51 protein-coding genes (1 of these 51 only partly in view) are annotated in these 57,671 nt (G+C 44.4%); 19 read left to right on the top strand and 32 right to left on the bottom strand.

From position 1 onward, the window contains the following. Both RTS10_RS07460 and RTS10_RS07455 read left to right on the top strand, forming a co-directional pair. Positions 1–721, top strand: partial view of a hypothetical protein gene (locus RTS10_RS07460; RefSeq protein WP_312539822.1) — the 3' portion only. The gene continues 35 nt to the left of window position 1, outside the view; only the last 721 of its 756 coding nucleotides appear in the window; the start codon falls outside the window, past its left edge; the stop codon is at positions 719–721. 17 nt (positions 722–738) lie between these two features. Next, positions 739–2,598, top strand: a complete 1,860-nt coding sequence (locus RTS10_RS07455) for a monovalent cation:proton antiporter-2 (CPA2) family protein (RefSeq protein WP_312539820.1) — start codon at positions 739–741, stop codon at positions 2,596–2,598. 114 nt (positions 2,599–2,712) lie between these two features. On the opposite strand, the gene RTS10_RS07450 is transcribed toward RTS10_RS07455, so the two are convergent. The 3 genes from RTS10_RS07450 to RTS10_RS07440 all read right to left on the bottom strand — a co-directional run bounded on the left by RTS10_RS07450 (position 2,713) and on the right by RTS10_RS07440 (position 6,616). After that, positions 2,713–3,915 (bottom strand): ammonium transporter, encoded by a 1,203-nt coding sequence (locus RTS10_RS07450; protein ID WP_312539818.1) that lies wholly within the window; start codon positions 3,913–3,915, stop codon positions 2,713–2,715. Between the two features lie 239 nt (positions 3,916–4,154). Further along, the gene (locus tag RTS10_RS07445; protein WP_007115971.1) at positions 4,155–4,439 is read right to left on the bottom strand and encodes a YbdD/YjiX family protein; all 285 of its coding nucleotides are present in this window, start codon (positions 4,437–4,439) and stop codon (positions 4,155–4,157) included. Positions 4,440–4,525: 86 nt separating this feature from the next. Further along, positions 4,526–6,616, bottom strand: coding sequence for a carbon starvation CstA family protein (locus tag RTS10_RS07440; protein WP_409455598.1), 2,091 nt, complete (start codon positions 6,614–6,616; stop codon positions 4,526–4,528). Positions 6,617–7,156: 540 nt separating this feature from the next. On the opposite strand from RTS10_RS07440, the gene RTS10_RS07435 reads away from it, so the two are divergent. The 6 genes from RTS10_RS07435 to scpB all read left to right on the top strand — a co-directional run bounded on the left by RTS10_RS07435 (position 7,157) and on the right by scpB (position 11,951). Further along, a complete protein-coding gene (locus RTS10_RS07435; RefSeq protein ID WP_312539878.1) occupies positions 7,157–8,146 on the top strand; it encodes an LpxL/LpxP family acyltransferase in 990 nt (329 codons plus the stop codon). Between the two features lie 127 nt (positions 8,147–8,273). Beyond that, on the top strand, positions 8,274–9,365 hold the full coding sequence (gene trpS, locus RTS10_RS07430) for a tryptophan--tRNA ligase (protein ID WP_312539813.1): 1,092 nt from the start codon (positions 8,274–8,276) through the stop codon (positions 9,363–9,365). A gap of 10 nt (positions 9,366–9,375) precedes the next feature. Beyond that, a complete protein-coding gene (locus tag RTS10_RS07425) occupies positions 9,376–9,990 on the top strand; it encodes an O-methyltransferase (RefSeq protein WP_312539812.1) in 615 nt (204 codons plus the stop codon). A gap of 7 nt (positions 9,991–9,997) precedes the next feature. Beyond that, complete coding sequence (locus RTS10_RS07420) at positions 9,998–10,624, top strand: nuclease-related domain-containing protein (protein WP_099807762.1); 627 nt, start codon at positions 9,998–10,000, stop codon at positions 10,622–10,624. After that, positions 10,621–11,409, top strand: coding sequence for a segregation and condensation protein A (locus tag RTS10_RS07415; protein WP_312539811.1), 789 nt, complete (start codon positions 10,621–10,623; stop codon positions 11,407–11,409). Before RTS10_RS07420 ends, RTS10_RS07415 begins: the two co-directional genes overlap by 4 nt. Next, the gene (scpB, locus tag RTS10_RS07410) at positions 11,406–11,951 is read left to right on the top strand and encodes an SMC-Scp complex subunit ScpB (RefSeq protein ID WP_312539810.1); all 546 of its coding nucleotides are present in this window, start codon (positions 11,406–11,408) and stop codon (positions 11,949–11,951) included. The genes RTS10_RS07415 and scpB overlap by 4 nt, the downstream gene beginning before the upstream one ends. Positions 11,952–12,018: 67 nt before the next feature. Here scpB and RTS10_RS07405 read toward each other — a convergent pair whose 3' ends face one another. Next, the gene (locus RTS10_RS07405; protein ID WP_312539807.1) at positions 12,019–12,717 is read right to left on the bottom strand and encodes a DUF805 domain-containing protein; all 699 of its coding nucleotides are present in this window, start codon (positions 12,715–12,717) and stop codon (positions 12,019–12,021) included. A 234-nt stretch (positions 12,718–12,951) separates the two neighbouring features. Here RTS10_RS07405 and rluB point away from each other — a divergent pair, with 234 nt between their 5' ends. Then, positions 12,952–13,815: a 23S rRNA pseudouridine(2605) synthase RluB gene (gene rluB, locus RTS10_RS07400; RefSeq protein ID WP_036591148.1), complete on the top strand. Its 864-nt coding sequence runs from the start codon at positions 12,952–12,954 to the stop codon at positions 13,813–13,815. A 96-nt stretch (positions 13,816–13,911) separates the two neighbouring features. Here rluB and RTS10_RS07395 read toward each other — a convergent pair whose 3' ends face one another. From RTS10_RS07395 to RTS10_RS07375, 5 genes are all read right to left on the bottom strand, one after another. Next, complete coding sequence (locus RTS10_RS07395) at positions 13,912–14,643, bottom strand: hypothetical protein (protein ID WP_312384344.1); 732 nt, start codon at positions 14,641–14,643, stop codon at positions 13,912–13,914. Between the two features lie 181 nt (positions 14,644–14,824). Then, positions 14,825–15,145, bottom strand: coding sequence for a hypothetical protein (locus RTS10_RS07390; protein ID WP_007115494.1), 321 nt, complete (start codon positions 15,143–15,145; stop codon positions 14,825–14,827). A 96-nt stretch (positions 15,146–15,241) separates the two neighbouring features. Continuing rightward, complete coding sequence (locus RTS10_RS07385) at positions 15,242–15,550, bottom strand: hypothetical protein (RefSeq protein WP_312521986.1); 309 nt, start codon at positions 15,548–15,550, stop codon at positions 15,242–15,244. Between the two features lie 35 nt (positions 15,551–15,585). Then, positions 15,586–16,344, bottom strand: coding sequence for a ribulose-phosphate 3-epimerase (gene rpe / locus RTS10_RS07380; RefSeq protein WP_409455596.1), 759 nt, complete (start codon positions 16,342–16,344; stop codon positions 15,586–15,588). Between the two features lie 482 nt (positions 16,345–16,826). Beyond that, positions 16,827–17,957 (bottom strand): endonuclease/exonuclease/phosphatase family protein, encoded by a 1,131-nt coding sequence (locus RTS10_RS07375; RefSeq protein WP_312539805.1) that lies wholly within the window; start codon positions 17,955–17,957, stop codon positions 16,827–16,829. Positions 17,958–18,274: 317 nt separating this feature from the next. Here RTS10_RS07375 and asd point away from each other — a divergent pair, with 317 nt between their 5' ends. From asd to RTS10_RS07355, 4 genes are all read left to right on the top strand, one after another. After that, positions 18,275–19,417, top strand: coding sequence for an aspartate-semialdehyde dehydrogenase (asd, locus tag RTS10_RS07370; RefSeq protein ID WP_312521992.1), 1,143 nt, complete (start codon positions 18,275–18,277; stop codon positions 19,415–19,417). A gap of 70 nt (positions 19,418–19,487) precedes the next feature. Further along, positions 19,488–19,652 carry a hypothetical protein gene (locus RTS10_RS07365; RefSeq protein ID WP_312539802.1) on the top strand — a complete coding sequence of 55 codons (165 nt, stop codon included), beginning with the start codon at positions 19,488–19,490 and terminating at the stop codon, positions 19,650–19,652. Positions 19,653–19,858: 206 nt separating this feature from the next. After that, positions 19,859–21,310, top strand: coding sequence for a type IV pilus assembly protein FimV (locus RTS10_RS07360; protein WP_312384335.1), 1,452 nt, complete (start codon positions 19,859–19,861; stop codon positions 21,308–21,310). 157 nt (positions 21,311–21,467) lie between these two features. Then, the gene (locus RTS10_RS07355; RefSeq protein WP_312539800.1) at positions 21,468–23,306 is read left to right on the top strand and encodes a hypothetical protein; all 1,839 of its coding nucleotides are present in this window, start codon (positions 21,468–21,470) and stop codon (positions 23,304–23,306) included. Between the two features lie 81 nt (positions 23,307–23,387). Here RTS10_RS07355 and RTS10_RS07350 read toward each other — a convergent pair whose 3' ends face one another. The 4 genes from RTS10_RS07350 to RTS10_RS07335 form a co-directional block, all read right to left on the bottom strand. Then, a complete protein-coding gene (locus tag RTS10_RS07350) occupies positions 23,388–23,924 on the bottom strand; it encodes a gamma carbonic anhydrase family protein (RefSeq protein ID WP_312539798.1) in 537 nt (178 codons plus the stop codon). 104 nt (positions 23,925–24,028) lie between these two features. Continuing rightward, a protein-coding gene (gene prfB, locus RTS10_RS07345; RefSeq protein ID WP_099807750.1) for a peptide chain release factor 2 occupies positions 24,029–25,124 on the bottom strand; the annotation gives its coding sequence in 2 pieces (ribosomal slippage) (positions 24,029–25,051 and positions 25,053–25,124; 1,095 coding nt in all). Positions 25,125–25,225: 101 nt separating this feature from the next. Then, entirely contained in the window at positions 25,226–25,930 is a 705-nt protein-coding gene (locus RTS10_RS07340) for an HAD family hydrolase (RefSeq protein ID WP_312539797.1), read from the bottom strand. Between the two features lie 30 nt (positions 25,931–25,960). Continuing rightward, positions 25,961–26,830 (bottom strand): energy transducer TonB, encoded by an 870-nt coding sequence (locus RTS10_RS07335; RefSeq protein ID WP_312539796.1) that lies wholly within the window; start codon positions 26,828–26,830, stop codon positions 25,961–25,963. Positions 26,831–27,189: 359 nt separating this feature from the next. On the opposite strand from RTS10_RS07335, the gene RTS10_RS07330 reads away from it, so the two are divergent. Next, entirely contained in the window at positions 27,190–27,906 is a 717-nt protein-coding gene (locus RTS10_RS07330; RefSeq protein WP_312539795.1) for a hypothetical protein, read from the top strand. Between the two features lie 85 nt (positions 27,907–27,991). Here the strand turns inward: RTS10_RS07330 and RTS10_RS07325 are convergent, their stop codons facing one another. From RTS10_RS07325 to rplU, 17 genes are all read right to left on the bottom strand, one after another. Further along, positions 27,992–28,831 (bottom strand): ferredoxin--NADP reductase, encoded by an 840-nt coding sequence (locus RTS10_RS07325; RefSeq protein ID WP_312539794.1) that lies wholly within the window; start codon positions 28,829–28,831, stop codon positions 27,992–27,994. A 94-nt stretch (positions 28,832–28,925) separates the two neighbouring features. Next, positions 28,926–30,446 carry an NADH-quinone oxidoreductase subunit N gene (locus RTS10_RS07320; RefSeq protein ID WP_312539792.1) on the bottom strand — a complete coding sequence of 507 codons (1,521 nt, stop codon included), beginning with the start codon at positions 30,444–30,446 and terminating at the stop codon, positions 28,926–28,928. Next, entirely contained in the window at positions 30,447–32,033 is a 1,587-nt protein-coding gene (gene nuoM, locus RTS10_RS07315; protein WP_312539791.1) for an NADH-quinone oxidoreductase subunit M, read from the bottom strand. 5 nt (positions 32,034–32,038) lie between these two features. Next, positions 32,039–33,940: an NADH-quinone oxidoreductase subunit L gene (gene nuoL, locus RTS10_RS07310; protein WP_312539790.1), complete on the bottom strand. Its 1,902-nt coding sequence runs from the start codon at positions 33,938–33,940 to the stop codon at positions 32,039–32,041. A 7-nt stretch (positions 33,941–33,947) separates the two neighbouring features. Then, positions 33,948–34,271 (bottom strand): NADH-quinone oxidoreductase subunit NuoK, encoded by a 324-nt coding sequence (gene nuoK, locus RTS10_RS07305; RefSeq protein WP_007115476.1) that lies wholly within the window; start codon positions 34,269–34,271, stop codon positions 33,948–33,950. Beyond that, the gene (gene nuoJ, locus RTS10_RS07300; protein WP_284034372.1) at positions 34,271–34,915 is read right to left on the bottom strand and encodes an NADH-quinone oxidoreductase subunit J; all 645 of its coding nucleotides are present in this window, start codon (positions 34,913–34,915) and stop codon (positions 34,271–34,273) included. The genes nuoK and nuoJ overlap by 1 nt, the downstream gene beginning before the upstream one ends. Then, positions 34,912–35,463: an NADH-quinone oxidoreductase subunit NuoI gene (nuoI, locus tag RTS10_RS07295; RefSeq protein WP_007115474.1), complete on the bottom strand. Its 552-nt coding sequence runs from the start codon at positions 35,461–35,463 to the stop codon at positions 34,912–34,914. The genes nuoJ and nuoI overlap by 4 nt, the downstream gene beginning before the upstream one ends. Before the next feature lie 15 nt (positions 35,464–35,478). Continuing rightward, positions 35,479–36,534 (bottom strand): NADH-quinone oxidoreductase subunit NuoH, encoded by a 1,056-nt coding sequence (nuoH, locus tag RTS10_RS07290; RefSeq protein ID WP_144917308.1) that lies wholly within the window; start codon positions 36,532–36,534, stop codon positions 35,479–35,481. Further along, positions 36,534–39,530, bottom strand: a complete 2,997-nt coding sequence (gene nuoG, locus RTS10_RS07285) for an NADH-quinone oxidoreductase subunit NuoG (RefSeq protein ID WP_312539789.1) — start codon at positions 39,528–39,530, stop codon at positions 36,534–36,536. Before nuoG ends, nuoH begins: the two co-directional genes overlap by 1 nt. A gap of 9 nt (positions 39,531–39,539) precedes the next feature. After that, positions 39,540–41,012 carry an NADH-quinone oxidoreductase subunit NuoF gene (gene nuoF / locus RTS10_RS07280; RefSeq protein WP_312539788.1) on the bottom strand — a complete coding sequence of 491 codons (1,473 nt, stop codon included), beginning with the start codon at positions 41,010–41,012 and terminating at the stop codon, positions 39,540–39,542. After that, positions 41,009–41,518, bottom strand: coding sequence for an NADH-quinone oxidoreductase subunit NuoE (gene nuoE, locus RTS10_RS07275; protein ID WP_076774498.1), 510 nt, complete (start codon positions 41,516–41,518; stop codon positions 41,009–41,011). Before nuoE ends, nuoF begins: the two co-directional genes overlap by 4 nt. A 13-nt stretch (positions 41,519–41,531) precedes the next feature. Continuing rightward, complete coding sequence (gene nuoC, locus RTS10_RS07270) at positions 41,532–43,334, bottom strand: NADH-quinone oxidoreductase subunit C/D (RefSeq protein ID WP_409455595.1); 1,803 nt, start codon at positions 43,332–43,334, stop codon at positions 41,532–41,534. Between the two features lie 146 nt (positions 43,335–43,480). Next, complete coding sequence (locus tag RTS10_RS07265) at positions 43,481–44,143, bottom strand: NuoB/complex I 20 kDa subunit family protein (protein WP_007115468.1); 663 nt, start codon at positions 44,141–44,143, stop codon at positions 43,481–43,483. A gap of 93 nt (positions 44,144–44,236) precedes the next feature. Continuing rightward, a complete protein-coding gene (gene ndhC, locus RTS10_RS07260; protein WP_159374373.1) occupies positions 44,237–44,770 on the bottom strand; it encodes an NADH-quinone oxidoreductase subunit A in 534 nt (177 codons plus the stop codon). Between the two features lie 529 nt (positions 44,771–45,299). Beyond that, entirely contained in the window at positions 45,300–45,989 is a 690-nt protein-coding gene (lolA, locus tag RTS10_RS07255) for an outer membrane lipoprotein periplasmic chaperone LolA (RefSeq protein WP_312114024.1), read from the bottom strand. 355 nt (positions 45,990–46,344) lie between these two features. Further along, the gene (gene rpmA / locus RTS10_RS07250) at positions 46,345–46,608 is read right to left on the bottom strand and encodes a 50S ribosomal protein L27 (protein WP_036591251.1); all 264 of its coding nucleotides are present in this window, start codon (positions 46,606–46,608) and stop codon (positions 46,345–46,347) included. Positions 46,609–46,648: 40 nt separating this feature from the next. Continuing rightward, positions 46,649–46,960 carry a 50S ribosomal protein L21 gene (rplU, locus tag RTS10_RS07245; protein ID WP_065252357.1) on the bottom strand — a complete coding sequence of 104 codons (312 nt, stop codon included), beginning with the start codon at positions 46,958–46,960 and terminating at the stop codon, positions 46,649–46,651. 443 nt (positions 46,961–47,403) lie between these two features. Between rplU and RTS10_RS07240 the strand changes: the two genes are divergently transcribed. Both RTS10_RS07240 and RTS10_RS07235 read left to right on the top strand, forming a co-directional pair. Then, positions 47,404–48,324, top strand: a complete 921-nt coding sequence (locus RTS10_RS07240; RefSeq protein ID WP_312539876.1) for a polyprenyl synthetase family protein — start codon at positions 47,404–47,406, stop codon at positions 48,322–48,324. A gap of 183 nt (positions 48,325–48,507) precedes the next feature. Further along, positions 48,508–49,617: an alpha/beta fold hydrolase gene (locus RTS10_RS07235; RefSeq protein WP_312539787.1), complete on the top strand. Its 1,110-nt coding sequence runs from the start codon at positions 48,508–48,510 to the stop codon at positions 49,615–49,617. Positions 49,618–49,631: 14 nt separating this feature from the next. Here RTS10_RS07235 and RTS10_RS07230 read toward each other — a convergent pair whose 3' ends face one another. After that, positions 49,632–50,210, bottom strand: a complete 579-nt coding sequence (locus tag RTS10_RS07230; protein ID WP_312535595.1) for a TetR/AcrR family transcriptional regulator — start codon at positions 50,208–50,210, stop codon at positions 49,632–49,634. 287 nt (positions 50,211–50,497) lie between these two features. Between RTS10_RS07230 and RTS10_RS07225 the strand changes: the two genes are divergently transcribed. The 3 genes from RTS10_RS07225 to RTS10_RS07215 all read left to right on the top strand — a co-directional run bounded on the left by RTS10_RS07225 (position 50,498) and on the right by RTS10_RS07215 (position 56,839). After that, entirely contained in the window at positions 50,498–51,883 is a 1,386-nt protein-coding gene (locus tag RTS10_RS07225) for an efflux RND transporter periplasmic adaptor subunit (protein WP_312114032.1), read from the top strand. 14 nt (positions 51,884–51,897) lie between these two features. Continuing rightward, a complete protein-coding gene (locus RTS10_RS07220) occupies positions 51,898–55,170 on the top strand; it encodes an efflux RND transporter permease subunit (protein ID WP_312539785.1) in 3,273 nt (1,090 codons plus the stop codon). 76 nt (positions 55,171–55,246) lie between these two features. Further along, complete coding sequence (locus RTS10_RS07215; RefSeq protein WP_312539784.1) at positions 55,247–56,839, top strand: efflux transporter outer membrane subunit; 1,593 nt, start codon at positions 55,247–55,249, stop codon at positions 56,837–56,839. A 113-nt stretch (positions 56,840–56,952) separates the two neighbouring features. Here the strand turns inward: RTS10_RS07215 and RTS10_RS07210 are convergent, their stop codons facing one another. Beyond that, complete coding sequence (locus tag RTS10_RS07210) at positions 56,953–57,561, bottom strand: thioesterase family protein (protein WP_312539783.1); 609 nt, start codon at positions 57,559–57,561, stop codon at positions 56,953–56,955. Positions 57,562–57,671 lie beyond the last annotated feature (110 nt).

Below are 57,671 nucleotides of genomic sequence, written 5' to 3'. Positions count from 1 at the left end.
CTTGCATCTCACCCAATCTGATGGCTCAGACAATTCAGATAATGGCAATCCCTCAGCATTACTGGTTGATGAAAAGTCGCATAAAAAACAGGTCAAGTTATTGCTGTCCACCTTGCAAGCTGATATTACCCAGTTTCGGGATAATTTTTTTCCGCCGCCCTATCTGACCCAAATTCAAGATTTGCCTATTTATGCAGGCAATTTGGCAGAGGTGCAAAGCTATGAGCAAACCTGGCAAGCTTTGATTGATCGCGCCAAAGCGTTTTATCCTTCGGCAGGATTGCCGCCTGATTATCTGCCATTACCCGCAAGCCTTGAGATACCGCAGTTTATTTATCATGTGCAAAAACTACATTTGACCCGTACCAAAGCCAAAGAGTCCAAAAATTTTGGCTCGGTGGGTGCACTGGTTGAAAAATGCGGTCCGTATGAGGATGCCCAGTTGATGGCGATGGAAAATGCCTTAGCCAAAGGCGAAGACGTGCGGCTGGTGGCGCATCGTGAATTTATTGATTTACGTGCTTATGTGTTTTGTCGCAATCCCAAAGGTGAATTACTAGAGCCTGAACGGATTCGTTTTTATCGCACAGGTTTGGTGATTCAAACGTTAGCAGACTTTAAAGTGGTGGACAGTCGGCAAACTCCCCGTAAGAAACGCAATGACGCCTATAAAAATGCGATTGCCGATAACGGGATTTGGAAAATTTTTGTCAAAAATTAAAAATATTGAGGTTTTGTATGTTTGTGCTTGCCGCCAGTGCTGATAGTTCTATGATGCTTGACGCAACTATCTTTTTGGGTGCGGCAGTGATTTTGATACCGCTTGCAAAGCGTTTTGGTATCGCCACGGTATTGGGTTATTTGTTTACCGGCTTATTGCTGGGTCCAAGTTTTTTGAAAGTTGCGGGTAACCCCGATGACTTGCTGCATTTTTCTGAATTTGGGGTCGTGCTGCTATTATTTATTATTGGTTTAGAGCTACAGCCCTCTCGGCTTTGGGCACTTAGGCAACAGATTTTTGTGTTAGGCGGGCTGCAGGTGATTGTCACGGGCGTAGTGCTGATGCTGCTATCGCGGTATTTTTTAGATATTCGGCTATCACATAGTTTTGTCATCGGTTTTGGCTTGGCGCTGTCATCAACGGCGTTTGTGTTGCAGTTATTGGGTGAAAAAAAGCAGCTTGCCACCACGCATGGTCAACAAGCCTTTACTATTTTATTGTTTCAAGATATCGCGGTTATTCCTTTACTTGCCGCATTGCCATTTTTGTCGGGCGCGCAAGAGCAAAATTACGATTGGATTTATTTTGCCAAAGTCATCAGTATTTTTGCTGGCATGATATTTGTCAGTCGGTTTGTGGTACGTCCTTTCTTTAAGTTCGTGGCCTCTAGTAACGCCACCGAGCTGCTCACCGCCACGGCGTTGTTTATCGTACTGGGTGTGTCGCTATTGATGAATTATATAGGCTTGTCAATGGCACTTGGGGCATTTTTAACCGGGGTGCTACTGGCTGACTCCGAATACCGCCACGAGTTAGAGGCAAGTATTGAGCCATTTAAGGGGTTGCTGCTTGGGCTGTTTTTTATGTCAGTTGGCATGCTTACCAACGTCAAATTAATTGTCGCCAAGCCCTTTCTCATCATTGGTTTGGCAGTATTGCTGATGCTCATTAAGTTTGTGGTGCTGACAATCATTGCGCGGCTCATGGGCAACAAAAACGAAAGCAGTATCCGTCTTGGGGTGACGCTAGCGCAAGGCGGGGAATTTGCGTTTGTACTGTTTAGCGTGGCGACCGCCCAGCATCTGTTAACCCGTGAACAACAAAATATCTTAAACCTTGTGGTAACTGTTTCAATGGCAATGACACCACTGGCATTTTTATTACTGGAAAAAATTGGCAATCCGATATTTGCCAAAGCTAAGCCCAGTAAAGAATACGACAAAATACCCAACCATGAGCACGCAGTGGTGATTGCAGGATTTGGACGTGTCGGGCAAATCATCGGCCGTGTGCTACGCATGCACAATATTGAATTTACCGCGATTGAAAAATCTGCCAACCAAGTCGATTTCGTCCGCAAATTTGGTAACCAAGTATACTATGGCAATCCCCAAAATCCTGAAATCCTACGCGCAGCAGGGCTTCAACGAGCCAAAGTTTTTATTATTGCCATTGGCGATATCGAGCTGTCTGCAACGGTGGCCGATTATGTGGTACGCAATTATCCGCATTTGACCATCTTGGCACGTGCCAAAAACCGTGAGCATTATTATCGTTTGCGCGATGCGGGGGTTAAGTATATTTGGCGAGAAACCTACCTATCTTCGCTGGATATGTCACGCGAAACCTTGGAAGTATTGGGCATGGAGCCAAAAACCGCACGAAAAACCGTGCAAATGTTCCGCGATTATGATGACGCATTGATTGAACGGCAGCGCGCCATCTATGAAGATGAAGCAGAGATGATTGCCTCAGCACAATCGGCGATTCAAGAACTCGAAAGCTTATTCGATAGCGATATGACCACCGCGAAAAATGAACTCCATAAAGAAAAAGAGCGGTTTGAAAAATTGGCTGATGAACCCAAGCCCCATTAGCCACATACGAATCATTAAACAATAAAAAAGGGCAATCACGTTCACGATTGCCTTTTTTCAACCAAATAACTAAAATCTAAATAGCTAGAACCTAAATGGCCAAAAATCAAATCACTAAAACATATCACGATCAAAGGTAGAGGATATTTTATGAATCGACAAATCCGCGCCATTAAACTCTTCTTCATCGCCTAAACGTAGTCCCATGAACTGCTTGATAATCCCATACACCAAAAATCCTGTCGCTGTCGCAAAAAGGACGCCCATCACACTGCCGAGCAGCTGCGCCCAAAAACTCACGCCACCATGACCACCAAGCCAATGTTGCCCAAAGATACCCACGGCAATCCCACCCCACAATCCGCACACCCCATGCAGCGGCCATACGCCAAGTACGTCATCAATTTTTAAACGATTTTGGGTAAAGGTAAATAACCATACAAACAACCCGCCCGCGATACCACCGACCACCAAGGCGCCTAAAGGGTGCATGATATCCGAGCCTGCACACACTGCCACCAGACCTGCCAACGGACCGTTATGCATAAAACCTGGGTCGTTTTTGCCCACTATCATCGACACCAAAGTACCGCCCACCATCGCCATCAGCGAATTGACAGCTACTAGTCCTGAGATATTGCCGATTTTTTGTGCCGACATGACATTAAAGCCAAACCAACCGACAATCAAAATCCATGAACCCAATGCCAAAAACGGAATAGATGACGGTGGATGGGTACTGGCATAGCCGTGTTTATAGCGGTTACGTCTGACACCAAGCAACAACACCGCGCCCAAGGCTATCCAACCACCAAACGCATGCACCACGATAGAACCTGCAAAATCATGAAATTGCACCCCAAATAGCGACGCAAAAAAACCTTGCAACCCATAATTGCCATTCCATACCACCCCTTCCATCACAGGATAAAAGAAAGACACGATGATAAAGGTCGCCAAAAAAAGCGGCAATATTTTGGCACGTTCTGCTACCCCACCTGATACGATAGCGGGAATTGCGGCGGCAAAAGTCAGTAAGAAGAAAAACTTCATCAGCTCATAGCCATTGCCGAGCAACAAAACATCAGTACTATGAAAAAAATTGATACCATACGCAAGTGGATAGCCAATAAAGTAATAGGCAATGGTGGAAATACAAAAATCGCCCAAAATCTTACCGAGTGCATTGACTTGGTTTTTTGCCCTGACTGTCCCTAATTCTAAAAACGCAAAACCTGCATGCATCGCTAGAATCATCACTGACCCAATCAATAAAAACAACACATCTAAACTTGAATGCAAAACTGGCTGCTGCATTAACACACCTCACTCACATGGTCAAACACTTAGGCAAAATTAAAAACGCTTGCTAAAGCAATAAATCTTTTTAACCGCTATCCCTTTTTTGTCCCTAATCGCGGCATCAACGACGCGTGGTCAATCGACAAGCTGCCAATGGTATGCAAAATCATTGCCAATATTTACAAAAATTAACAATTCAATTTTTGATAAAAAAAACAGCCTAATTTTAGACTGTTTTTTACCGATTTATAGCGTTAGCAAGGGCATCGCTTCATGCCACCGCCATTACTCGGGTAGCGCGCATCGACGCAGTAGCGAAAAAAGGTCTTTTCATCCATCGGCTCTAGGTCAGGATGCTGCTCCTGCATATGGCTGACGTAAGTCGCATAATCAGGGACCCCGACCATCAAACGAAAGCTTTGTTGCATCCGTTTGACCAACGTGATTAGGCGGGTCATATTTTTTGGGCTAAAAATCACCTCCTTTTGCGCCTTCAAGGTCATTTTAATCAAGTTGGCGATTAACGCATTATTACTCATGTGACTCTCCTCCTATCTGCCCAGCATGGTTTTGGTGAAAATCGAGCAATTGCACAAATATAAGTGCAATCACTGTCAATTTTTCACTAATGCGGTGCAGAAATATTCAAGGGTTTTGGATCTTCATAAATCGCCTCACCTTCAACCACAGTAGGTTTATCACTTGCCAAGGCTTTTGTTAATGCGCGAATCGTACCGAAAATCATTACAATCATCACAATCATAAAGAAGCCACAAAGCACGGCATCCACATAGTTTGAGAATACGATGGTTTGCATCTCATCCAAGGTTTTGGCAGGTTTTAACACTTCACCTTTGGCAATCGCGGCGCTGTATTTGTGCGCTTGCGCTAAGAAACCAATCGCTGGGTTTTCATGGAAGATTTTTTGCCAACCTGCCGTCAGACAGGTAATCAATAAGAAAACCGTGGGTGCCACAGTGACCCAAGCGTACTTTTGTTTTTTCATTTTAAATAAAACTGCGGTACCTAGGGTTAATGCCATGGCTGCCAAGATTTGGTTACCGATGCCAAATAGCGGCCACAATGAGTTAATGCCGCCAAGCGGATCAATGACGCCTTGGTAGACAAAGAAGCCCCAAGCGGCTACTGCAATTAAAGTCGCAAGCAAATGCACGCCGAGATTGGTTGAATTACGCACCGACGGCACCACGATGCCGATGGTATCTTGTACCATAAAACGACAAGCACGCGTCCCTGCATCTACGGCAGTCAAAATAAACAAGGCTTCAAATAAAATCGCAAAATGATACCAAAACCCCATCATCGCGGTACTACCAAAGATAGACGATAGGATATGCGCCATTCCAATTGCAAAGGTCGGTGCACCGCCCGTTCGTGAGATAATTGAGCTCTCACCCACTTGCTGCGCTAGCGTCGTAAGCGCATCGGGGGTAATTACAAACCCCAATTTTTGGATAGCGGCTGCCGCTGTCTCTGGGGTTGTACCTAAAAGCGCAGCTGGCGCATTAATCGCAAAGTACATACCAGGGTCAAGAATGGTGGCACAGATCATTGCCATGATACCAACCATCGACTCCATGAGCATACCACCGTAACCAATGGCGCGAGTATCTACTTCATTGTCCACAAGTTTTGGGGTCGTACCACTCGATACCAAGGCGTGAAAACCAGAGATAGCCCCACAAGCAATGGTAATAAACAAGAACGGAAATAACCCGCCTTTAAATACGGGGCCCGTACCATCGATGAATTTGGTAACCGCAGGCATTTTTAACTCTGGCATGGTAAAGACAATCGCCAGTGCCAAACCCGCAATCACCCCTATTTTTAAAAAAGTTGATAAATAATCACGCGGCGCAAGCAGCAACCACACAGGCAATACCGATGCTACCACACCATAAATCATCAATGCCCAAGTCAGCTGGGTACCTGTCAAGGTAAACAGTTCAGCCATCGCAGGGTCTTTGGCAATATCGCCACCAAATACAATCGCCGCCATCATCAACACAAAGCCGATGATAGACACTTCCATGATTTTACCTGGGCGTAAATAACGCATGTAGATGCCCATCAGTAGCGCGATAGGAATCGTTGCCGCGATGGTAAATAGTCCCCAAGGACTGTGCGCTAGCGCCTTAACGACCACCAGTGCCAGTACGGCAAGAATAATGACCATCACGCCTAGCGCACCGAGCATCACCGTAATACCCGTAAAAGTACCCAGCTCGTCTTTTGCCATTTCACCCAGTGACTTGCCATCACGGCGGGTCGAGATAAATAGTACAGTAAAATCTTGTACCGCACCTGCAAATACCACACCAATGATGAGCCATAGCGTACCTGGCAAATAACCCATTTGTGCCGCTAAGATAGGACCGACTAAAGGACCTGCCCCAGCAATCGCAGCAAAGTGGTGACCAAATAAGACGTATTTATTGGTAGGCACATAATCTAAGCCATCTTTTAGGCGATGAGCGGGTGTCACGCGGCGGGGATTGAGTTCAAAGACTTTTTTGGCGATAAATAAGCTATAGTAGCGATAAGCAATGCTATACGAACACACGGCAGCGGCAACGAGCCACACCGCATTGATACTTTCGCCGCGGTGCAGGGCGATTGTCCCTAATGCCACTGCGCCAATAATTGCAACAAGTAACCACACTATCTTTGATAGCATGGGGGAGTTACTTGTCATTGCGGAATTTGTCTGCATGTCAACTCCTTTTTATATGAAGATCATCCTAGGATAGAGATAAACGCAAGTATGTTAAAAAGCAATTGTGTTAAATGGAACTAAATCAACATGTAATTACGTTAAATAATCATTGCTAGTTTTTTGTAATATTTTGCAAATTGTAACATGGATTAATGGTTATTCGTCATTCAATGTATGACTGTTACCCAATATATACTAAATTTACTGGCTTTAGCCTGCGTCGTTGTTTGGTATAATGACCCAATCGGCTTAAAAGCCTGTATATTTTAGCCTATATTTTTTGACCAGTTTTACAAACTTAATCGACCAAGTCGCTGCTACAGCATTTATTTTTGCATTTTTTATGTATTTTCTTATGCTTTTTTTAATGAAACATAACCTATGAAACCAACCCAAAATCATAAGCCTCAAATGTTTGACCCAACAGCCAAAATGACCTCGGTTGATACTGCCAGTAAGGATAGTGGCAGTAATGCCGATGCCAATCTGCTGCATCAGTCAACTGTAACACTTGAAGGCATGCCAAAGGTGAGCGAGTTGCAAAAACTGCAATCAGCGACCCGTACAGCGCGCAAGCCTTTTCAGTGGCAGTTTTTATTGCCGCAATATTGGGGGATTTGGCTTGGGGTCGCGCTGATTTTGCCATTGATTTATTTGCCGTTGCGCTATCAATTTAAAATCGGTCATTTTTTGGGAAAATTGTTATTTGGACTAATTAAAAGCCGCCGAGCCGATACTTTGACCAATCTGTCATTGGCGTTTCCAGAGCTCAGCGAAGATCAGCGTTTAGAGATGGCAGAGAAGATTTTTATCAATGCCGGTGTGGGTGTGTTTGAAAGCCTGTGTGCGTGGTATCGACCGGATGTATTTACCCGCTGTGTCACTGTATCAGGGCTGCAGCATGTCAAAAACGCCCAATCGCAAGGTAAAGCGGTGATTTTACTCGGTATCCATTCGACTTTGCTCGATTTGGGTGGACGGCTGACCACCATGTTCACCCCGCTGGATGTGGTGTATCGACCGCAAAACAATGCGCTGCTTGATTGGTTCATTTTTAATGCTCGCTCAAAAGTTTATAGCGACCAAATCAGTCATCGCAATATGCGCCATTTTGCCAAAAATCTCAAAGATAATCATGTGGTATGGATCACCCCCGACCAAGATTTTGGGCTTAAACAAGGCGTGATGGCAGACTTTTTTGGGGTACCCGCTGCCACTTTGACTGCACCACGTCGCATGGCAAAACTGGGCAATAAAGCCAATCCGCCTGCCGTGATGATATTGCATTTCTATCGGGAAACCCCGGATGAGATGCCAAAGGGTCGCAAACCGCATTATCACATCATCTTCTCGCCTATCATTGAGAACTACCCAACCGAAGATGAATTAGCGGATGCCAATCGCATCAATCAGCTATTAGAAAATTATATCCGTATCGACCCGACCCAATACATGTGGTTTCATCGGCGCTATAAAACTCAGCCTACTGGTATCCGCTATTACCGCTAATTTTGCTCATTTGGCTCATGGGGCTCAGCCAATTTTTAGCATGAATTTGTAGTCAAAACCCGCTATACTAACGGACAATTTTTTTGCCTATTTTGTACTTTTTTTGCTTTTGTTTGGAATTTTGAATATGAATGATAAAATAGCCGCGCCGCGCCGCATTTTAACCGGTATTACCACCAGTGGTATTCCCCATCTTGGCAACTACGTCGGTGCTATTCGTCCAGCGATACAATCGGCGATACAAGGCGCCAGTACGGGAGAAAGCGACGCTTATTTTTTCTTGGCGGATTTGCACGCACTCATCAAATGCCATGACCCTGAGGCGATTCATGCATCGACCAAGGCAATTGCCGCGACGTGGCTTGCCTGTGGTCTCGACCCTGAGCGCGTGGTGTTTTACCGCCAGTCGGATATTATCGAAATTCCAGAGCTAACTTGGGTACTCAACTGTAACTGTGCTAAAGGTTTGATGAACCGTGCGCACGCCTACAAAGCCGCCGTAGATGCTAACTGTGAAACGCCAGACACTGACCCTGATTATGGCATTTCGATGGGGTTATTTAGTTATCCTGTGCTAATGGCCGCGGATATTTTGATGTTCAATGCCACCCATGTGCCTGTGGGGAAAGACCAAATCCAGCATATCGAGATGGCACGTGATATCGCAGGTACCTTTAATTTTCGCTATTGTGACCCGGAAAAACCGATTTTTGTATTGCCCGAAGCCATGGTAGATGATGACACGCCGCTACTGACGGGGCTTGATGGTCGTAAAATGTCAAAAAGCTATGGCAATACCATTCCGTTATTTGGCAACCCTTCATCAAATCAGTCGCAAGTAGACGGTGAAAAAGCGCTGCGAAAAGCCATCATGCGTATTGTTACTAATTCACAGCTGCCAGAAGAACCCAAAAACCCCGATGAATCCACGATTTTTGAGATTTATCGTGCATTCGCTAGCCCAGAAGAACAACAACTACTGCGTCAACGTTTTGAGCAAGGTATCGGTTGGGGCGATGCCAAAGAAGTGTTATTTGAAAAAATTAACAGCGAAATTGCCCCTTTCCGTGCTCGTTACAATGAATTGATGGCGAATCCAAAAGAATTGGAAGAAATCCTACAAATGGGCGCAGAAAAAGCCCGCCGTGATGCGCGAAAACGCCTTGAAAAAGTACGAAAAGCCATTGGTATCAAACCCCTTGCCAAACTCAAAAAATAACGAGTCACTCATGTCATTTGCCCACTTTAAAGCCTACACCGATAGGCTTTATCAAACCGATAAAGCCTTTGACGATGCGCAGCCCAACCGTCTTAACCGACATCGCCACCTTGAGCCTGATTCAGCCGAGTTTCTTGCCAGTCTGGTTATCAGTAAGCGGGCTAAAAATATATTAGAAATCGGCACATCAACAGGCTATTCTACGCTATGGCTAGGCTATGCGTTAGCCCAAATCAATCGCGCCAATACCGCGGATAGTGCCACATTGACCTCGATTGATATCGACGAGTGGCGATTACTAACTGCTCGCAATCACCTGCGTACCTTGCAGTTTGACCACAATATCACGCTACAACAAGTCGATGCGAAGGATTTTTTACGTCAGTCAACCGCCCATTTTGATGTGATTTTCTTGGACGCAGAGCGTAGGTTTTATGTTGACTATGTGGCTGACTTTAAGCGGTTACTGACCTTTGGCGATATGTTGATTGTCGATAATGTCATTTCTCATGCCGATGAAGTAGCAGCGTTTTTGTCAGCCTTTGAACAGGACAACAACTATCTGTGCGCTACCCTATCAATTGGGGCAGGATTGTTTTTAGCAGTTAAACAATCAAAGGATTAATAACAAAATGCTATGGGAATTATTAAAACAAATTTGGTGGTTAATTCCTCTTTTCCTTATCATTAGTTTTTTAAAATCGCCTACTTTTAAAGGTTGGTTTGGCGAAAAAATGGTTGAAAAAGCTGCTAATCGCAAGCTGCCACATGATAGCTACCATGATTTTCAAAACGTCACTTTAGCAACTGATGAAGGTTCTACGCAAATTGACCATATTTATGTGTCGCGTTTTGGTATTTTCGTGGTTGAAACTAAAAACTATAAAGGGTGGATTTATGGTAAAGTCAAAGATGCCAAATGGACGCAAAACATTTATGGCAAAAAACATCTTTTCCAAAATCCGTTACGACAAAATTATAAACATATCAAAACATTAGAGAATTTATTAGATTTACCGAATGACGTTTTTTATTCAGTTATTGTATTTACAGGTGAATGTGAATTAAAAAGTAATTTTCCAGTCAATATCTGTCGCTTGGGAAACTTCACAGATTATATTTTGTCATTTGACCAACAAAAACTCAGCGACATACAAGTTCAGCAAATCTGCCAATTATTGGCTAAAAATCGTCTTGATAATACGCTTAAAACTCGCCATCAGCATATTCAAAACCTAAAAAAACAACATCACAAATGACCAATTTAGCCATTCGAATTTTTGAGACGCCTGTTCAAAGTCTGCCCGAAGACCTCTATATTCCGCCCGAAGCCTTTGCCATTTGGCTAGAGCAGTTTGAAGGTCCGCTGGATTTTTTGTTGTACTTAGTCAAAAAAAATAACTTTGATATCACCACCACAGCGATTTTGCCGATTACCGAGCAGTACCTGACTTATATTGAGGAATTGGATGACAATCATTTTGAGTTGGCAGGCGATTATTTGCTGATGGCAAGTACCTTAATTGCTATCAAAAGCGAGTTGTTACTACCGAGCCCCCAACGGCCAGAGGATGAAAAAAACCCCACCAAGCAGCTGATTGACAGACTTGAACAATATGCCGAAATCAAACACGCCAGTCAGCGTATCGATGCGTTAATGCGCCTTGAGCGCGATGTGTTTTTGGCATACGCCAGTTTGCCAAGTCCTGATATATTAGCCAAAGAGATTGCACCCTATCCTGCCACCATGCTTGCCGATAGCATAATCAAAATGCAGCTAAAACCCGATTACCAAATGCACCATGTCAAAGCCGATATCGTGCCTTTGGCAGAGCGTATGGCAAGTATTAGCCGTATGTTGGCAAGTCGGGGTCAAGGCACTTTCCACGACATATTAGATAAATCACAAGGCAAACTGGGTGTGGTGGTGAGTTTTGTCGCCATTTTGGAATTAGCAAAACAGCGGATGCTAAAGTTTGTCGCACAAGAGGATGACAACGCTTCCGATGTAAGCGAACTAACCTTGATATGGGCATCGTCATGACCGATTTTAACCAACAACATCAGCTTGCCCAGCAGCATAGCAAATCTATTGAAGCGATTTTGCATGCTTCAGAAACCCCGATTACTGCCAAACAGCTATGTCACTGGCTATCGATTAATCCAAACCAACTGAGCATGGCGCTCACAGTCTTGCAGCAGCGTCTATCACAAGGCGCGTTAACCTTAGCCGATACCGCGAGCGGCTACCGATTGCAAATCGCCAATGACTTTAGCCCACTTATTCAGCAAGTTTTTCCCCAGCGTCAAGAAACCTTAAGCCAAGCGTTATTAGAAACGTTAAGTGTGATTGCTTATAAACAACCGGTGACGCGTGGCGATATTGAGCAAATTCGTGGCGTGACTGTATCGAGCAATATCTTACGGCAACTATTTGATAAGGGCTGGATTATTGAGCAAGGCTTTCGCGATACGCTAGGACGTCCTGCACTACTGCATACCACCCCAGCGTTTTTAGCCGCCTTTGGGCTTAAAAGCTTGCAAGATTTACCAAAGCTACCTGATGGGCAACAGCTTGAGATATAAAAAAGCTGCCGACTGGGCAGCTTCTTAAAGACCCTGTTTAAAAACCCTGCCTCAACAACAACCTGCCTCAAGGCAAGCGGCGAGCAGGTGCGCCCCACTGGTTGACATTCGGCTTGGTATCTGTGCAATACCACACCAGCAGCATAATCCCGCCAATGATGGGGATAAAGGCAATGAGCATCCACCAACCTGATTTATTAACATCATGTAAACGGCGAACACCTACTGCGATATTGGGAATCACCAACGCCAAAGAAATAAGCCCCGCCACAATACCATCAGTACCAATCATATAATCAATGATTGCCCCACCCAGATACAACATGAACCACGCCAAATAAAAATACCAATATTCTTTACGTCTAGCACGCCCTTTAAAATTGGCATAATTGCTGAGACTTTTTTTAACCCAATCAAAAAAGCCATAATTTTCTTCAATCGCCCATGCTGGATTGACGGCATTCATGCCCGCTGCGTTAGTAACTTGACCATAGTTGGCAGTTGTAGGGTTGTCTGTATAGCCGTGGGGGATGGGAGGAATCGTGCTATCTATCGGTTTGTTCAGATTGACTGCATTGCCTGCGGCAAGACCGACAACTGCCACTGCATAACCCTGCGCATCGACACTAAATTCTACTTGTTGTCCTGCCGTCGGTGCTGTGGCTTGTTGCCATTGTTGGCTAGTAAATGGGTAATTTTTTCCGTCATCCCCCATGATGATACCTTGACCATGTTGCGGCGAAAAATTGGCTATTTGCCCTCTCATTGTTATTATTCCCTGTGCTGTTATTGATTTACTTATGTCGATGATTATAACGTAAAATAATTTTTACAATGTGACATTATTTATGTTCAATTTTTGATTAAAATACTGGTTAAAATTTAGCCACATGACTTTATACTAGCATTCAACCATCGCTTGTCCTACAATAGGCACAAGCATGAAGTTTCATGCTATCACAACATTGTGAAATGTTGCTACCTATTAAAGGATTATTGAATGAAAGACGAAAAACTGCAAAAAGCGCTCGCCCGTCTAGGCTTAGGTTCGCGCCGCCAAATGGAAGATGTGATTCGCGAAGGTCGCGTCAGTGTTAACGGGACTGTGGCTACCATTGGTGACCGTGTCGGACAGGGCGATGAAATCCGAGTCGATGGACGTTTGCTACGCTATACCGCAGAAAATGAAAAACGCCGCCGTATCTTGATGTATTACAAGCCAGAAGGCGAAATTTGCTCAGCCCATGACCCAGAAGGTCGTCCCACGGTGTTTGAGCGCCTGCCACCCCTAAATCATGACCGCTGGGTAATGGTGGGTCGGTTGGACATCAACTCAACAGGTTTATTGCTATTTACCAATGATGGCGAACTGGCTCACCGTCTGATGCACCCATCAAATGAAATAGAGCGCGAATATGCGGTGCGTGTGATGGGCGAAGTCACCCCTGAGATTATCTTAAATCTCAAACGTGGCGTCATGCTAGAAGATGGTATGGCACAGTTTGATGACATCGTTGAAAAAGGCGGTGAAGGTATCAACAAATGGTACCAAGTCAAACTCAAAGAAGGTCGCAATCGTGAAGTGCGCCGCTTATTTGAATCACAAGGCTTAAAAGTAAGCCGATTACTGCGTATCCGTTACGGCTCTGTCAGTCTCCCAAGGGAGCTTCGCACGGGTCGCTATCTTGAGCTAGATCGCCGTGAGATTGACACCTTAGCAGGGCTTGTCAACATTCGCCCGCGCCAAGGCACAGGGCTTTATGGCATTGCCAAACGCCGCCAAGAACGCTTTGAGAAAAAACCGCTAAAAGCGCGCCGCGGCGGTCATCACTTACGCCGCGATAAAGAAAAAAGAAGTAGCTAACCGCTATAAAACTTACAAAAAAGCAACTTACAAAAAAAGCGTATCAAATTGATACGCTTTTTTCATTTTAATGTACCAATGTTAATCTACCATCAACTACGTGCGATTTTTGACATAGCGATAAGTTGACGCAAATTGCTGGCTGACTTCATGAAACATCTCATTAAGCAATTCATCTAATTGCCGATTGACGCGAGCCAATACCTCAATGAGCATCTCGCCTGCGGTCATCTCCCCCTGAATTTTTTGATTGAGCTGACTGGGATGATATTTGGCAATTTGGTCATACTGGTGTACAGCTTCGGGAATCGTCTGCTCAATCAAGCGGTTGACCACAAACTTATTTTCAGTCAACCATTGGGTTTGCGGGTGGTCTGGTTGGTTGACTGACTGACTTTGGTCACGTTGCCACGCCTGATAACGAATGAGTTTATCATGGATTGTATCAAGCAGCATCACAGCAGCTGTTGGCATACGTTCAATTGACGCGCCATCAATACCCAAAATCGAAGGTGAAGATAATCGCAGTTGTTGAGTTTTTGCTTTGAACCATTTTTTATTGCTTGCATTTTTGCTAGCAGGTGGCATTAAGTTAAAACGGCTATCACTACCGAAGGTATTGGGAATTGGCATGTTTGATTGGTACGCCAAGCGCATGGTTTCTGGTTTTGCCGGCGATGCTGTGGGCGGCACAGAATATTGAGACATACCGACCTCAATACCTGCCATATCATGTAGTTTATACCAAGCCAGCCTTATCCATCGATACGCCAAAAAGCTTATCAACAAAATCAACACAGCCAGCAATATACCGAGCAAAATATTCATCTATACGCCCTAACAGCTTGTCTATCAATAACAGCCTGCCTATAAAAAGCAAATATAGCATTACTATGAATGCAACTGTTTAAAAATTCAAGCATGTGAGCCTTGGCTAAGCCTAAAAATTCATCGGTCAAAAAAGTATTGTGCAGAACTTTTAGCTATTACTTAACCTAAATCGTCATATTTACATGGTATGCCAATAGCGAAGTTTATTAATTTCAAATAAAAATGCCACAAACATGCCGAGATAATACGCCAATTTGAGCTCAAAACTGTCATCCCGTAACTTAAAAGGTAATGCGCAAAGGGTGACGGCAAGCGGAATCCACAATAGCATAAACACCCAATTTTCGATGACATTGAGCCAGCCTTGCATTCCCTTGCTACTGCGTAAAGCCGCCAACCCTAACAGCAAGCAAGCAACTATCAGTGTGTTGATTAAGCCTTTTGGAAGATTGCTAGGATAAATCGATAATTCTTGCTTAGTATAATGTGGCAATGCCATTCAATAAATTCCTAAATAATTACTGAGGATTGGTGTTATGTATAGCATCAATTTGTGGCGTTAATGTCTTGGGATGCCGACTCGCCGAACGAACCGCTACGAATATGCCGCCATCATCCATAGCATCGCCACACAGCTGAATAACAAACCCAAGGTTAATGCATTGCGATTTTGAATCGGTGCACGCCCTGAGTAGCGATTTAACACCTTTGAGCCCACGACAAAAACCAGTGGAATACCTAGCCAAAAAATCGCAATGGTGCTCACCAGTGAGGGCAGCATTGATGATAAACTATCGCCAAACATCAACCTAAACCCAAAACCTGCCAACCCTAGCAACACCGCAAATATTGCCAGCCCAATTGTCAGACCTTTGGGTACTAAAGACGGGGATTGAACGTCCATACCAATTTCCTTGTGTATCATTGCTTGTGGCGCATTTACGCTGGCATGCTACCGACCAAAGCCAGCTCGGCACGCATCGCATCAATCGCTTGGCGATAATCAGGTTGATTAAATATCGCTGAACCTGCGACAAACATATCAGCCCCTGCTTCGGCAACTGCACGAATATTACTGGCTTTGATACCGCCATCGACTTCAAGACGAATATTGCGACCCGATAGCCTAATCATTTCGCGCACCGCTTCAATTTTTTTGAGGGTGCCATCAATAAATGCTTGCCCACCAAACCCTGGGTTAACACTCATCAATAAAATCTGGTCAACTTTATCCATCACATAGTCTAGATAGTGTAGCGGCGTGGCAGGATTGAGCACCAGTCCACAGTCAGCGCCCCCATCTTTGATGAGTTGTAAAGAGCGATCGACATGTTGCGTGGCTTCTGGGTGAAAGGTAATGATGCTAGCGCCCGCCTTTAAGAACTGCTCAATCATACTATCAACCGGTGACACCATCAAATGCACATCTATCGGCGCAGTTACCCCATAATCACGCAGTGCCTGACAAATCATGCTACCAAAGGTCAAATTTGGGACATAATGATTGTCCATTACGTCAAAATGCACCACGTCCGCACCTGCGGCGATAACCTGCTCGACCTCCTCGCCCAGACGGGCAAAATCTGCCGACAAAATCGAAGGGGCAATCAAAAATTGGCTATCATTGTTGGGATGGGCAAATTTATTAGGGGCTTGTTTAGGTGAGTCTTCAAGAATTTCAGACTGGTTCATCATCATTGTCCGTCAGCTTTGATTAAAAAGTGCGGATATTTTAGCAAAGATTATTTTAAAAAACTTCAACTATTTGGTGACTATTACTTGGTGGCTATTATTTGGTAACTGTGACTATCGACAGCGACTATTTGCTGCCCGTGGAAATAAATCTGCCACAAGCCTTGCAAAATTTACATTTAAGTAGTCAAAACAAGCAAAAAACAAAGTAGCTAGACTATGCTAGATTATGATTGATAAACAACAAAAAAGATAAAACCCAAGTCTTAGGGCAATAGACTTGGGTTTTAGGGCACTTCATGTCAACTATGTTATTATTATTGGCTTTCCATGATATTACTCATCCTGAGCGTCTCAACACTACCATTCCTTGGTATCATCCTTGTGTTGATGAGTTCATTGTAGTTTGTTGCACGGTTGGTTACTAGCCGCAAAAGGCGGAATCTGTTGTAAGCAAATGCTTACATGCAGTTTTACCTTGCCCGCTGCTAGCTTTCTAATGCGCCTTTCAATAATTTGCTAGCATCACTAGCGCTATCACTCTGAGCTTCCGATAGTTTTTCGCCTTCTTTGATCCCTTCTTTAATGGTTTCTTTTGCCTCTTGGTGATCGGCGATGCTTGGTAAAGGTTCAGGCTGCTCATCCATGACTTCAGGCTCATATTGTAAAGTAGTGAGCACGGGAAAATGGTCGGAGCCAATGTTCGGCATACGCGCCATCGATACCAGTGTGAAGTGATTGCTGTGAAAAACATGGTCAAGCGCCCAGCGCAAAAATGGGTAACTGGCATGAAAGGTATTGATGAATTTGCGTCCAATGCGAGGATCTAGTAGTCCTGAGATACGCTGGAACATGCGTGTGGTATGCGACCAAGCCACATCGTTGAGATCGCCTGCAACAATCACCGTCAAATCGTTGGCGTTGATATGTTTGCCTACCATTAACAGCTCAGCGTCCCGTGTCACCGATTTATCGGCTTCGGTTGGACTCGGTGGCATGGGGTGCAAGCAGTATAGCCAAACAACCTTTCCCATGGCTAGGCGAACTTGGGTATGAATCGATGGGATATCATCAACCACCAGATATTTTACTTGGGGATTAATGAGCTCAAGCTTTGAGTACAAATGCATACCATATAAGTTATCGAGTGGCACTTTGACACTAAATGGATAGTCAGCTTCGATTGGGCTTAAAGCGTCTTGCCACGCTTGGTCAGTTTCAAGTGTCAATACAATATCGGGTTGATGGGTATGGATAAGGTCAATCAAAGCTTGTTTATTTGGATTGGTCGTCAACACATTGGCAACCAACAATTTCACTTGATAATCGCGTGATTTTGGCTGTGCCGTTTGCACTTGTTTCTTCCACAAAAACGTATAAGGCAACACCATGTACGCTTGCATAGCCAGTGCAATAATGAGCAGTAAAATCAATCCCATCTGCCAACGACTGTCAAAAGCGCCCAGCCAAAGTAAGCCAATGAGCGCCACTACCCCCAAAAAAATCAATTGATTTCTGGGAAAATCAGCAATCCTAAACCACCATTCAAACCTAGGGATGGTTGCCCAAAAAGTTGCAAAAACCACAAAACCTGCTAGCAACTGTAACAACAGCGTCATTGTCTATCCTTTCATGTTATATTGCGGTTCACATTGGTCAATATTAGCTTGTTATCATTAGCTTGTTATCATTAGTATGGCGATATAGTAGCCACAAAAATATGGCTGATAAATTGCAGTTGTGTTGCCAAACGCTATTTTTCACCCTGACATCGCTATCAGCCTACCATCTATAGCTAAATAGATGCCCCATGTAAAAAAAAATTCACTTGCAAAACATTACAAATACAGGCAAGGTAACAGGTTACTAATTGAAAAATCAATGTGGATTTTCTGCACTATTTATTTTATTTTGTTTACAGTAAGGAAGGGTTATCATGAGTCAGCTACGCGTAGGTTTGGTCGGATGGCGTGGAATGGTCGGTTCGGTATTAATGCAACGTATGATAGATGAAAACGACTTTGAAGGGATTACCCCAGTGTTTTTCTCTACCAGTAATGCCGGTGGCGATGCCCCTACCCCAAATGGCATTGCCCCTAGCAAGCTTGAAGATGCGCATGACTTAGCAGCTTTAGCGGCTTGTGATGCCATTATTACCTGTCAAGGTGGCGACTATACTAAAGAAGTCCATCAGCCGCTACGTGATAAAGGCTGGACAGGTTACTGGATTGATGCAGCAAGCACCCTGCGTATGACTGACAATAGCATCATTGTCCTAGACCCGGTCAACCGCAATGTCATTGACGACGCTATCAAAAATGGTCAAAAAGACTTTATCGGTGGTAACTGTACAGTATCTTTGATGTTGATGGCGATTGGCGAGTTGTTCAAACGTGATTGGGTTGAATGGGTATCTGCGATGACTTACCAAGCGGCCAGTGGTGCGGGCGCCAACAACATGCGTGAGCTTATCAAAGGCATGGGCTACATCCATGATGGCGTTGCAGACGAACTCAATAACCCGGCAGGCGCAATTTTAGAGATTGACCGTAAAGTAGCCGAATTACAACGTAGCAGCGAGTTCCCAAAACAATACTTTGGTGCGCCGCTTGCTGGTAGCTTAATTCCTTACATTGATGTACAACTAGAAAACGGTCAATCAAAAGAAGAATGGAAAGGCTGTGTTGAAACCAACAAAATCTTAGGCAATGATGCAGACAAGACTAATGCCAACATTGTGCCGATTGATGGTATCTGCGTGCGTATCGGTGCCATGCGTTGTCACTCACAAGGCTTGACCATCAAACTAAAAAAAGATATCCCTCTAGAAGAAATTGAAGCTGCACTTCGTAACAGTGGTAATGAGTGGCTAGATGTGGTAGAAAATGACAAAGCAGCAAGCGTTGAGCGTTTAACCCCAGTGGCGGTCTCTGGCACCCTTAAAGTTGCCGTAGGTCGTCTTCGTAAGATGAATCTAGGTGGCGAATATTTATCCGCCTTTACCGTGGGCGATCAGTTGTTATGGGGCGCGGCAGAGCCATTACGCCGCACACTTGCGATTATCCGCAATCAATTATAAACCCAAGGTTTTATAAAAAAACACGCTGACTAGGGCGTGTTTTTTTATGCTTCAATGGCTAAACCTGATAATGTTAATGCGTTATTTACCCCTAAAAAACGCCATGACCAGTAAACAGGGATTGGCGTTATCAGGGTATTATCAGGGTATTGTCAGGGTATTGATAGTACAGCGTCATTATCCAAGCATCAATCCACGCTCAAATTGCTATCAACAGCGGGCTTTATGCCAATAATAAGCGAGCCAGACTATTGAGAGTTTTGGACAAAAAGTGTAAAGTTGAGCAGATAATTTGACTGAAACTTTTGTCAAGTTGTTGGACTATCGATTAATTTGATATTTGAATATTGCCTGTCGGTATATTGACTACCGTGCGACCACACAAGTAGGCATTTTTTAACACCCCTAACTAGGCTATGATACCTTCAGCAAGGATTTTTTATGTCTTGGCAAAAATACTCTGTACACTTGGTATTGGGTTTTCCCTTATCGCTTCCCATTGTCGCTTATGCCGTCAATATTGGCGATACTTATGTACAAACCCAACAAAACCAACCTTTAAACGCCAGTATTAATGTCAGTGATATCAATCCAAGAACTTTTTCTGTCAAAGTCGCCCAAGCTGATGTCTATCGCCAGCTAGGCTTGTCAAAAGATGCCGATATTCAAATCAAATTTGTCCCAACCAGTAGCAATGGCGGTCAGATTGTATTGACCAGCAAACGGCCGATTAATGCTCCATTTACCGATGTGGTGCTCAATATCACGGAAAATGGTGTGACCAAAACGCTGCCAAAAACCTTGTTGATGCCCATCGACAGCGCACAAAAAATCACCACGCAAGCCAATACCACGGCTTTGCAATCACCTGCGCAAAACATCGTCATAGGTTCGGCCAATCCTGTGCAGTTGCCTGTTATGTCGCCCGACCCTATGCCCATGCAGCCGATAACGTTGCCATCAACCACCATCAACCAGCTGCCTAATTTACCTACGACTGGTATGCCCGCCGGCGCCGCCCCAAGGACGCTGGCTAGCGAAAACAGTGACTACCTGCGTATCCAAGAGACGCGAACAGTTCGATCTGTTCAGCCAAATGGCGCTGTTTATACGCAAGCCGTGCCACAAACGCAAAACCCCATCCAAACAAACGCTGCAGACAATCAATTACCAAGCCCGGCAGCTAGTTATGGCAATCAACCTTCAGACAAGTCCAAATTTAAGTATAGCGCCAAAAACCCGCAAATCATTGGCGAGACAACCACTTATACACTACAGCGCAATGACAACCTTTGGACAATCGCCAGTAATATCGCAGCGGCAAACCGCAAAGATGTGGATCAAGTAATGGTAGATATTATGGCAGCCAACCCGACCGCGTTCCCCGATAATGACCCAACCAAACTTGTCGCCAATACCCAATTACAAATCCCAAAATACAAAGTAGTCCCTTCACAAATTGGGATAAAATCAGCCAATAAAGCGCGACAACAATATCGTCAAAACAAAAAACGTGTCGCAAGCAAAAAATCTGTCATCGCACCAAAATCTGCTGCCAAACAACCCGCCACCCCAAAGACTACAAAAAAGACACTCAAAGCACAAAAAACACCGCTCCCATATACAGCGACTAAAAAATCTGAAATGACCATCATCGCACCTAATCATAGCAATGGTTCAGTGCAAGGTCAGAGTACCAAGAACAAGGTAGGCAAAGGGATGTCATCCCAAGTGGCGGCGCAAGTGCAGCAAAAACGCCAAGCCACCGCCCAGCAAGCCACTAAAGTTAACAAACTCAATCAAGACTTAGTGGGCGCTGAAAATCGCTTGAAAATACAAAACACCAAGCTTGCCCAATTAGAAAAACGCTTAAAAGAGTTAAACAAAAAATAATACAACTCGTGGATGATATTGCCTGTGTGCTGTGTCATTTCATACCGTACAACAAATTTGTGGTGATTCATTAGTCGCATAAAGCGGTAGCTTATATCTTGCTATGCCCTAATGATCACTATCTACCGTAACGATGAGGTAAAAGATGGATCCGATAATGATAGGTATCGCAGCAGTGGTGATTTTGGTAATTGTTGCTGGCTTTTTCTTGATGAAAAAAGGTAAGAACGAGACAACGGTTGATACTCAGACCCAAGTCAAACGTCCAAAAACCTTGGCTGAGCAGCAGCGCGAATTAGAACTGCAACGTCAATCACAGATGCCAAGCCCAGCTGCGCCTGACCTACCGCAAACGACTTTACAGACTGCTCAAACCCTCAATACTACAGAGAATGCGCAGCATGAGTTACAAGCGGCTGAGCAATTGATTCAAACCCAAGACTATGAGGGCGCTATCACAACGTTACGTCGTGCGCTAAAAAATCATCCTTCACATAGTGGGTTGAATTTTACTTTACTTAATAGCTATGCCTTGGCTAAAGATTATCAGCACTTTAATAGCTTCTACCTAGAAGTATTGGCAGTGAACAATGCTGATCTCACTACCCAAGCCAATAACCTAAAAATGCTGGTAGATGAAGAACAAAGGATAACTGCACGCAGCGCAGCGATGACCCATACCGCTGAAGCCGTTGAATCAGATGGACTTGATTTTGATTTGCCAGGTTTTAAACAAGACAGTGATAAGCCAGCCATCAACAGCACCTCACAGGTTGCCATGCCGAGCGTCACTGAAGCGGCACAGCCAGCAACCCTAGCTAATGGTGCTAGCAACAATGCCGATAATGAATTAGATTTTGACTTTGCACTCGATGTGCCTGAAACCAAAATTGCACCTGTTACACCTGTCCCGCCTGAAACTAAGCCTACTACTGAAACCACAGCGGCGCAACCACAATCAGATGAGTTAACTTTTGACGATTTTGATTTTGATCTACCTAGCAATGAGCCCGCGACCGCTAAGACTGTCGCTGCCCCTGCCCTAGAATCGCCTACCGAAATTGTTACCCCAGTGAAAGAGGAATCTGTAACAACCACTTTGGCAAGTAACGTCAATAACGAGGCTATTAGCGACAGCGATTTTGATTTTGACTTTAGTTTACCAGAGACGCAATCAACACCTACCGCTACTGCTGTAGAACCAATGATAATGACCCAAACGGCTGCACCGAGCGCTGACAACATCGCAGATGATTTTGATTTCGACTTTGATTTGAACGCTGAGCCAGCGGTTACTCCAACCAATGACGCTACTACAGAAACCGCCTTAAGCTTTGGCGCGTCAGATACCAAAGCATCTAGCAATCTAACTTCCGATGCAGCAACCTCTGTACCGTTTGCAAGTGATGAAGCTACAGATATTGCATCGTTTGCTTTGGATGATGAATTAATACTTCAAGCAGAAGCAGCCACATTAGCCACAGTTGCTACCCCATCAGTCACTGAGCCTGTTGTTGATTTGGCAGAAGTCAGCGCTCCTATAGAAGTCAAAGCCCCTAGCCAGTCTGACTCGCTACTTATCTCAGATGATATGTTTGATTTTGCGCTAGACGATGACACGACCAAAGCGCAAGACGCTACGTCAAATGTCTTGGTCACTGAGCCTACCCCATCAGATGACTTGATTGATTTGTCCTTTGATGATACAGCTACTCAAGCAACTAATCAGACAACTACGACCCGAACCGCTAGTCTTGAAACAACATCGATAGCAGATAACGTAAGCCTAACAACGGCACCAGTTGTTGAGGATTTATCAGCGATACTGGATGTGATTAAGGATATCGACACGGATACGTTAAACGTAGATTTGGCAGAACAGTATGTGAATTTAGGGGAATACGACAGTGCCAAACGCTTGCTTGATGAAATCAAAGACAGCAACAACACGGCGTTGGTAGAACGTGCCACAGCGTTAAGACAACGTATCGCTTAATCATGTTCTGCATAAAAAAAGGATAGTAAATTGACTATCCTTTTTTTTGGTCTAATTTTTTTTGAATTACTTTATAACAACTTAATACTCAATCGCTATGGGTGTAAGTCCCGTTTTAAAAGCATGGGCTTTATCAACATAATGTAAAGCTGATTGTTGAAGCATCACTTCGCGCTCTTTTGGTAACATTTTGACCACTTTAGCTGGGCTTCCCATCACGATGGAATTATCTGGGATTTGCATATTTTCGGTGACAAGCGCATTGGCACCGATGATGCAGTTTTTGCCGATTTGGGCATTATTGAGCACAATCGCACCGATACCAATCAAGCTATTATCACCAACAGTGCAGCCGTGTAGCATCGCCAAATGCCCAATCGTCACGCCTTCGCCAATGGTGACGGCGATACCTTCATCAGTGTGTATCACACTGTTTTCTTGCACATTACTATTTTTACCCAAATAAATCGGTGCATTGTCCGCGCGTATCACCGCGCCAAACCATACACTGACGTTATCAGCTAAATGCACATCGCCGATGACTTCAGCCGAGTCTGCGACCCAGCCTGTGAAGGGTGCCTGATAGGTGGGTTTTTTGTCTTGCCATTGGTACAGCATATCAAATCCTTATGAAAAAAAGAGCGTCAACTAAAAAATTGACTCTCTAATTTTAGCAAGTGCGGATAAATTAGCAATGGGTTATTGTAGGCAACGCAGTTAAATCAAAGCCCTGCTTTTAGGCTCGCTTCGATAAATTTATCAAGGTCGCCATCTAGCACCGCTTGGGTATTGGAAGTTTCCACCCCTGTACGCAAATCCTTAATCCGCGAGTCATCGAGCACATACGAGCGAATTTGACTACCCCAACCGATATCCGATTTGGTTTCTTCTAGCGCTTGTTGCTTTTCCATACGCTGCATCATTTCACGCTCGTACAGTTTGGCGCGTAGCATTTTCATTGCCGTGTCTTTGTTGGCATGTTGGCTACGTTCATTTTGACACGCAACCACAATCCCTGTCGGTTGGTGGGTGATACGTACCGCAGAGTCGGTGGTATTAACGTGCTGACCACCCGCACCGCTTGAGCGATAAGTATCGATGCGTAAATCGGCAGGATTGATATCAATCTCGATATTATCATCGATTTCAGGCGATACAAACACCGCCGCAAACGACGTGTGGCGACCGTTGTTGCTATCAAACGGTGATTTTCTTACCAAACGATGCACGCCAATTTCTGTACGTAACCAACCAAACGCATAGTCACCTTTGACATGAATCGATGCGCTCTTAATCCCTGCGACACCACCTGCTGATAGTTCCATGATTTCGGCTTTAAAGCCATGTGATTCACACCAACGTAAATACATCCGCAGCAGCATCTCTGCCCAGTCCTGTGCTTCGGTACCGCCTGAGCCTGACTGGATATCAACATAGCAGTTGTTGCCATCCATCTCACCGCTAAACATACGTTTAAACTCTAAATCTGCGACTTTGGCTTCGGCCTCATCGAGTTCCGCTTGTACGTCTGCCAATAGCGTCGCATCATCGGCTTCCACCGCTAAGTCAATCATGGCTTTGGCGTCTTCTAACTTATCATCTAAAGCGGTAATCACGCCAATGACATTATCAAGCTGCGATTTTTCTTTACTGATTTTGGTGGCACGCTCTGGGTCGTTCCACAGTTCTGGGTTTTCAAGCTCTAAATTGACTTCTTCCAAACGCTCTTGCTTGGCTTCGATGTCAAAGATACCCCCGAAGCTGGTTGCCACGGTCAGTTAAGTCTTTGATATGCTCTAAATACGGGTTGATTTCCATGTGAGGTTACCTTAACGTGTTACTATGAAAAATGCGCCATTATACCTGAATCTGTTACTGGATTCATCTTAGCTGTCGCCATTCATCTTGGCTGTTGCCCACTACACCTGTGCTTTTATCGACCAATCTTCCACTGCCCAATGATGCGCTAAGGCATGCGCGTGTAGGGTATCATCGGGGCAGACCGCAATCGCTACATCCGCCCATTCTAATAACGGCAAATCATTTTTTGAATCCGAATAGGCGTAGGTTTTGGTATAAGTAATACCTCGCGCATTTTTTTGGGCAATCCAATTTTTTAAATGAATGATTTTGCCTTCTTTAAAGTTTGGCTGTCCTGCGACCTTACCCGTGTACCCCTGCTCGGTGACTTCAAGCTCAGTGGCTAAAATATTATCTTCCTCTACCAAAAATAATTTGTTAGCAATCGCTTTGACCACAAAGGCATTGGTGGCAGAAATCACTACCACATCGTGCCCTGCTTGTAAATGTGATTGGATAGCGTTAACCGCTTTTGGACGCACTTTTGGTGCGATTTCATCTTGCAAATATTGTTCACGCCATTCATGTAACTGGGCTAAAGTATGCTGTTTTAAAAAGCCTGCCACAAATTCATTATAGACGACCGCATCGAGCGTCCCTGCGATATAGTGCTCATAGAACTCCCGATTTTTAGCACGATACAGCGATTCTTCTACCAAATGATGTTTGACCAAAAACTCACCCCACATATAGTCACTATCGGTATCAATGAGGGTGTTATCGAGGTCAAATAGCGCCAATTCTTTGTGTAGTACGGTTGACATAAGACAGCCTTTAGCATAGTTAGTGAAAAGTTAAATTGCGGGGTTTTGGTCATCAACGGTTAAGGTATCACCAAATCGCCAGGTACGGATAATGCGCAGCTCCAAATAATCTTGCATTTCCTTTGAGAATTTACCAAATGGCGCGGCTTTACGCACCGAATTTTTTGCTGCTTCATCCAAGATGGTAGCGCCTGATGACTGTAACACTTTGATAGATTTGACTTGCCCGTTAGGCTCGATAATCACCATCAGCATGACATCGCCTTTGATACCTTTGGCGCGGGCTTCTTGGGGATATTGCTGGTTGCCAATATGATAGGCTTGTTGGCGAAAATTCTCGATATAGCGCGCGGCTTCACCCGTGGTGGTGGAGTTACTGCTGATAGTTTTGACCGCAGATTTTTTGGCTAGTAATTGGCGGTTACTGCTGATTTTGGTTTCAAGGGTGGCAATTTGTGCCTGTACCCGTTGTTCTTGCGCCGCTAGATTTTCGCTATCATCTTGTTTTTTATTATTATTTTCTCTGCGGATTTTTTCAAAGCTTAACGTGGTACGTAGATAACTTTCTTGAAACGCTTCTTGGCGCGTTTGGCGTTCTTGACTCACGATATCATCGGTTTCATTGATTGCTTCGTCTTGTAAGGGACTCATGGTATTGTTTTCAAGCCGTAGCTTTTCGTTGGACTCACCGCCACCTTGCTGGCCTGCATTGGCGATAAAATCGGCTTTTTCATTCTTTTGCAGATTTTCGGTCAACACCGTGGTGACTTCTTGCACCGCTGCGGTTGGTGAGCTTTTATCTTCAAATTGTATACCAAAAATAACAGCCGCATGAATTGCCACCGCCATAATGGTAGCAAATAGCATGGCGCTGTCTTTGCCAGACGCGGTATATGGCATTAACTTTTGAAAAACATAACTGTGGCTGTCTTTGCTATACAACAAAATATAACCCTTTGAACGATGACGACGCTATCTCCACAACCTTGCTAAAAAAATACAAATCACTCATGTATTATAACGCGCAGATATTATAGATTAAATCAAACCTTGGCTGAAGCTAAATTCATACGCCATTAGCAATCAGTGGTGAGCAATTAATAAGTAGCAATCAATGTTTACCAATTACTGGTACAAGATTTTTTGTAGACGGGTCAGCGACTTTATGATTAATGACTTTATGATTAGCAACTTTACAATGCCCAAAAACTGACTACAATAATAGCTTTCAATACAAATATAAAAAATGAGAAACGATCGTGATAACGAGCAAAACGCAACTGGATGAATTTTTTGCCACCCATTCTGAAGAAATCGCACGTGAACTGATGCAAAAATCGCAAACGTGGTATGAGAAAATCGAAGATTTTGCCGGTCAAGAGTTTATCGTGCCCGCCACCGAAAAACAGCTAAACGAGGCCATTCAAAAATTTGTGGTTGAAAAAGTCAAAGCGATATTGAGTATGCATCTAGAGATTCATGAAGGCTGGCTTCGACTGTATGCAACGATTAACTATAAAGGCATTTTCGCTGACCTTGCTGTCAATTTAGGTGTGGTACATGCCCAATTTGACCGTTATCGCCAGCGCTTGGTATTTCAGCAATTGACTGACACCGATGTCATTGCCTTGTATTCAGATTCCTATGTTAAATCAAAAGCGATTCATACAGCGCTTTGGTTTTTTAAACGGGTGTTAAAGAAAGACCCGCTCGGCATAATTTTGGAGAAAATCAATTTGGTGCACCAAAAAGATGATATCTTGTATCTCGATATTGGTCGCTGGCTGAAGAAAAACGAAAAAATCATGGCAACGCTGCGCAAGGTGCAGGTAAATCATGGCTATCTTGCTGAACAGCAACTACTGCTGAGAGCCAATGCCAACGTCGGTGAAATTCTCAATATAGGTAGTAATGACCAATTGATTACCGAAGCGGATAATCCTGCAGTGACCACTAACGCCACAAAAGCGGCTTAGTATTTTTCATGGGTATTACTCATACTTTACCGCTTTTGTTTCACCAATTTTTTAACCGATTGTGCTTTGCCAGTTAACGAGGTGTTTACCAATAGTTTTCAACGGCGATATTGCCTTCGCCGCGGCGATTCATGGTCAATCCAAGCGATTTTAACGCTTCTTTGGTATCTTCGACCATTTGTGGATTACCACACAGCATCACGTGACTGCGCGCTTTATCCAGTTTCTGCCCTACCAACTCGGTTAACTTGCCCGACAATATCAGATTGGGAACCCGAGCTTTTTCCCCCGTATAATCCGCTTCTCGCGTGACAATGGGCAAAAATACAAACGCCGCGCCATTGTCGCCATAGATTGACTTAATCGACCCAATCTCCGCTTGATAAGCCAGCTCTTGCGAGGTGCGTGCGCTGTACACCAAAATAATGCGCTGATATTGCTGCCATACATCAATGGTCTTTAAAATCGATAAAAATGGGGCTAAACCCGTGCCTGTTGCCAGCAACCACAAATCATTGGGCAGGGGTAACTGGTAGCGGGCTAAGGTCAAATATCCAAATGGCGTGGTATTGAGCAATAAACTATCGCCCACTTGGATATGATTAACCTTACTGGTAAATTCCCCCTCAGGAATGACCACCGAAAAAAATTCAATAAATTCATCATAGGGCGAAGATGCGACAGAATACGCGCGAAACACATAGCCATCAAGGTCAATGGGCTTATCTTGCGTCTCAGAAGTTATTAATTTGGTCTCATGGTTTTGTGCAAAATATTGTAAATCTTTGCCATGGATACCGAGCCTAACAAATTGCCCTGCGGTAAATTTAAAGCCATCGGGGCGCGTGACTTTAAAACTTAGCAAGGTGGGCGCCCAACGGGTCACTTCAATCACATTAACGCGAATACTTTTATCATCTGACATATTATCTTGACCATTTTTTTGCATCATTATAAACAAAAAAGCGTACCTTAATGAACTAAGATACGCTTTTTTATGTCGCAGTACTAAAATTGGATTAATATATGCGAACTAGCGTGATAATTTTTGATAATGTTTCGGGGAAAATACCGAAGTACAATACCGCTAACGTCACCAACAATACCATGATGCCGCCTGCTTGAATACCCCAATGATTGACCGCATCGTGCGGCTGTACTTCTTGGGGACGTCTAAACAAGGTGACCATAAGATTTAGATAGTAATACAAGCTAATTGCACTACCCACGATAATCATGGCAGTAAGCCACCAACTTTGCGCTGAAACCGTAGCAAAAATCGCAAAGAATTTGCTGATAAAGCCTGCGGTCAATGGAATACCTGCCAATGATAAGAGCATTACAGTTAATACAGCGGTCAGTACAGGACGTTGCCAAAAAATACCTTGGAAGTTATCAACCAATTCCGCCTCGCCTTGACGTTTGTAGGGGCTTGACATAATAGTCACGACACCGAACGCACCAATGGTGGTAAACGCATACACTGCCATGTAAAGGCTGACAAAACCTGCTGATTCAACTTTTACGGCGCTGATGATGGCTAACACATAGCCGATATGCGCAATGGAGGAATAAGCTAACAGACGTTTTATATTTTGCTGACGAAGCGCCAGTACGTTACCGATAATCATCGATAAGCTGGCAATGACCACAATCAAGGTATTGATTGCTGGCAATGCTAAGGTTGCCGTAGACAGTAAAAAACGTAACCCTAACGCCATCATAGCTACTTTGGATACACTGCCCAAGAAAGTTGCCACAGGCGCAGGCGCACCTTGGTAAACGTCCGACGTCCAAGTGTGAAATGGTACCGCTGAGAGTTTAAAGGCGATACCAAATAGCATTAATGCCGTACCCACCACCAAAATCGGCATAATCATACCATTTTGGAACATTGGCACGATTGCCATACCAATTTGACGGAAGGATAAAGTCCCTGTGTTTGAGTAGATCAGTGCCATACCCATCAACATGGTAGCAGAGGCTGTCGCCGATAAAATGAGGTATTTGAAACCTGCTTCTAACGATTTACCACGCGCATAGGTATAAGCCAACATACCATATAGCGGTACCGACAATAACTCTAAGCTGACAAAGAAAGAGGCTAAGTTATCAGCGCATACCATAAACAGCGCGCCCAACGTTGAGATAAGCATCAGCAAATACAATTCTTCTTTGTTGTCGCCATAGCCCTCAATGTAACCATACGCTAAGGTAAAACACGCCAATGAGCTGATTAAAATAATCACCATATTGAACTGGGCAAAGCTATCCACAGCAAATAAGGGGGCAATCAAGCCTTGTGATGGCGTAAATAATTCATACAGACCATGCAATATGCTATCAGGATTGCCACCCAATAACTGTATTAGCACAACAACCAAGGCAGCATTAAGACCAATGACACTAAGGGTGCCTGCCACAAAATTTGAACGCTTCATGGCGATGGCAATCATCACCACCACCGTGGTAATGGAAATTAAAATCATTGGAAACAATGGCATGAGCACATTGCTAGCAAATGGAATAATAGGATTCATCTATTTTACCTCCATATGAGCAAATGGCTCTTGAGAAGTAGGTACAACTTGCTGGACATGATATGCCTCACTAATCCACTGCATACTGTGATCAGAGGTATCTAAGAATGATTGTGGATATAGACCTAACCATACTAAGCCAAACGCAAGCACCAACAAGATTGCCGCTTCACGCGCATTGATATCACGCATCGGTGACATTTTTTCAATCGTCGCTGTTGGCGTACCAAATAATGCTTTATAAACCATAATTAATGCGTATAAACCTGCAACGACTAAGCTAAAGGTTGCAAACACCACTGCCACAGGATGCGAGGCAAAAGACCCTAGAAGAATTAAGAACTCACCAATAAAATTACCTGTACCTGGAATACCTAATAATGCCGCGGCAAAGAACATAAGTAACGGTGGGTAATAACGCATTTGACCCCACATACCACCCATTTGGCTCAAATCACGGGTATGTAGACGCTCATAAAGCTGACCGCTCATGATAAATAATGCCGCTGAACTAAGACCATGTGCCAACATTTGAATCATCAAGCCTTGGAAACTAATTAACGTACCGGCATACAACGCAAGTACCACAAAACCCATGTGTGAAATACTGGTATAAGCCAGTAACCGCTTGATATCTTGCTGCATAAACGCAAGCCAAGCCCCATAAAAAATACCAATACCGCCCAAGGTAATCGCAATCGGTGCAAACTGAGCACTGGCTTCTGGGAATAATGGTAGCACAAACCGCAATAAACCATACGCCGCAGTTTTAATCAAAATACCAGCCAAATCGACCGAGCCTGCAGTCGGTGCTTGTGCGTGCGCATCGGGTAACCAGCCATGCAGTGGGAAAATTGGTAATTTAACCGCAAAGCCAATAAAGAACATCAGCATGATTGGATATTGCCATTTGCCAAGATCTGTACCGAGCAAGTCCATATAGTTAAAAGTTATTTGACCTGTCGTTGATGCATGAATCATCACCAAAATCAAAATACCAATCAACATAATCAGACCCGATGCTTGGGTATAAATAAAGAATTTGGTTGCGGCATATTCTTTGGTTTTACCACCAATCGCATTGTGTCCCCAGATTGCAATCAAGAAATAGATAGGAACTAACATCATCTCCCAAAAGAAGAAGAACAAGAACATATCGATTGCTAGGAAAACACCAATAACACCGCCCAAGCTCCAAAGTAGATTAAGATGGAAGAAGCCCACACGGCGAGTAATCTCACCCCATGAACACGCCACCGCCATCATACCTAAGAAGGCTGTTAGGCTCACCATCAACAGCGATAACCCATCAATAGCTAGATGGAAACTGACCCCCAATGAGGGCATCCAAGATAGTTGAAACTCTGCCAACCAAGTCGGTTTAGCAGTCACTTCCGCAATGGTTTGTGCTGAACCAATAAAGTTACCGTTTTGCCAAATAGCTACCGTAATCAAAAACGTTAATAGCATGCCAAGAAACGCAATCCAACGAGGAAAACGTTCATCAACTTTTTCAACCAACCAGCACAGAAAACCTGCAATGATTGGAATAAATATCAAGGCGGGTAATAAGAGATTATTTTGCATAACTGTTACTTCCCTATCATCATCATTACCAACACCAACAATACTGCCATGCCAAGACCGAAGCTTGCAGCATACCCACGAATCGAGCCAGATTGGAACCATGTCGCCACTCGGTTACCTGCCAGCGATAGGGCTGGTAAAATATTCCAAGTGCGGTCAATCGGGTCAATTTTAATTAATTTACCAATCAATAAGAATGGTTTAACAAATACAATGTCATACAAAGCATCAAAGCCTAAACCATGATAGCACCAGTAATTAAGCGCACGGCCCAAACCTGTTTGGTTAAACTTACTCACGATGCGACCTTTATCTAGGGCAAACAAGAAAGCACCCACAATCAAGCCCGCCAACATCGCAGCCATCACAATCATTTCTGCCGTGTGCTTACCGGATTCTACCTCAGGATGAATCACGCTAAAACTTTGTGGCAATACGCCTGCTAATGGTGGATGAATCATCGCCCCCACTGCAGTTGATAGCACCAACAATACCGCAAGCGGCAGCCAGTATGTCCAACCTTTAAGATCGTGAATAGGCGTTTTTTCTTCACCAAAGAACACAATCCAAATCATACGAAACGTATAAATCGAGGTTAAAAACGCACCTACTACTGCCATCCAAAATAAATTCATATGACCTGATGCGAAGGTTTCCCAAATGATTTCATCTTTTGAGTAATAACCCACTGTAATCCAAGGAATCGCAGCAAGTGCCCCACCCCCAATCGCAAACACCGCAAATAGAAATTTATTTTTATAAAATAACCCACCCATTTTAAAGATGTTTTGCTCATGATGGTAAGCCAAGATAACAGCGCCTGACCCTAGGAATAATAAAGCTTTAAAGAACGCATGGGTCATCAAGTGGAAAATCGCAACTTGCCAAGCGCCTACCCCTAATGCCAAGAACATATAGCCGATTTGACTCATGGTCGAATAAGCTAAGATACGTTTGATATCGGTTTGTGCAAGTGCACAGAAGCCAGCAACCAACAATGTTGTTGCCCCAACGATACCCACCCAACTTGCCAATACATCCGGCGTCAATAAGAACACAGGATGTAAACGGGCAATTAAATACACACCTGCGGTAACCATCGTTGCCGCATGAATCAAGGCTGAAACAGGCGTAGGACCTGCCATCGCATCAGCGAGCCAAGAATGTAATGGAATCTGTGCAGATTTACCCATCGCACCCAGCACTAGCATCACAGCCGCAACTTTGATAGTAGGATAGCTATGACCAAAAATCGTCACCGTTGAGCCTGCCGACGTTAGCATTTGCGATACATTGGCATTGATATCTGAGATATTTAACGTACCTAATTCACGGAACAACAAGAATAAGCCAAACGCTAAAAACACATCACCCACACGGGTTACTGTAAAGGCTTTCATCGCGGCACGGCCATTGGCGCGCTCGTGATAATAAAAACCAATCAATAAGTAAGAACAGATACCAACGCCTTCCCAACCTAAGTACAACAGCACTAAATTGTCAGCAAGGACAAGTAACAACATACTTGCGACGAACAGGTTCATATAGCTAAAAAATCTTGCGTAGCCTGTTTCACCGCGCATATACCATGACGCGAAAATATGAATTAAAAAACCGACACCGGTAATCACGCCCATCATGGTCACGCCCAAACCATCCAGCATGAGACCAAATTTTGGGGCAAAACTACCGACTTGCATCCACGTCCACAATGGCTGATTAATGACAGCGCCTTGTGGGTGGTTCATTAAAAAATCACTGCCTGCCATCAAGGCACACAAAGCAGCCATACCCATACTGCCGACACCGACCACTGCGGCTGCGTTTTCGCTTAAGCGGTCACGCATGGTCGCTAGAATCAGAAAGCCAATCAGCGGCAGCATAAAGGTTAAAGGTAACATACTCATTTTGATTTCACCCTTTCATCTCATTTGCCGTATCGACATCTAAATGACCACGCTTATGATAAAACTGTAAAAGAATAGCCAACCCAATTGCAACTTCAGCGGCTGCCAAAGTGAGCACCAAAATAAACATAATTTGTCCGTCAGGACTGACCCAGCGACTACCTGCCACTACAAATGCTAAGGCAGCAGCATTCATCATAATCTCAAGACTCATCAACATAAACAAAAAATTACGTCGTACCATCACACCACAAAAACCAATGGCAAACAAAATCGCTGACAAGATTAGACCGTGCTCTAACGGCACATGCTCTAATGGAAAGTGTCCCATTATGCCTTCTCCTCCTGAACTTCGCGTAACACAGCCGGTTGGCTGGGCTCTTTATCAATAAAATTCGTTAAGGCAGGTTGTATGGTATTACCAAGCTCACTGTTATGACTTTCGTTTTCATCATCCAAGGCAGATTTTGCCAAATGATAAGCCGCCACCAAACCCGCTAGTAATAAAAACCCTGCAATTTCGACCAACAATAAATATTCGGTAAATAATTTGGCACCGATCATTTTTGCCGTAACTGGCTCTACCCCAATAAACGCTGGCATCATTCCTTCAAACCCATGTTTCATGCCAATCAAACTAAACAGAGTCAAACCCACAATAAATGCAAGTCCGGTAGGTACTGCCCAAGCCGAGGATGATAACCAGCTTTCTTCTTCTAAAGTACTTTGGGTACCTAAGTTTAGCATCATCACCACAAAGACGAACAGGACCATAATCGCCCCTGCATAAACGATGATTTCAAGTGCACCGGCAAATGGCGCACCTAAGGCAAAGAAAATACCTGATAACGCCAGCAGCGTGACAATCATGTTTAATAACGCATGCACAGGATTGGTACGAGTAATCACGCGCAAACTAGCCAAAATAGCGACAATCGCTAATAAATAAAACCCTATCGTTGCTCCGGTTATCATGGCAATAAACTCCGTAAATCAATCGGTGCAGACTCATTTTGGTGTGCCCCTTTAGGTTTATCTTTGGTCGCCATCCCAGTCACACGGTAATAATTGTAGTCAGGGAATTTACCCGGGCCTGAAATTAACAAATGCTCTTTTTCATACACCAAGTTTTGACGGTTGTACTCACCGAGCTCAAAATCTGGCGTCATCTGAATAGCCGTTGTCGGGCACGCTTCTTCACACATACCACAAAAGATACAACGTGAGAAGTTAATACGGAAAAACTCTGGATACCAGCGTCCGTCTTCACGTTCCGCTTTTTGCAGTGAAATACAACCCACCGGACAAGCGACAGCACATAGGTTACAGGCAACACAGCGCTCATCCCCATCCGGGTCACGTGTCAGTACAATACGCCCCCGAAAACGCGGCGGTACAGGAACAGGTTGTTCTGGGTATAAAATCGTATCACGTTTACGGGTCGCATGACTTGCGACCATGATTAGGGTGCGCAGAATTGAGCCAAAACCCGTAATCGTGTTTTTTACCATAGTCAAATACATACGTTAATCTCCACCTTACCCTACACCATGGGTGCGCCATAATACATAGGCCGCCGTCGCGAGTAAATTAATCAAGGTAATGGGTAGACAAATTTTCCAGCCAAAGTTCATTACTTGGTCATAACGTGGACGCATCAGCGCACCACGCGCCAATACAAACATGGTCATGAAAAACAGCGTTTTTAACATGAACCAAATAATCGGCGGGATAAAACTCAGTCCATCAAATAATGGCAACCAACCACCAAAGAATAAAATAGTAATCAGCGACGATACCAACACGATATTCACATACTCACCGACAAAGAACATACCAAATTTCATACCTGAGTATTCAACATGGTAACCTTCTGCCAATTCTTGCTCTGCTTCTGGCTGGTCAAATGGGAAACGGTGGGTGACTGCCACACCTGCGACCATAAAGGTTAAAAACCCTAAAATTTGACCAAACACATTCCAGTGCCAAAAACCACCTGCTTGTGAGTATACGATATCGCGTAAGTTAAATGACCCTGCCAACGCCACCACACCCATTAGCGATAATCCGAGAAAGACTTCATAACTAATGGTTTGGGCAGCAGAGCGTAGACCACCGAGCAAGGCATATTTATTGGCTGATGCCCAGCCACCAAACATCACGGCATAAACCGCCAACCCTGCCATCGCAAAAAAGAATAAAATACCGATACTCCAGTCTGCGCCACCGAGTGATGGCGTAACTGGTACAATGATATAAGCGGCTAAAGCAGTAAACAATGAAATCGCAGGCGCCAAGATAAAAATAAATTTATCGGCAAATTTTGGGGTCCAGTCTTCTTTAAAGAAGATTTTGAGCATATCCGCGGCAACTTGTAGCGAACCTTGCCAACCCACACGGTTTGGACCATACCGGTCTTGCCATAGTGCCAACATGCGACGTTCATAAGGAATCATCAACGCAGCAAAAATCACCACCGCCAAGAAAATAACAATTGATTGCACTGCCAAAAATACAATTGACCAAGCTTCAGGGGACATTACCCCAGCCAGCCATGCAGGTAAATCGGGCATCTGTCTAACAGAATAATCCATTATACCCCCTCCCCTGGAGTTACTTGAGCTGTTACGCCACCATTATTAGCTGCTAGTGGTGCGACAGTGTTGGTAGTTGCTGATTTTACGATACTGATGTCGGTATAAGGCTGCGCTAGCAAGGCTTCTAATTCACCTGCCTGACCTACAGGATAACCCACACAGCTTTCGGCTAAGTAATCGACAAGCTGCACAGGTAATGTGGTCGCTACACCCTTCACTGTGACCGTTAACATATCACCTGATTGCAGCTGCCATTTATCCGCATCATCCGTTGATACACTAAAAGCAGCTGGCATCAATTGTGAGGCGACAACTTCACTACGGGCAGTGAGTTCATCACTAGCAAAAATATTATACACCGGCACTAGCTGGGTTGAACCTTGTTGGCTAGCTGCCGCAGGCGCAATATACTCACGTTTTGGCAATGCGGTTAATGTATCAAAAATACGCACCCCTGGATCGCCATGTTTTAGATGACCACCCACTTTATCTTGGTATTTATTCCAAGCTTGCGGTGAGTTCCAACCTGCTGACCAAGCAAATGGAATCATTGCTGAATCCGTTTGGGTGCCCACATAACCTTCTTGGGAGAAGGTTAGGCCCGTATCGATATCTTTCGGCTGCTCTGGCTCGTGTACAGAAATCGGTGCACGCATCGCCGTACGACCGGAATAACGACGTGGCTCACGCGCGACTTTTAAACCAGTAATACGGTAATCGGCTGATGGCGCTGCTTGTCTGATTGCGGCTAATTGTGGATTGGTGTCTGCGACCGCAGTAATCACATCATCAAGCTGCGTCCAGTCAATCGCACGGCCATTGAGCTCAGACTCTACCGCATGCAACCAACGCCAGCTTTCTTTTACCATGCTTTGCGGGCGATAGTAAACAGGATCATAAACTTGGAAGAAACGCTGTGCACGACCTTCTGCTGAGATTAGTGTACCGTCCGCTTCTGCAAAAGTTGCTACAGGCACCATCACATCAGCCTGGTTATGCCATTGGTAAGCTTCATGATCAAGTACAATCAGTGATTTGTTGGCTACCAATTGGTTCATTTGCTCAGCGGTTAGACGGCGGCTGATGTCATTTTCCATGACAATCACCACATCGGCATCATCACCTAATTCATCAATCGCTTTACCACCGAGTAAGTTGACGCCTATGCTATTGGCAGCAGGTACTGACAAGTACAAGCCCGCTTTTTCTTGATAGCCTTTGGTCGGGTTCATACGGCTTGGGCGTTTAACCTGCTTAGCTTGTTCAGCAAATGCCGCTTCATCCATCTCTTGTTTGAGCTTGGCTTGTTCTGCATCGATTTTGGCAATCTCTGCATCCACTTGGACGTTGTGGGCGTCAACCACGCCTTTTTCATAGATGACCACTTCACCGCGTTTTTGCTCAGCGATATTGGCAATTTGTGCCGCCGCTTCTATGATGGCGGTGTGGTACAGTGACGAGCCTGAGATGATAAGGGGCTTGGTTGCTTTAAGCAGCGTCTGCGCGATATGTTTAGCAAATGCTTGCATATCAGCATTATCGTCTTCATCGATGACCAAATCTTTTGGTAATTGTGAGGTAGCCAACGTTTTCATGTGCTCAGCAATGCTAAAGCCTAGTTCAGCGATATCGCTTGGGGTAGCGACGCAGCTTACCTCAGCAATATCATCAAGGCGCGTATCTTTGACATCCACAATAAAGATTGGGCTGTAGTCTTTTTGACCGATACGAGCCACAGGCTCTGCCAAGAAATCTGGTGTTTTTAGTGCATCTGCCATTTGTTTGGCGCGATTTTTTGCCGCTTGGCGTACAGCCAGTGCAATACGTGGACTGGTTTGGGTAATATCTTCACCCAAAATCAATACCGCATCATAATCCTCAATCTCACGCATGCTTGGATTATGGATATTTTCTGTGGTCAACACATCGATACATTTTTGTACCACAGTTTTTTCTTGATTGGTAATACCAATGCTAAAATTTTCGGCACCGACTAAGCGTTTTAGGGCATAGTTTGATTCAAGGCTGGCAACAGGTGAACCAATACCGATGGCTTTTTTGCCTTGTAACCGGTTTTTGATGGTATCGATAGTATGGTCAATGCTCAGATTGGTTTGTTTACCGCTTATTGTTTCAACCGCTTGAATTGGGCGGTCTTGGCGGTTAACATAGCCATAGCCGAAACGACCACGGTCACATAAGAAGTAAGCGTTGACTTCCCCATTAAAACGGTTTTCGATACGGCGCAATTCACCATAGCGCTCACCCGCTGAGATATTACAACCTGCCGAACAGCCATGACAAATGCTTGGGGCATATTGCATGTCCCATTTACGATTGTAGCGCTCTGAGTGAGTTTTGTCGGTAAATACCCCAGTTGGACAAACTTCGGTAAGGTTGCCTGAAAATTCACTTTCAAACTGACCGTCTTTATCACGACCAAAGTACACACGGCTTGCTGATGCGTAAACCCCTAAATCTTCACCACCTGCATAGTCTTTGTAATAACGCACACAGCGATAACACGCGATACAGCGGTTCATCTCATGATTGATAAATGGACCCAAGTCTTGGTTTTGGTGGGTACGTTTAGTAAAGCGGTATTTACGATGATTGTGACCTGACATGTAGGTCATATCTTGCAAGTGACAATGACCGCCCTCTTCACAGGTTGGACAGTCATGGGGGTGGTTAGTCATTAAGAACTCAACCAAGCTTTTACGGAAGTTTTTCACTTCTGCATCCGTCACTGAGATCCACATGTCTGGTGTCGGATTGACCATACATGACATGACCAAACGACCACGACCGGCTTCATAATCTTCTTTGTTATTATATTGCTTGACGGCACATTGGCGGCAAGAACCCACCGAGCCCAATGCTGGATGATAACAAAAATAAGGGATATCGATGCCAAGCGATAAACAAGCTTGTAGCAAGTTATCGGCACCATCAACTTCGACGTCTTGACCGTCTATATGAATAATTGCCATGCTAATTCCTTACGCTGATTGCCCATTGGTGGTCTTAACCGGTTGATACACTTCAACTTTTCCGCTGTTTGCAGATGAAGGCACGCCCGTTGGGGACAATTGTTCTTCAGGCGCCACATTGTTACCAATTTTGGCTTCAAATTCTGGTAAAAAGTATTTTAACGCACTTTGTAATGGCTCAACCGCACCCGGTGCGTGGGCGCAGAAGGTTTTACCTAACCACAAATCTTTGGTCAATTGGCGCAGCACGTCAATATCGACAGCTTGACCATTGCCTGTATCGATGGCATGCAAGGTTTTGACCCCCCACGGCAAACCATCACGGCAAGGTGTACACCAACCGCAGGATTCACGGGCAAAGAATTTTTGCAAATTAAGCGACAATGACACCATATCTTGCGATTCATCTACCACCATAATCAAGCACGTACCTAAACGGCTACCCGCTTTCATGATGGGTTCGAAGTCCATTGGTAGGTCTAAATGCTCATCACTGGCGGTTAAGAAGTCAGTTGATGCACCGCCTGGTAACCAAGCTTTTAATTTACGACCGTCTTTCATGCCTTTGGCATAATCAAAAATGATTTCGCGAGCGGTGGTACCAAATGGCAGTTCCCATAGCCCTGGGTCATTGACTAGACCTGAACAACCCATGATTTTGGTGCCTGGGTTTTCTGATTTGCCTTGTGCCAAGCCTTTATACCATTCTACGCCATGCAGCATGATGCCCGGCATGTTGTTTAAAGACTCTACGTTATTGACCACAGTGGGACGACCCCATGCCCCTGATACTTGTGGGAAGGGTGGCTTAGTACGTGGATTGGCACGGCGACCTTCAAGCGAGTTAATGAGCGCAGTTTCTTCACCACAGATATAACGGCCTGCACCGGTATGCACGTGTAAATCAAAGCTATAGCCTGAACCTAAGATATTATCACCTAAATACCCTTTGGCACGGCACTCATCCAATGCATTATTTAGGCGTTTGGCGGCTTCAATGTACTCACCACGGATAAAAATATACCCTGCGGTTGCGCCAATGGCATAACCTGAGATAATCATCCCTTCAATCAGCTGAAATGGTAGGCGCTCCATCAATAGACGGTCTTTAAACGTGCCTGGCTCCATCTCATCTGCGTTACAAATCAAGTAACGGGGTCCGCCATCGGGTGGCGTCATAAAGGTCCATTTAAGACCTGCATTAAAGCCTGCACCGCCACGTCCACGCACGTTGGCATCTTTAATCATGTTGCCCACTTCTTTGGCAGATTTAGCCAAGGCATTTTTTAAACCTTCAAACCCTTTTAGGCTTTCATAAGTTGCCAAATCTAGCACTGAGTCATAATGCGCCAAACGCCAAGTCAGGGGCTTGGTCTCACTGGTGGCTGTCGCTTTGTCACCATAAATAGGAATGCTTTGCTCGCCCAATTGACTGGGTGATTTGCCAATTTTTCGATTATTAATTTGACGGGTTATATTCATGCGTATTGCTCCAGCAATTCAGCAATCTCTTCAATTTGGACAGGACCGTAGGTATCTTCATCAATCAAAACCGCTGGACCTTTATCACAGTTACCCAAACAACAAATGGGTAATAAGGTAAAACGATTGTCTGGGGTGGTTTGACCAAAACTAATGCCTAAAGTGCGCTCAAAGGCTTGACCTAAATTCTCACCACCTACCAGATAACACCCAATCGAGTCACAGACCAAAATCACATGACGACCAACCGGTGAACGGTAGATACGGTTATAAAAAGTGGCAACCCCTTCCACATCGGTGACTGGGATTTTTAAGATATTAGCAATCGCGTTGACTTGTGCATCATCCACCCAGCCATTACGGCGTTGGACAATTTTTAGCGCATCAAGTGATGCCGCGCGGCTTTGTGGGTAATGATGCATAAATTCATGAATGTCGTGAATTTCTGCTTCGGTTAGAATGCTTGCGACATCCACCTTTGGGGTTTTATCAGTTACAATCTTCATCGGTGGTTTTCTCCTAACGATCAACGTCTGCCATAACAACGTCAATTGACGCTAGATAAATAATCAAGTCAGATACCAAGCTACCATTAATGACTGACGGCATTTGCTGTAAGTGCGCAAAGGTCGGGGTACGAATACGGGTACGGTAACTCATGGTTGAGCGATCAGACGTAATATAATAGTTGGTAATACCTTTCACTGCTTCCACCATAAAGGAGGACTCGCCTTCTGGCATGACAGGACCCCACGATACTGAAATAAAGTGGTTAATCAGGGTCTCAATGTCATTTAAGGTGCGGTCTTTGGGTGGTGGGACAGCCAGTGGGTGATCGGCTTTGTATGCCCCCATTGGCATGTTGTTAAGACATTGCTCAATGATACGCAGTGACTGACGAATCTCTTCAATTTTGACCAAACAGCGGTCATACGCATCGCCATTAAACTCAATTGGCACTTCAAAATCAAAATTTTCATAGCCAAGATAAGGACGCGCTTTACGCACATCGTAAGGGATACCTGTGGCACGTAGACCATGACCTGATACGCCCCAAGCCAGTGCAGATTTAGCATCGTATTGGGCAACGTTTTGGGTACGCAGTTGTAGCACCTTGTTTTTCATGGTGGCTTTGACGTATTCATCGATACGTTTTGGCATCCAATCTAAGAATTCTCGAACCAGTTTGTGCCAGCCATTTGGCAAGTCCATCGCGGTACCGCCGATGCGAAACCATGCTGGGTGCATACGATAACCGGTTACCGCTTCAATCACATCATACGCTTTTTGACGGTCGGCGAACATATAAAATACTGGCGTCATACCGCCTGCATCCTGAATGAAGGTACCCCAGTACAGCAAATTATTGGTGATACGGAAGAACTCACTCATCATGATACGAATGGTATTCGCGCGATCCGGCACCGTGATGCCTGCCAGTTTTTCCACTGACATGATGTAGGGTAATTCATTCATCACCCCACCAAGATAATCGATACGGTCAGTGTAAGGAATAAATGAATGCCAAGTTTGGCGTTCAGCGATTTTTTCAGCGCCGCGATGGTGATAACCAATGTCTGGAATACAGTCGATGACCTCTTCACCGTCTAGCTGAAGCACAACGCGAAAGGCACCGTGTGCCGAAGGATGGTTAGGACCCAAGTTTAGGAACATAAAGTCTTCGTCACGGCCACTACGTTTCATGCCCCACTCTTCGGGGACAAATCGTAGGTTCTCCTGCTCAAACATCTGCTTGCCTTTATCGAGATAATAAGGCGGTACTTCAGTTGCACGAGAGGCGTATTCTTTACGCAGTGGATGACCTTCCCAGTATTTTGGCAATAAAATACGGGTTAAATGGGGGTGACCATCAAAGGTAATACCAAACATATCCCACGCTTCGCGCTCATACCAGTTGGCGTTGGGCCAAATACGGGTTGCCGTAGGGATGTGCAAATCAGTTTCTTTGAGCGCCACTTTGATGCGAATGTCTGTGTTGCGCTCTAACGACATTAAGTGATAGAACACGGTGAAATCACTGTCAGGTAAGGCATTGCCATCCCTGTCTTTACGATGTTGGCGTAAGCGCTCATCAATCGCTGAAATATCCAGTAACATCACGTAAGGCTGTGGCAAGGTGCGAAGGTACAGGAGTACTTCGATGACCTGTTCACGGCTGACCCAAATAGTGGGAAAAGCGTCAAAGGTTTTTTGTACAACAAACTGCCCCTCAAACTTGCGATTTAATTCCGCAATCACTGCTGGGACATCAGTTTGTGCTTGATTATCAGTTACCGTTACCATGAGTGGCACTTTCCTCATTCACAATTATTAAGAAGGTAGTGGAATACCTTTTTTTGTTTTGAACGCAATCCGATAAGCTTTTACTTAGCGAGAATTCATCCTAAATCTATCCAGAGACTTACTCTAGCATTAATCAATGCTCTAGCATTAACCAATCTCTAGCATTAATCAATGTTATCTGGGCTGCGTAGATTTTTGACCGCAATGCGATCGGCTTGTTTACGGTCACGTTCTGGCTGCATGACAGGTTGGTAGATACCTTGGTCATTGACATGAATACCGAGTGGACGACGTTCTTTGGTAATCGATTCTTGCAGCAGCATGATGGCTTGAATCAAAGCTTCTGGACGGGGTGGGCAACCAGGGATATACACATCGACAGGAATGATTTTATCAACGCCTTGCACCACTGAATACACATCGTACATACCGCCTGAGTTGGCACAGGCACCCATTGAAATGACCCATTTAGGCTCAAGCATTTGCTCGTAGAGACGCTGAATAACAGGCGCCATTTTCATAAAGCAAGTACCTGCCACAATCATCACGTCAGCTTGGCGCGGTGACGCACGAATAACCTCAGCGCCAAAGCGCGACAAGTCATGCACGCCTGTCAATGTCGTTGCGTACTCCACATAGCAGCACGAGGTGCCAAAGTTAAATGGCCACAATGAATGCTTACGGCCCCAGTTGGCAAGGCTATGGGTCAAATCTTCTAATCGCGTCATGACGACGTTTTTATTGACTTCCTCTTCGTCAATAATTTGACGGGTTTGGTCTGGAAATCTGTCGGCATCTGGATTGGCTTTGGTTAATGTATATTTCATAATGCTCGATCACCTTGATTTTTAAAGCAGGATTTCGCTCTATATCACTACAAATGCAAACGACCTTGCAACACAGATTACAAAGTCGGATTATTATTTTACCGCGTTATTGTTTGGGTTTTGGTTCATTGCGCCAGACAACTGGGCCGGGATTTTACCAGTAGGGTCAATTTCTAACTCTTCAACACCATTAAAGCGGGTAATATCCGCCAGATTAAAGCCCGCAGGCGCAGCAGCCAAACGTTTTGGTTTAGGCTTTTTGTCAGCAGGTGACCAGTTAAGCGCCCCTAGTTTGAGCAGATAATATAGACCGATTAACAGCTCTACCACAAACAGCACAACGGTCCAAAATCCCAGCCAACCTGCTTCTCTGACCGATACCGCATAGGTATATAGATATAATGCTTCTAAGTCAAAGATAACAAAGAAGATAGCGACGATATAGAATTTTGCAGATAAACGGATTCTGGCAGAACCAGCACTGACCACACCCGACTCGAAATTTTCTTGCTTTTGAAAGCCTTTAGAAGTACCACCTAACAATCTTGGTACAACAAGCATGAAAATACAAAGTCCTATGGCTGCCAAAATAAATACAATTGCAGACCAATCAATGACTGGAATCATGAGGATACTCCTGGGCAATACGACTAACCGTTACGTAGGTTAAGCAATTCAAGTTGGGACGATATTTTTGATATTTCCACCAAGCCCGTCTGGCTCAAGCGTAATATCACAAAGACGATGGCAGATAACGTCTTAAGAACTATTTTCCTTAAGATTACCTCGTACCAGCTAACAAGCTGCCCCGCTGCACATCCATTGACCATTATTGTAATCGGTGAGTGATTGGCTAGTTACTAAACAGGCTAGTCAAATATATTGCTAAAACCACGATGAAAACCTAATATAAAGTGGCATTACATCACTTTATAAAAATGCGTATTCTAACAAAAGTAACTATATATTGCTGTTAACTGGCTAAAACACGGATAGTTTACTCATTTTATGTAAAAAATGCTAGTAGCAGGGTTCAATCTTCCGTTAATTAACCGTTAATTGAATAGCAACACTTTAGCAAAAAAACCCTGCCATAAGCAGGGTTTATCAGCCAAAAATCATTTAAATAAGGTATTTAATGAAATAGTTAAATACCTTATTGGTTAATCACATCCACGCCTTTAGGTGGCGTGAAGCTAAATTGATTACTGGCAATTGACGTATTGCGTTTCACATTAGAGAATCGAATAGTGGTGGTTTGTCCCAAATTATCATTTAATACCATCATGACAGGATTACCGCTGTTAAAAGCGATACCTAAGCTTTTAAAGTTGGCATTGCCATTTTTTGGATACAGCACATAATAATTTTTTGAGGCAATCGGCTGGGTTACATTAAAACTATTGGCGATTTTGCTAGGATCGCCTGACAAAATCAGTGCTGGGGTATCCCCTACTTGATTGCTCACGCTTTGCTTGGTCGCCTGATTTAAGTCTTTATCGTACACCCAAAGCGTATTGCCATTGGCAACAATCAGTTGCGATGCCGTACCATCGATCTGCCAACGAAACTGGTTTGGACGTTGCACAGCCATGTTACCTGAGAAATTTCTTGATGCCTTACTTAAGCCCTTACCACCCGTGCCAGAGGTGGTTTGACTAAAATTAGCGGTCATACTTTTGACATTTTTAAGTAGGTTATTTAAGTTTGTTGCCGCGCTTGCTGAGTTGGCGACAGCGGCATTGGCTGATTGCATGGCGACTGTCATCGGCATACTGGTAAGCAATAATGCTGATAATGTACCGGTGGCTAATTTACTGATAATTTTATTGGTAGATGTTGTCATGGTAGGTTCCTCATTCAATAAAAATTGTTAAAAGTTTAGAAAAAGTATTCAAAAATAATATTAGCCCAACTGGCTAATCAATCAATTAAAAATTAACAAGTTTAAGCTAAATTCGCTGACCGATATTGTCGCTAAATTTTTCTTACCCTACTAGACGCCCCATGCAATGATTGTTGTTGAAGTTGTAACAAATGTAACAATAGCTGAGTGATAAGAAAGTTTTGACTAGATAATGACTAACCACAGCCAAGCCATTGAAGACTATCCAAAACACGTTAACACGCTTGCTATAAGCAATAAAAAACCCAATAAGTGCGACTTATTGGGTTAATTTGTTTAACAACAAGCTAAATGATTATTCAGCTGCGCCTTCAACAAATACGTAGCGACGATTGAATTTACCTTTAACAGCAAATTTTACAACGCCGTCAGTTAAAGCAAATAATGTATGGTCACGACCCATACCTACACCTTCACCTGCGTGAAATTCTGTACCACGTTGACGTACAATGATGTTACCAGCAACAACTTGTTGACCGCCAAAGATTTTTACGCCAAGCATTTTTGGGTTTGAATCACGACCGTTACGGGTAGAACCTGCGGCTTTTTTATGTGCCATGTCGATGTCTCCTAGAGATTAATGTGTTTGAAATAGTCAATTAAGCAGTGATTGCTTTGATTTTTAACAAAGTATACCATTGACGGTGACCTTGTTCTTTATGGTAGTGTTTACGACGTCTGTGTTTTACAATACGTACTTTTTCGCCACGACCATGTTCTACTACTTCAGCTTCGACCACTGCACCGGCAACCACAGGTTGACCAATTTTGATATCGCTGCCATCAACGACCATTAAAACGTCTTCAATTTTGATGGTATCGCCTTTTTCAGCTTTTAGCAATTCAACTTTTAAAAATTCATCTTGAACGACGCGATGTTGTTTACCACCACTTTTGATTACTGCATACATCTTGGTTGCTCCAATAAACCCGTACACCGTGGCTACCAAGGGCGATAACACTTCTACGACGGATACACAGGGAAATATAAGGTCGCGATTTTAACGTTTTTAGTGTTTAAAATCAAGTAAAACTTCACGGATGCGGGTGCGATTTTGGCTGATAAATTATTGCGCATTTCTCAACGCAATGGATGCTGAGTAATACAAGTCGCCAATAAAAATACAGAGCAATAACTTACACAAAAAACAGCAGTATGATATGATTTTGCCGACTTTCACCACACGCCAAATTTCACGAATTTTCACTCCAAGCTTTGAGCCAACCTATGCTAGACAATCAACAATCAAATCCTACATCCACTGCTATCAATGCTGATGTCATTAAAGACAGTAACAGCACGCCTGTCACCTATCAGCAGATTCAATCTATTATCGCTGACGATTTCGAGATTATGGACAAGCAGGTGTATGGCAGTCTAAGCTCAAAAGTCAAACTGGTCATGTCGGTGAGTCAGCATGTCATCAACGCAGGCGGTAAACGTATGCGCCCCTTAATTTCGCTACTTTGCTCACGTATTTGTAACGATCAGCCATCACAAGCTACCATGCATTTAGGCGCAATCACCGAAATGCTGCATACCGCAACGTTAGTACATGACGATGTGATTGATGCGTCAGGTATGCGCCGTGGTAAGCCGACCGCGAATGCAACGTGGGATAATGCAACGGCTGTGTTGGTGGGTGACTATCTGATTGCCCGTTCATTTAATCTTTTGGTGGGTTTTGGCTCGTTGCCGTTATTGCAGTTATTCTCAGATGGCACCTGTGATATCGCTGAAGGGGAAGTATTGCAGCTACAACATCAGCATGACCCCCAAGCTACCGAAGCCGATTATATGAAAATCATCGATGGCAAAACCTCTCGGCTATTTATGATGGCAAGTCAAGGCGTGGCTATTTTGGAAAATCGCCCTGAATACAATGATGTCTTCGCCAAATTTGGTCAGCACTTTGGTAATGCCTTCCAAATCATTGATGACGTGCTCGATTTTGTCGGTGATAGTGAGGTGCTCGGCAAAAACGTGGGTGATGATATCGCTGAAGGCAAGCCAACCTTGCCGCTGATTAAAGCGCTTGAAATGACCACGGGTGATACGCATGAAAAATTGCGGATTGCCATTCAGACAGGTGAAGTGCAAGACACGGGCGAGATTATTGAGATTGTCAAAAACAGCGGCGCACTGGCGTACTGCCGTGACAAAGCGATGCAAGAAAGCGAAATTGCTAGACAAGCCGTGCTAACCTTACCTGATTCACGATATCGCCAAGGTTTACTCGATTTGATGACGCTTGCCAGCCAACGGCTTTATTAATTGTTAATAAAGGCTGTGTGGTGATCAGTTTGATGTCCAATTCGATGGGCGGTAAATAATACGTCATTAAATCGTCATACAAGTTTGCTAATTTTTTGATAGTTTTTTGATTGATACTTTTATCATTAATAATTTTGTGATTGATGGCTTTTTGATGGTTAGCTTTAAGATTATGGATGCTGTATGTCTAATACTATCCCCTCTTCATTATCAGATATTAAACAACAACTTATCGAAGATAAAGCCAAAAAAACTCAAGAACTATCGGCATTAGATACCATTCAATCACTTGCCACGATCGTCCCTGCTAACCCCACCACCATTGACATTAAATTTCGACCTTCCAAACACGCGGATTTTATGCAAGCTGCCAAGGTGCGTACCCCAAAATATAAATTCTACGTGGAAGTCGGTGGCAACCCTACCCACCCTACCATCGTACTGATTATGGGGCTAGGCGCGCAAAGCTTGGTATGGCCCAATGAATTTTGCTATGCATTAATCAATGCTGGATTTCGGGTCGTGCGATTTGACAATCGCGACATAGGCAAATCCAGCAAACTTAAGCACAAAAAACTGACCCCCGCTCATGATTCGCCTATTTATAAAGCCAAATTGCTCGGCAGATTCGGACTGGGTTTACCGCTTAAAAACCTGCAAACTCCGTATGATTTGTACGACATGGCAGAAGATGCCTATCAACTGCTCAAAATATTGGGGATCAAAAAATACTTTGTGATTGGTCAATCGATGGGCGGTATGATTGCGCAAATCATGGCGGTGCGTTATCCCCACCAAGTAGAAAAATTGGGACTATTATCCACCAGTAACAATCGACCCTTTTCGCGCCCACCCGCTATTGAAGCCATCAGGGCTTTTACCCAGCCACTACCCAAAAGCCAAGATGCTGACGCATTGACCCAGCAGTTCGTGCAAACCATCAAGACCATCGCCAGCCCCGATTACTTTGATGAACAAGCGGCGTTCAGCAAAGCTAAAAAACTATTTAAACGACGTTTTTATCCGAAAGGCACGCAGCGGCAGTTACTGGCGATTTTGGCGACGGGGTCACTGGTCGATATTGACAAACAAATCCACCAGCCCACCCTCATCATTCATGGCAAACAAGACAAACTCATTCCATTTAGTCATGCCTATTCGCTTGCTAAGCACATTGCGCACAGTCAGTTGATACTAATTGATGAGCTTGGTCACGACATGCCACTTGCGCTCATAGAAAAACTGGCAAGCCAGTTTATCGCGCATTTTAGTTACAATGCGCCAATCAATTGATTGTGATGCGAAAATTAACTCATTGTGATGATAAGCATTTGCTCCCAGCCAACCTTTAAATCGGCTGGGATTGGCAAATCTTTTTCAAAATAGTATTTAAAACTTGCCATAAAGATAGTTGCCATCATGGTGGCTTGGTAATCAATCGCCTCCGCCGTTAAATAATCTGTCGCCTTTTGTTTTTTAGCCAGTTCAATAAAGTTTTGTTTACCCATCAAAAACATATCATGATAAAGATTGTGGTGTTGGGTGCGGATTTTCCACAGGGCAAGCATCTGTTGGCGGCGTTCAAACAGCTTTTGTGAATGATTTTCCATAATCATTTGTAGCATTTGACTATCGGCATTGAGCCTGTCCTGAAATAGCTGGCTGACTTCCTGCTTGAAATCATCAATCATCTGCCCAGCCAAATCACCCTTACCACTGTAATATTTATAAAAAGTAGCACGATTGACTTTGGCGCGCTCCAAAATTGCTTGGATAGCAATATCGTTGTAATCCTGCTCGGACAACAATATAATAAAGGCTTCACGGATGGCTTTATGGGTTTTGACAACACGTAAATCAGGTGACTTGTTACGACTTAAAGTCATGGGGAAATGTTTCCTTATTAAAAAAATCTATCAATGGCTTTGACATTTTAAAATTTTTATGTATACAAATAGGCAATAATTGTTGCTTAAACACTTAATTTGTTTAATATTGTCGGTTTCCCAATTGGATATTTTTTTTTAAAATAACCGCTGCCGATAACTGGTAGTAATTTAGCTATCCTTTAGTTATCCTAAAGTTTTGTGTCTTATCGTAAATATTGCAACAACAATGTCGCATTTATTTTATAATATTTTTTTTAAAATTCCCTATTTTTTATGAGGTTGGTATGAGATACCCAGTGTTGTTCATGGTGTCATTAGCGAGTTGTAGCTTATTAATCGGGTGTAATAAGTCAGACACAGCAGCCCAGCAACAAAGTGGCGGCGGCGGTGCAGGAGCACAGGCGCAAATGCCACCCACAATAGTCAATGTACAGCCTGTAACATTCCAAACGATTCCACTTACCAAAGAGTTATCAGGTAAAGTTGTCGCCTATCAAGAAGCCACCGTTACGCCGCAAGTATCAGGTATTATTGACCGCCAGTTGTTTCGCGAAGGCACTTTTGTCAAACAAAATCAGCCGTTATATCAAATCAATACCGATAGCTACACCAGTGTACTTGCCGGTAGTCGCGCAAGCCTTGATCAAAGTCTTGCCAGTGTCAATACCGCAAAAGCCAACTATAATAATGCCTTAGCGGTGCTAGAAACCCGCCAAGCCGAACTTGCGCTGGCTCAAACCAATTTAAACCGTCTAAAACAGCTACGTGGTACTGAAGCTATCTCCAGTCAAGAATATGACCAAGGGGCGACCGCCGTGCGTACCGCGCAAGCAGCGGTTAAAAATGCGCAGGCGCAAGTCGGGGTGGCACAAGCCAATATTGATGCTGCCCAAGCAGCGGCTCGCGGCGCACAACAATCAGTGAATAGCAACCAGCTCACCATGAGCCGTACTGTGGTTAAAGCGCCTATCAGTGGTATCACCAGTCGCTCAAATGTCAATGTCGGTGCGCTTGCCACCGCGGGCACGACGCAGATGGTAACTGTTTCTCAGCTCAATCCAATTTATGTCGATATCAGTCAGTCAGCCGCCGAGTTATTGGCGCTTCGTCAGCAATTTGCGGCTGGTAAACTTAGCACACCGCGTACCGCACAGGTTCAGTTAAAGCTCGCCGATGGCTCAACCTACCCGATGGTGGGGCAACTTCGCTTTGAAGAAGCTAAAGTGGATAGTACCACAGGCACGGTCAATCTGCGTGCGGTATTTAGCAATGATAACTTTGTGCTGTTGCCAGGGATGATGGTGAATGCCCAGTTGATTCAAGGTATTATCAATAATGCCGTATTATTACCACAAAGTGCCATTAATCGTACAGCCAAAGGTGAATCAACCGTGTATGTGGTTGACGCCAATAATAAAATCCAATTACGCCCAGTTACGGTTCAAGGCACGCACCAAGGTCAATGGATTGTCACTAGCGGTCTAAAACAAGGTGAGCAAGTGGTGATGGTTGGCGGCGCCAAAGTCAAACCAGATCAGCAAGTCAAAGCCATGCCTTATGTGGCATCGCAACCAGCCTCAACCGCGGTACCGACCAATGCATCTACCACGACGACCACCAAGACGACCGTAACAAATAGCTCAACTACCGCCAAAACTGCGCAACCATAAGCACGGGAGATATCATGTCACGCTTTTTTATTGATAGACCCATCTTTGCTTGGGTGATTGCCATGCTCATCATGCTGATGGGTATCTTAGCAATTTTTAAATTACCGATTGAGCAGTACCCACGTATTGCCCCACCTACCATTAGTATCTCAGCAACTTATCCAGGTGCCGCTGCCCAAACCATTGAAGACTCCGTCACGCAGGTGATTGAACAAAAAATGAAAGGGCTTGATGGATTGATGTATATGTCCTCAAGTTCATCATCAAGTGGCGCTGCGCAAATTACCTTGACCTTTGAGAACGGGACAGATCCCGATACGGCACAAGTCCAAGTCCAAAACAAACTGCAATCTGCCATGAGTTCGCTACCAGAGATGGTGCAGCGCATGGGGGTCAACGTCAATAAGTCCACGAGTGGCTTCTTGATGGTACTGGCGATGACATCTGAAGATGGCAGTATGGATCGTGCCGATATTGCCGATTATCTCAACTCCAACGTGGTTGACCAGATCAGCCGTGTCGAGGGTGTGGGTAACGTCAATGTGTTTGGCTCTGCGTATGCCATGCGTATTTGGTTAGACCCTGAAAAACTGCGTACCTATGGTTTAATACCCTCGGATATCACCAGCGCAATTCAAGCGCAAAACGCGCAAGTATCAGCCGGTCAGCTAGGACAAACGCCGACTGACGAAGCCCGTCAAGCCATTAATGCCACAGTGACCGTGCAAAGTTACTTACAAACCCCAGAGCAATTTCGTAATATTTTGCTTAAAAGTAATACAGATGGTGCGCAAATTCGCTTGGGTGATGTCGCCAAAGTGGAAATTGGTAGTGAAAGCTACAGCGAGATTGCCCGCTACAATGGCAAGGATGCGGCAGGTATCGGTATCTCACTGTCATCTGGCGCCAATGCTTTAAGCACACGTAACGCCGTAGAAGCCAAACTCAAAGAGCTTGAACCTAATTTTCCTGCGGGCTTAAAAGCCTCGGTTGCTTATGACACCACGCCATTTGTACGTTTGTCGATTGAGGAAGTAGTCAGAACACTTGCTGAAGCGATTGCGCTGGTATTCTTAGTGATGTTCTTGTTTTTACAAAGCTGGCGCGCAACGATTATTCCTACGTTGGCAGTACCTGTGGTAATACTGGGTACGTTTGGTATTTTGTACGCATTTGGCTATACCATCAATGTGTTGACGCTGTTTGCCATGGTGTTATCCATCGGTCTATTAGTCGATGACGCGATTGTCGTGGTCGAAAACGTTGAGCGTTTGCTGGAAGAAAATCCAGACATGACGCCACTGGAAGCCACCCGTGAATCGATGCGCGAAATCAGTAAAGTGGTGATTGGTATTGCCTTGATTTTGTCGGCGGTATTTTTACCGATGGCATTCTTTGGCGGCTCAACTGGGGTGATTTATCGCCAGTTCTCCGTGACGCTTATCAGCAGTATGGTACTATCCGCCTTAGTTGCGTTGATTTTCACCCCTGCCCTATGTGTGACTATCCTCAAACGCACTAAAGCCCATGACAAACACAGCGGGCATCAGACCGGTTTCTTTGGCGCATTTAACCGTATGTTTATGCGTCTTAGTAAAGGCTATGAAAGCTTTGTGGGTCGCAGTATCAAAATGCGCTGGCTATATATGATTCCTTATGCCTTGGTGATTGCGGCATTGGTGTTCTTATTTACCCGTATTCCAAGTTCGTTTATTCCTGAAGAAGACCAAGGTGTGCTGTTTACATTGGTGCAACTGCCTGCCGGTAGTACCCAAAATCAAACGCAAGCGGTTATCGAAAAGGTCAACGCCTATTATAAAACCCAAGAAAAAGACCTTGTGCAGTCTGTATTTACAATCAATGGCTTTAGTTTTGCCGGTCAAGGGCAAAATATGGGAATGGCATTTGTGCGCTTAAAAGATTGGGATGAGCGCCCTGGTAAAGAAAATACCGCGCAATCGATTGCCAAACGTGCCATGGGTTATTTTATGACCCAAGTGAATGAAGCCCAAGTATATGCCATTTCACCGCCTGCAATTCAAGGTTTGGGTACGGCAACGGGTTTTGATCTGCAGCTACAAGACTCAGGCAACCTAGGTCACGAAGGCTTATTGCAAGCCCGTAACATGCTACTGGGCATGGCGGCGCAAAATAAACAAGTCAGTGGCGTGCGTCCAAATGGACAAGAAGATTCACCCCAATACAAAGTCAACGTCAATTATGATTCTGCTGCGGCTATGGGTGTCGCGCCGAGCGTGATTAACAGTGTTCTTAGTACCGCTTGGGGTAGTAGCTACGTCAATGACTTTATGGATCGTGGTCGTATCAAAAAAGTGTATATGCAAGGTGAAGCTGAGAGCCGTACCACCCCAGAGGACATCAACAAATGGTATGTACGTAACAGTGACAATCAGATGATTCCGTTTAGCTCGTTTGCCACCGGTGAATGGCAGTATGGTTCGCCTACGCTAACGCGTTATAACAGCTTGTCATCGATGAACTTACAAGGTAACGCAGCGCCAGGACTTAGTACCGGTCAAGCGATGACGGCGATGGAACAAATGATTGCCAAACTGCCAAAAGGCATCAGTTATGAATGGACAGGTTTATCATTAGAAGAGAAAAAATCTGGCGCGCAAGCACCGATGCTGTACGCGATTTCGATTTTCGTGGTGTTCTTATGTTTAGCCGCGCTGTATGAAAGCTGGTCAATTCCCTTTGCAGTGCTGCTTGTTGTGCCACTTGGGGTATTGGGTGCTGCGCTGTTTACCGGTTTACGCGGGCTTTCAAACGATATTTATTTGCAAGTGGGTCTACTGACCGTTGTCGGTTTATCAGCCAAAAATGCGATTTTGATTATTGAATTTGCCAAAGAACGACAAGATTTGGGACATAATCTATATGACTCGGTTACGGTCGCTGCTCGCCAACGCTTACGCCCGATTATCATGACATCATTGGCGTTTGGTATTGGTGTGGTACCCTTATTCTTGGCAACGGGCGCAGGCTCAGGTAGCCAAAATGCGATTGGTACAAGTGTGTTAGGCGGCGTGGTCAGTGCAACTATCCTAGGGGTGTTCTTTATCCCAATGTTCTATGTGTGGATACGCTCACTGATTAAAGGTAACAAACCGCACCACCCCAATGATGGCAATGACGGCAACGTTGGTGACTTACAACCTGTATCACCTTACTCACCTAATCCTGCTGAACCTGTCGCTGTCACACAGCCCACACAGGTGAGTATCTATAAGCCTGAGGACAGTTCACAATCAAACCATCAATAAGACATAAATGGGTAAACATTTTACCCATTTAATCTTTTACAATAACAAAGACATTATGTTTATACAGGTAAGTTATATGAATTCTACCTTTCGCCTCGTACCCCTGACCGCTATAGTAGCCACCCTACTATCGCTCAGCGCTTGTCAAACCATTCCAAAAGCCAAAACTGAGCCTGTCGTGGCGCAGCCGCATATCGCAATTAATCAGCCTTATGAAACCTATGACAGTCAGACTGTTAGCGGCACCAATCAGCCGAGTATCGCGTCTCAGCGTTGGCAGGATTTTTATAGTGATGCCAAGCTAAAACAACTGATTCAATTGGGTTTAGACAACAACAAAGACATCAGTGCCACGATTTTGGCAATTCAAAAAGCCCGCGCACAATACCAAATCCAAGACATCGCCGATGTGCCCACTATCAATAGTTCTGGCTCATATTCTTACGGTGCAACAAACTCAAGAGATGCCAATCCTAGTAGTACTTACAATGTCGGTCTGGCAATGTCAAGTTACGAGTTTGACTTTTGGGGACGTATTGCGAGCCTCAAAGATGCCGCCTTACAAAACTATCTTGCGACCACTGCTGCCAAAGATGCCGCGCAAATTAGCTTGATTAGTAACATTGCGCAAAGCTATGTGGCCTACAGCTATAATCTGGCACAACTGCAACTTGCCAAACAAACCTTAGCCACACGCCAAGATTCACTTCGCATTAACCAGCTGCGTTTTAAAGCAGGTCTTGATTCGCAGCTAAGTACCGTACAAGCCCAAGCGGCGGTTGAAGCTGCCAAAGTGTCTATCGCCCAAGCACAAACTAATTTGTTGACCAACCAAAATGCCCTGCGCTATTTAGTAGGTGCCCCGGTGGATAATAGCCTACTACCCGCAGCGGCCATTAGTAGCATCACCAATAATCGTATTTTTGGCACGGGCTTACCCAGTGATTTGTTATTGTATCGTCCTGATTTGCGTCAAGCGGAATATAACTTAAAAGCCGCAGGCGCAAATATTAACGCCGCGCGCGCTGCGTTTTATCCAACCATTAGCCTATCGGGCAATGTGGGTGCTGCCAGCTCAAGCTTAGGCGATTTGTTTAAAACAGGCGCATTTAGCTGGGGTTTTGGACCGAGCGTGAGCTTGCCGATTTTTGATGCAGGTCTACGTAAGGCCAACTACCAAGTGAGTGAAATCGAGCAACAACAAGCGCTAAATACTTATGAAAAAGCGATTCAAACCGCTTTTAAAGAAGTCAATGACGTATTTGCCAATCGCGCAACGTTAAATCAGCAGTTGACCGCGTACAACCAGTCGCTTGCTGCTAACCAAAAATACTATCAAATTGTTCAAGCGCGCTTCAAAGCAGGTTTAGACAATTATTTGGGCGTATTAGATGCACAGCGTTCGATTTACAGCAGCCAACAAAGTATTCTAAATACCAAGCAGTCGCAATTGCTCAGTCAAATTCAGCTATACCAAGTTTTAGGTGGCGGGGTGAGTCGCGATGTACCGCTCGAAACACCCACAGAAAAACATACGAATTTCAGCACCAAGTTGTCACAGGTTGCCAACAATGCCCAGCAAAAAATTACTGATGCAGCCCATCAGCCTGCCCAAGTGACTACTAAAACAACCTCAACAACGACCACCACAACCACAGTCCAACCCTAATACATTAGACCTAGCTCATTAGAGCTAGTGCATTAGATTAGCCGTAAGCTGTTATAGTAAAAAACCCACATCACTGTGGGTTTTTTATGGGTTTTTTACTATAAATGGCTGTTTTAAAATGCATAACTGGCGATGCCATGCGCGATGAGCTTTCCTTCATCATTGACCAACATCATCCGCGTGGTACAGCCTTTTCGTCCCATACGAATCACTTCGGCTGTAACCATAAACTCATAGCCGCGCCCAGGGGCTAGATAATCAACACGCAAATCGACGGTTGCCATGCGTTTGATTTTTTTGGTCTGCTCTTCAAATGTGCCTTGGTCACGACGATAGATTTCAAGCATGCCTTCAAGCCCGCCTATGGTATCTAATAGCGTCGCCGTCATACCGCCATGCAAAATCTCAAAATTTGGATTGCCGATGAGGGCGGGATTGGACTTGACCTTACCATATACTTTGCCATCTTCATAATGATAGGTAGTAAAGGTATGCGCCACAAATGGGCTTTGGGACATGATGTTGGCGAGCTGCTGCCCTAGCACATCAATACTAGGTTTGCTGATGGCGTGATGCTCACTGTCTTCATTGAGCTGCAATTGCGACTCGTTTGCCAAATCAGAATGCTCGTCATTTTCTTTAGACATCGTGTCAGCCATGTTAGTGCTATCAGTCGATGACTGAGCGGCTAATTGATTGGCATTTACAGGGTTTAAACTCACGGCGCCCTCCATGCGTAAGTAGATTGTGTTAAGATAGCTTTTTAAAAAATGATCATTCTAGCAAATTTTGCTTATTTATCCTTATACAATTTCTGCGTTACTTGATAATA

The organism is Moraxella sp. CTOTU47616 (genome assembly GCF_032017465.1).
In the GTDB taxonomy this organism is placed as follows: domain Bacteria; phylum Pseudomonadota; class Gammaproteobacteria; order Pseudomonadales; family Moraxellaceae; genus Faucicola; species Faucicola tetraodonis.
This window is presented reverse-complemented; position numbering and strand designations above follow the sequence as displayed.

Bases quoted from the DNA above. Each gene is read 5' to 3' on its own strand.
- RTS10_RS07455 (WP_312539820.1), top strand. From the start codon at position 739: ATGTTTGTGCTTGCCGCCAGTGCTGATAGTTCTATGATGCTTGACGCA.
- RTS10_RS07450 (WP_312539818.1), bottom strand. From the start codon at position 3,915: ATGCAGCAGCCAGTTTTGCATTCAAGTTTAGATGTGTTGTTTTTATTG.
- RTS10_RS07445 (WP_007115971.1), bottom strand. From the start codon at position 4,439: ATGAGTAATAATGCGTTAATCGCCAACTTGATTAAAATGACCTTGAAG.
- RTS10_RS07440 (WP_409455598.1), bottom strand. From the start codon at position 6,616: ATGACAAGTAACTCCCCCATGCTATCAAAGATAGTGTGGTTACTTGTT.
- RTS10_RS07435 (WP_312539878.1), top strand. From the start codon at position 7,157: ATGCCAAAGGTGAGCGAGTTGCAAAAACTGCAATCAGCGACCCGTACA.
- trpS (WP_312539813.1), top strand. From the start codon at position 8,274: ATGAATGATAAAATAGCCGCGCCGCGCCGCATTTTAACCGGTATTACC.
- RTS10_RS07425 (WP_312539812.1), top strand. From the start codon at position 9,376: ATGTCATTTGCCCACTTTAAAGCCTACACCGATAGGCTTTATCAAACC.
- RTS10_RS07420 (WP_099807762.1), top strand. From the start codon at position 9,998: ATGCTATGGGAATTATTAAAACAAATTTGGTGGTTAATTCCTCTTTTC.
- RTS10_RS07415 (WP_312539811.1), top strand. From the start codon at position 10,621: ATGACCAATTTAGCCATTCGAATTTTTGAGACGCCTGTTCAAAGTCTG.
- scpB (WP_312539810.1), top strand. From the start codon at position 11,406: ATGACCGATTTTAACCAACAACATCAGCTTGCCCAGCAGCATAGCAAA.
- RTS10_RS07405 (WP_312539807.1), bottom strand. From the start codon at position 12,717: ATGAGAGGGCAAATAGCCAATTTTTCGCCGCAACATGGTCAAGGTATC.
- rluB (WP_036591148.1), top strand. From the start codon at position 12,952: ATGAAAGACGAAAAACTGCAAAAAGCGCTCGCCCGTCTAGGCTTAGGT.
- RTS10_RS07395 (WP_312384344.1), bottom strand. From the start codon at position 14,643: ATGAATATTTTGCTCGGTATATTGCTGGCTGTGTTGATTTTGTTGATA.
- RTS10_RS07390 (WP_007115494.1), bottom strand. From the start codon at position 15,145: ATGGCATTGCCACATTATACTAAGCAAGAATTATCGATTTATCCTAGC.
- RTS10_RS07385 (WP_312521986.1), bottom strand. From the start codon at position 15,550: ATGGACGTTCAATCCCCGTCTTTAGTACCCAAAGGTCTGACAATTGGG.
- rpe (WP_409455596.1), bottom strand. From the start codon at position 16,344: ATGATGATGAACCAGTCTGAAATTCTTGAAGACTCACCTAAACAAGCC.
- RTS10_RS07375 (WP_312539805.1), bottom strand. From the start codon at position 17,957: ATGACGCTGTTGTTACAGTTGCTAGCAGGTTTTGTGGTTTTTGCAACT.
- asd (WP_312521992.1), top strand. From the start codon at position 18,275: ATGAGTCAGCTACGCGTAGGTTTGGTCGGATGGCGTGGAATGGTCGGT.
- RTS10_RS07365 (WP_312539802.1), top strand. From the start codon at position 19,488: ATGTTAATGCGTTATTTACCCCTAAAAAACGCCATGACCAGTAAACAG.
- RTS10_RS07360 (WP_312384335.1), top strand. From the start codon at position 19,859: ATGTCTTGGCAAAAATACTCTGTACACTTGGTATTGGGTTTTCCCTTA.
- RTS10_RS07355 (WP_312539800.1), top strand. From the start codon at position 21,468: ATGATAGGTATCGCAGCAGTGGTGATTTTGGTAATTGTTGCTGGCTTT.
- RTS10_RS07350 (WP_312539798.1), bottom strand. From the start codon at position 23,924: ATGCTGTACCAATGGCAAGACAAAAAACCCACCTATCAGGCACCCTTC.
- RTS10_RS07340 (WP_312539797.1), bottom strand. From the start codon at position 25,930: ATGTCAACCGTACTACACAAAGAATTGGCGCTATTTGACCTCGATAAC.
- RTS10_RS07335 (WP_312539796.1), bottom strand. From the start codon at position 26,830: ATGCCATATACCGCGTCTGGCAAAGACAGCGCCATGCTATTTGCTACC.
- RTS10_RS07325 (WP_312539794.1), bottom strand. From the start codon at position 28,831: ATGTCAGATGATAAAAGTATTCGCGTTAATGTGATTGAAGTGACCCGT.
- RTS10_RS07320 (WP_312539792.1), bottom strand. From the start codon at position 30,446: ATGAATCCTATTATTCCATTTGCTAGCAATGTGCTCATGCCATTGTTT.
- nuoM (WP_312539791.1), bottom strand. From the start codon at position 32,033: ATGCAAAATAATCTCTTATTACCCGCCTTGATATTTATTCCAATCATT.
- nuoL (WP_312539790.1), bottom strand. From the start codon at position 33,940: ATGAGTATGTTACCTTTAACCTTTATGCTGCCGCTGATTGGCTTTCTG.
- nuoK (WP_007115476.1), bottom strand. From the start codon at position 34,271: ATGGGACACTTTCCATTAGAGCATGTGCCGTTAGAGCACGGTCTAATC.
- nuoJ (WP_284034372.1), bottom strand. From the start codon at position 34,915: ATGATAACCGGAGCAACGATAGGGTTTTATTTATTAGCGATTGTCGCT.
- nuoI (WP_007115474.1), bottom strand. From the start codon at position 35,463: ATGTATTTGACTATGGTAAAAAACACGATTACGGGTTTTGGCTCAATT.
- nuoH (WP_144917308.1), bottom strand. From the start codon at position 36,534: ATGGATTATTCTGTTAGACAGATGCCCGATTTACCTGCATGGCTGGCT.
- nuoG (WP_312539789.1), bottom strand. From the start codon at position 39,530: ATGGCAATTATTCATATAGACGGTCAAGACGTCGAAGTTGATGGTGCC.
- nuoF (WP_312539788.1), bottom strand. From the start codon at position 41,012: ATGAATATAACCCGTCAAATTAATAATCGAAAAATTGGCAAATCACCC.
- nuoE (WP_076774498.1), bottom strand. From the start codon at position 41,518: ATGAAGATTGTAACTGATAAAACCCCAAAGGTGGATGTCGCAAGCATT.
- nuoC (WP_409455595.1), bottom strand. From the start codon at position 43,334: ATGAGGAAAGTGCCACTCATGGTAACGGTAACTGATAATCAAGCACAA.
- RTS10_RS07265 (WP_007115468.1), bottom strand. From the start codon at position 44,143: ATGAAATATACATTAACCAAAGCCAATCCAGATGCCGACAGATTTCCA.
- ndhC (WP_159374373.1), bottom strand. From the start codon at position 44,770: ATGATTCCAGTCATTGATTGGTCTGCAATTGTATTTATTTTGGCAGCC.
- lolA (WP_312114024.1), bottom strand. From the start codon at position 45,989: ATGACAACATCTACCAATAAAATTATCAGTAAATTAGCCACCGGTACA.
- rpmA (WP_036591251.1), bottom strand. From the start codon at position 46,608: ATGGCACATAAAAAAGCCGCAGGTTCTACCCGTAACGGTCGTGATTCA.
- rplU (WP_065252357.1), bottom strand. From the start codon at position 46,960: ATGTATGCAGTAATCAAAAGTGGTGGTAAACAACATCGCGTCGTTCAA.
- RTS10_RS07240 (WP_312539876.1), top strand. From the start codon at position 47,404: ATGGACAAGCAGGTGTATGGCAGTCTAAGCTCAAAAGTCAAACTGGTC.
- RTS10_RS07235 (WP_312539787.1), top strand. From the start codon at position 48,508: ATGTCTAATACTATCCCCTCTTCATTATCAGATATTAAACAACAACTT.
- RTS10_RS07230 (WP_312535595.1), bottom strand. From the start codon at position 50,210: ATGACTTTAAGTCGTAACAAGTCACCTGATTTACGTGTTGTCAAAACC.
- RTS10_RS07225 (WP_312114032.1), top strand. From the start codon at position 50,498: ATGAGATACCCAGTGTTGTTCATGGTGTCATTAGCGAGTTGTAGCTTA.
- RTS10_RS07220 (WP_312539785.1), top strand. From the start codon at position 51,898: ATGTCACGCTTTTTTATTGATAGACCCATCTTTGCTTGGGTGATTGCC.
- RTS10_RS07215 (WP_312539784.1), top strand. From the start codon at position 55,247: ATGAATTCTACCTTTCGCCTCGTACCCCTGACCGCTATAGTAGCCACC.